Annotated in this window: 53 protein-coding genes, 1 tRNA gene and 1 pseudogene (2 of these 55 only partly in view); 21 read left to right on the top strand and 34 right to left on the bottom strand. The window is 71.6% G+C overall.

Going from position 1 to position 55923, the window contains the following annotated elements:
- Both BU204_RS15205 and BU204_RS15200 read left to right on the top strand, forming a co-directional pair.
- Positions 1–702, top strand: partial view of a LacI family DNA-binding transcriptional regulator gene (locus BU204_RS15205; RefSeq protein WP_075126316.1) — the 3' portion only. 381 nt of this gene lie to the left of the window's left edge; only the last 702 of its 1083 coding nucleotides appear in the window; its start codon lies off the left edge, out of view; it ends in the stop codon at positions 700–702.
- Between the two features lie 111 nt (positions 703–813).
- A tRNA-Arg gene (locus BU204_RS15200) sits at positions 814–889 on the top strand.
- A gap of 147 nt (positions 890–1036) precedes the next feature.
- Here BU204_RS15200 and BU204_RS15195 read toward each other — a convergent pair.
- Positions 1037–1690: a TetR/AcrR family transcriptional regulator gene (locus BU204_RS15195; RefSeq protein ID WP_075126315.1), complete on the bottom strand. Its 654-nt coding sequence runs from the start codon at positions 1688–1690 to the stop codon at positions 1037–1039.
- A gap of 125 nt (positions 1691–1815) precedes the next feature.
- On the bottom strand, positions 1816–2361 hold the full coding sequence (locus tag BU204_RS15190) for a TetR/AcrR family transcriptional regulator (protein ID WP_083661335.1): 546 nt from the start codon (positions 2359–2361) through the stop codon (positions 1816–1818).
- Between the two features lie 318 nt (positions 2362–2679).
- Here BU204_RS15190 and BU204_RS15185 point away from each other — a divergent pair, with 318 nt between their 5' ends.
- Positions 2680–4317: a PEP-utilizing enzyme gene (locus BU204_RS15185; protein ID WP_075126313.1), complete on the top strand. Its 1638-nt coding sequence runs from the start codon at positions 2680–2682 to the stop codon at positions 4315–4317.
- Between the two features lie 98 nt (positions 4318–4415).
- Here the strand turns inward: BU204_RS15185 and BU204_RS15180 are convergent, their stop codons facing one another.
- The 5 genes from BU204_RS15180 to BU204_RS15160 form a co-directional block, all read right to left on the bottom strand.
- A complete protein-coding gene (locus tag BU204_RS15180; protein WP_075126312.1) occupies positions 4416–5030 on the bottom strand; it encodes a GTP-binding protein in 615 nt (204 codons plus the stop codon).
- Entirely contained in the window at positions 5011–5325 is a 315-nt protein-coding gene (locus BU204_RS15175) for a DUF742 domain-containing protein (protein ID WP_332888579.1), read from the bottom strand. Before BU204_RS15175 ends, BU204_RS15180 begins: the two co-directional genes overlap by 20 nt.
- A 62-nt stretch (positions 5326–5387) precedes the next feature.
- Positions 5388–5825 carry a roadblock/LC7 domain-containing protein gene (locus tag BU204_RS15170; protein WP_075126310.1) on the bottom strand — a complete coding sequence of 146 codons (438 nt, stop codon included), beginning with the start codon at positions 5823–5825 and terminating at the stop codon, positions 5388–5390.
- 17 nt (positions 5826–5842) lie between these two features.
- Entirely contained in the window at positions 5843–8275 is a 2433-nt protein-coding gene (locus BU204_RS15165; RefSeq protein WP_158073467.1) for a sensor histidine kinase, read from the bottom strand.
- Between the two features lie 278 nt (positions 8276–8553).
- Complete coding sequence (locus tag BU204_RS15160; RefSeq protein ID WP_075126308.1) at positions 8554–10164, bottom strand: pyruvate, phosphate dikinase; 1611 nt, start codon at positions 10162–10164, stop codon at positions 8554–8556.
- A gap of 87 nt (positions 10165–10251) precedes the next feature.
- On the opposite strand from BU204_RS15160, the gene BU204_RS15155 reads away from it, so the two are divergent.
- Both BU204_RS15155 and BU204_RS15150 read left to right on the top strand, forming a co-directional pair.
- On the top strand, positions 10252–10845 hold the full coding sequence (locus tag BU204_RS15155; protein WP_075126307.1) for a hypothetical protein: 594 nt from the start codon (positions 10252–10254) through the stop codon (positions 10843–10845).
- A gap of 312 nt (positions 10846–11157) precedes the next feature.
- Positions 11158–12162, top strand: a complete 1005-nt coding sequence (locus tag BU204_RS15150) for a terpene synthase family protein (protein ID WP_075126306.1) — start codon at positions 11158–11160, stop codon at positions 12160–12162.
- 164 nt (positions 12163–12326) lie between these two features.
- Here BU204_RS15150 and BU204_RS15145 read toward each other — a convergent pair whose 3' ends face one another.
- Positions 12327–12902, bottom strand: a complete 576-nt coding sequence (locus tag BU204_RS15145) for a TetR family transcriptional regulator (protein WP_075126305.1) — start codon at positions 12900–12902, stop codon at positions 12327–12329.
- A gap of 88 nt (positions 12903–12990) precedes the next feature.
- Between BU204_RS15145 and BU204_RS15140 the strand changes: the two genes are divergently transcribed.
- Positions 12991–13377, top strand: a complete 387-nt coding sequence (locus BU204_RS15140; protein ID WP_075126304.1) for a cupin — start codon at positions 12991–12993, stop codon at positions 13375–13377.
- A 20-nt stretch (positions 13378–13397) separates the two neighbouring features.
- Here the strand turns inward: BU204_RS15140 and BU204_RS15135 are convergent, their stop codons facing one another.
- Together BU204_RS15135 and BU204_RS15130 are read right to left on the bottom strand one after the other, a co-directional pair.
- Positions 13398–13835, bottom strand: coding sequence for a VOC family protein (locus BU204_RS15135; protein ID WP_075126303.1), 438 nt, complete (start codon positions 13833–13835; stop codon positions 13398–13400).
- A gap of 149 nt (positions 13836–13984) precedes the next feature.
- Positions 13985–14431, bottom strand: a complete 447-nt coding sequence (locus tag BU204_RS15130; RefSeq protein ID WP_075126302.1) for a nitroreductase family deazaflavin-dependent oxidoreductase — start codon at positions 14429–14431, stop codon at positions 13985–13987.
- A 244-nt stretch (positions 14432–14675) separates the two neighbouring features.
- Here BU204_RS15130 and BU204_RS15125 point away from each other — a divergent pair, with 244 nt between their 5' ends.
- Entirely contained in the window at positions 14676–15125 is a 450-nt protein-coding gene (locus BU204_RS15125) for a TIGR03618 family F420-dependent PPOX class oxidoreductase (RefSeq protein WP_075126301.1), read from the top strand.
- Positions 15126–15179: 54 nt separating this feature from the next.
- On the opposite strand, the gene BU204_RS38310 is transcribed toward BU204_RS15125, so the two are convergent.
- From BU204_RS38310 to BU204_RS15100, 6 genes and pseudogenes are all read right to left on the bottom strand, one after another.
- Positions 15180–16598, bottom strand: a complete 1419-nt coding sequence (locus BU204_RS38310; RefSeq protein ID WP_083661332.1) for a hypothetical protein — start codon at positions 16596–16598, stop codon at positions 15180–15182.
- A pseudogene (locus BU204_RS41275) lies at positions 16505–18343 on the bottom strand (S8 family serine peptidase). The gene BU204_RS38310 and the pseudogene BU204_RS41275 overlap by 94 nt, the downstream one beginning before the upstream one ends.
- 148 nt (positions 18344–18491) lie before the next feature.
- A complete protein-coding gene (locus tag BU204_RS15115) occupies positions 18492–19505 on the bottom strand; it encodes a hypothetical protein (protein ID WP_075126300.1) in 1014 nt (337 codons plus the stop codon).
- On the bottom strand, positions 19505–20005 hold the full coding sequence (locus tag BU204_RS15110; protein ID WP_075126299.1) for a SigE family RNA polymerase sigma factor: 501 nt from the start codon (positions 20003–20005) through the stop codon (positions 19505–19507). The genes BU204_RS15115 and BU204_RS15110 overlap by 1 nt, the downstream gene beginning before the upstream one ends.
- 43 nt (positions 20006–20048) lie before the next feature.
- A complete protein-coding gene (locus BU204_RS15105) occupies positions 20049–20936 on the bottom strand; it encodes a class I SAM-dependent methyltransferase (protein ID WP_075126298.1) in 888 nt (295 codons plus the stop codon).
- Positions 20937–20967: 31 nt separating this feature from the next.
- Positions 20968–22266 carry an ArnT family glycosyltransferase gene (locus BU204_RS15100; RefSeq protein ID WP_075126297.1) on the bottom strand — a complete coding sequence of 433 codons (1299 nt, stop codon included), beginning with the start codon at positions 22264–22266 and terminating at the stop codon, positions 20968–20970.
- Between the two features lie 427 nt (positions 22267–22693).
- Between BU204_RS15100 and BU204_RS15095 the strand changes: the two genes are divergently transcribed.
- From BU204_RS15095 to BU204_RS15085, 3 genes are read left to right on the top strand one after another with little or no spacing between them, the layout of a single operon-like run.
- The gene (locus BU204_RS15095; RefSeq protein WP_083661338.1) at positions 22694–23653 is read left to right on the top strand and encodes a trypsin-like serine peptidase; all 960 of its coding nucleotides are present in this window, start codon (positions 22694–22696) and stop codon (positions 23651–23653) included.
- Between the two features lie 25 nt (positions 23654–23678).
- Positions 23679–24527: a PhzF family phenazine biosynthesis protein gene (locus BU204_RS15090; protein WP_075126295.1), complete on the top strand. Its 849-nt coding sequence runs from the start codon at positions 23679–23681 to the stop codon at positions 24525–24527.
- Between the two features lie 32 nt (positions 24528–24559).
- Positions 24560–25048, top strand: a complete 489-nt coding sequence (locus tag BU204_RS15085) for a hypothetical protein (RefSeq protein ID WP_075126294.1) — start codon at positions 24560–24562, stop codon at positions 25046–25048.
- A gap of 272 nt (positions 25049–25320) precedes the next feature.
- Here BU204_RS15085 and BU204_RS15080 read toward each other — a convergent pair whose 3' ends face one another.
- Entirely contained in the window at positions 25321–26268 is a 948-nt protein-coding gene (locus tag BU204_RS15080; protein ID WP_075126293.1) for a pentapeptide repeat-containing protein, read from the bottom strand.
- A 170-nt stretch (positions 26269–26438) separates the two neighbouring features.
- Between BU204_RS15080 and BU204_RS15075 the strand changes: the two genes are divergently transcribed.
- The 3 genes from BU204_RS15075 (at position 26439) to BU204_RS15065 (ending at position 30909) form a co-directional block, all read left to right on the top strand.
- A complete protein-coding gene (locus BU204_RS15075; RefSeq protein ID WP_075126292.1) occupies positions 26439–29546 on the top strand; it encodes a protein kinase in 3108 nt (1035 codons plus the stop codon).
- 128 nt (positions 29547–29674) lie between these two features.
- Complete coding sequence (locus BU204_RS15070) at positions 29675–30220, top strand: RNA polymerase sigma factor (RefSeq protein ID WP_075126291.1); 546 nt, start codon at positions 29675–29677, stop codon at positions 30218–30220.
- Positions 30217–30909 carry an RNA polymerase sigma factor gene (locus BU204_RS15065; protein ID WP_083661328.1) on the top strand — a complete coding sequence of 231 codons (693 nt, stop codon included), beginning with the start codon at positions 30217–30219 and terminating at the stop codon, positions 30907–30909. The genes BU204_RS15070 and BU204_RS15065 overlap by 4 nt, the downstream gene beginning before the upstream one ends.
- On the opposite strand, the gene trxA is transcribed toward BU204_RS15065, so the two are convergent.
- The 5 genes from trxA to BU204_RS15040 all read right to left on the bottom strand — a co-directional run bounded on the left by trxA (position 30885) and on the right by BU204_RS15040 (position 33782).
- Positions 30885–31226 carry a thioredoxin gene (gene trxA / locus BU204_RS15060; RefSeq protein ID WP_075126290.1) on the bottom strand — a complete coding sequence of 114 codons (342 nt, stop codon included), beginning with the start codon at positions 31224–31226 and terminating at the stop codon, positions 30885–30887. The two genes, BU204_RS15065 and trxA, sit on opposite strands and share 25 nt — an antisense overlap.
- Positions 31227–31237: 11 nt before the next feature.
- Complete coding sequence (locus tag BU204_RS15055; protein ID WP_075126289.1) at positions 31238–31630, bottom strand: MerR family transcriptional regulator; 393 nt, start codon at positions 31628–31630, stop codon at positions 31238–31240.
- Positions 31631–31681: 51 nt separating this feature from the next.
- Positions 31682–32203, bottom strand: coding sequence for a hypothetical protein (locus BU204_RS15050; RefSeq protein ID WP_075126288.1), 522 nt, complete (start codon positions 32201–32203; stop codon positions 31682–31684).
- 119 nt (positions 32204–32322) lie between these two features.
- Positions 32323–32958, bottom strand: coding sequence for a hypothetical protein (locus BU204_RS15045; RefSeq protein ID WP_075126287.1), 636 nt, complete (start codon positions 32956–32958; stop codon positions 32323–32325).
- Positions 32959–33245: 287 nt separating this feature from the next.
- A complete protein-coding gene (locus BU204_RS15040) occupies positions 33246–33782 on the bottom strand; it encodes a hypothetical protein (RefSeq protein WP_075126286.1) in 537 nt (178 codons plus the stop codon).
- 138 nt (positions 33783–33920) lie between these two features.
- Here BU204_RS15040 and BU204_RS15035 point away from each other — a divergent pair, with 138 nt between their 5' ends.
- The 5 genes from BU204_RS15035 to BU204_RS15015 all read left to right on the top strand — a co-directional run bounded on the left by BU204_RS15035 (position 33921) and on the right by BU204_RS15015 (position 41069).
- Positions 33921–34406 carry a 2Fe-2S iron-sulfur cluster-binding protein gene (locus BU204_RS15035; RefSeq protein ID WP_075126285.1) on the top strand — a complete coding sequence of 162 codons (486 nt, stop codon included), beginning with the start codon at positions 33921–33923 and terminating at the stop codon, positions 34404–34406.
- Positions 34403–35398, top strand: a complete 996-nt coding sequence (locus BU204_RS15030; protein ID WP_075126284.1) for an FAD binding domain-containing protein — start codon at positions 34403–34405, stop codon at positions 35396–35398. The genes BU204_RS15035 and BU204_RS15030 overlap by 4 nt, the downstream gene beginning before the upstream one ends.
- Positions 35395–37677 carry a xanthine dehydrogenase family protein molybdopterin-binding subunit gene (locus BU204_RS15025; RefSeq protein WP_075126283.1) on the top strand — a complete coding sequence of 761 codons (2283 nt, stop codon included), beginning with the start codon at positions 35395–35397 and terminating at the stop codon, positions 37675–37677. Before BU204_RS15030 ends, BU204_RS15025 begins: the two co-directional genes overlap by 4 nt.
- Positions 37678–37686: 9 nt before the next feature.
- Positions 37687–38334, top strand: coding sequence for a TetR/AcrR family transcriptional regulator (locus tag BU204_RS15020; protein WP_075126282.1), 648 nt, complete (start codon positions 37687–37689; stop codon positions 38332–38334).
- A 119-nt stretch (positions 38335–38453) separates the two neighbouring features.
- Entirely contained in the window at positions 38454–41069 is a 2616-nt protein-coding gene (locus BU204_RS15015; protein WP_075126281.1) for a glycoside hydrolase family 97 catalytic domain-containing protein, read from the top strand.
- A 103-nt stretch (positions 41070–41172) separates the two neighbouring features.
- Here BU204_RS15015 and BU204_RS15010 read toward each other — a convergent pair whose 3' ends face one another.
- The 3 genes from BU204_RS15010 to BU204_RS15000 form a co-directional block, all read right to left on the bottom strand.
- Entirely contained in the window at positions 41173–41463 is a 291-nt protein-coding gene (locus BU204_RS15010) for a hypothetical protein (protein WP_143229521.1), read from the bottom strand.
- Between the two features lie 751 nt (positions 41464–42214).
- Positions 42215–42913, bottom strand: a complete 699-nt coding sequence (locus tag BU204_RS15005) for an SRPBCC family protein (RefSeq protein ID WP_075126279.1) — start codon at positions 42911–42913, stop codon at positions 42215–42217.
- Complete coding sequence (locus BU204_RS15000) at positions 42910–43494, bottom strand: winged helix-turn-helix domain-containing protein (RefSeq protein WP_075126278.1); 585 nt, start codon at positions 43492–43494, stop codon at positions 42910–42912. Before BU204_RS15000 ends, BU204_RS15005 begins: the two co-directional genes overlap by 4 nt.
- Positions 43495–43552: 58 nt before the next feature.
- On the opposite strand from BU204_RS15000, the gene BU204_RS14995 reads away from it, so the two are divergent.
- Positions 43553–44554, top strand: coding sequence for a transcriptional regulator (locus BU204_RS14995; RefSeq protein ID WP_143229520.1), 1002 nt, complete (start codon positions 43553–43555; stop codon positions 44552–44554).
- A 33-nt stretch (positions 44555–44587) separates the two neighbouring features.
- On the opposite strand, the gene BU204_RS14990 is transcribed toward BU204_RS14995, so the two are convergent.
- A complete protein-coding gene (locus BU204_RS14990) occupies positions 44588–45760 on the bottom strand; it encodes an MFS transporter (RefSeq protein ID WP_075126277.1) in 1173 nt (390 codons plus the stop codon).
- Positions 45761–45854: 94 nt separating this feature from the next.
- Here BU204_RS14990 and BU204_RS14985 point away from each other — a divergent pair, with 94 nt between their 5' ends.
- Positions 45855–46385 (top strand): Lrp/AsnC family transcriptional regulator, encoded by a 531-nt coding sequence (locus BU204_RS14985; protein WP_075126276.1) that lies wholly within the window; start codon positions 45855–45857, stop codon positions 46383–46385.
- Here BU204_RS14985 and BU204_RS14980 read toward each other — a convergent pair.
- The 6 genes from BU204_RS14980 to BU204_RS14955 form a co-directional block, all read right to left on the bottom strand.
- Positions 46382–47812 carry a pyridoxal phosphate-dependent decarboxylase family protein gene (locus tag BU204_RS14980; protein ID WP_075126275.1) on the bottom strand — a complete coding sequence of 477 codons (1431 nt, stop codon included), beginning with the start codon at positions 47810–47812 and terminating at the stop codon, positions 46382–46384. The genes BU204_RS14985 and BU204_RS14980 overlap by 4 nt on opposite strands.
- A gap of 4 nt (positions 47813–47816) precedes the next feature.
- Complete coding sequence (locus BU204_RS14975) at positions 47817–49142, bottom strand: MFS transporter (RefSeq protein WP_233160335.1); 1326 nt, start codon at positions 49140–49142, stop codon at positions 47817–47819.
- Between the two features lie 61 nt (positions 49143–49203).
- Positions 49204–50391, bottom strand: coding sequence for a methyltransferase, FxLD system (gene fxlM, locus BU204_RS14970; RefSeq protein ID WP_083661327.1), 1188 nt, complete (start codon positions 50389–50391; stop codon positions 49204–49206).
- Between the two features lie 119 nt (positions 50392–50510).
- The gene (locus BU204_RS14965; protein ID WP_075126274.1) at positions 50511–51287 is read right to left on the bottom strand and encodes an ABC transporter permease; all 777 of its coding nucleotides are present in this window, start codon (positions 51285–51287) and stop codon (positions 50511–50513) included.
- Positions 51287–52264 (bottom strand): ATP-binding cassette domain-containing protein, encoded by a 978-nt coding sequence (locus BU204_RS14960; RefSeq protein ID WP_075126273.1) that lies wholly within the window; start codon positions 52262–52264, stop codon positions 51287–51289. Before BU204_RS14960 ends, BU204_RS14965 begins: the two co-directional genes overlap by 1 nt.
- Before the next feature lie 213 nt (positions 52265–52477).
- A complete protein-coding gene (locus BU204_RS14955; protein WP_075126272.1) occupies positions 52478–53131 on the bottom strand; it encodes a PadR family transcriptional regulator in 654 nt (217 codons plus the stop codon).
- Between the two features lie 76 nt (positions 53132–53207).
- On the opposite strand from BU204_RS14955, the gene BU204_RS14950 reads away from it, so the two are divergent.
- Positions 53208–53903, top strand: a complete 696-nt coding sequence (locus BU204_RS14950; protein WP_075126271.1) for a histidine phosphatase family protein — start codon at positions 53208–53210, stop codon at positions 53901–53903.
- 63 nt (positions 53904–53966) lie between these two features.
- On the opposite strand, the gene BU204_RS14945 is transcribed toward BU204_RS14950, so the two are convergent.
- The gene (locus BU204_RS14945) at positions 53967–54911 is read right to left on the bottom strand and encodes a LamG domain-containing protein (protein WP_143229519.1); all 945 of its coding nucleotides are present in this window, start codon (positions 54909–54911) and stop codon (positions 53967–53969) included.
- A protein-coding gene (locus BU204_RS14940) for a PQQ-dependent sugar dehydrogenase (RefSeq protein ID WP_233160334.1) crosses the window boundary here: on the bottom strand, positions 54908–55923 show its 3' end. Its footprint extends 1057 nt past the window's final position; the window shows 1016 of its 2073 coding nt (coding positions 1058–2073); its start codon lies off the right edge, out of view; its stop codon occupies positions 54908–54910. Before BU204_RS14940 ends, BU204_RS14945 begins: the two co-directional genes overlap by 4 nt.

Raw genomic sequence — 55923 nt, 5'->3', positions numbered from 1 at the left:
GTCGTCGTCGCGTACTCGCTACCGGACGACGCGCCGGCTCTGCGGGCCGCACAGGAGCGCAAGCTGCCCCTGGTGATCGTCGACCAGCCGGTGGTGCCGGGCTCGGCGCGGGTGCAGGTGGACGACTACGGGGGCGCGCTGCTCGCCGGCAGGCACCTGGTCGAGCTCGGTCACCAGCGGGTGGCCGTCCTCGGCCTGAGCCTCAGCGCGAACGGCCAGGGAGGGTTGGCGACGCCCGCCCGGCTTCGCGAGGCCCACTTCCGCGTCACGCTCGACCGGTACGCGGGATATCTCGAGGGGCTGGCCGAGGGCGGTATCGTCGCCGAGCAGGTGCCGCTCTGGGAGGCGCCGGGCAACACCCGGGAGTTCGGCAGGGAGGGCACCACGTGGCTGTTGACGCAGCACCCGAGACCGACGGCGGTGCTCTGCATGTCCGACGAGCTGGCCCTGGGAGCGCTGCGGGCGGCCGACGAGCTGGGGCTGGCGGTGCCCGGGGAGGTGTCGATCGTGGGTTTCGATGACACCCCCGCGGCGAGCTGGGGAACGCCGTCGCTGACCACCGTGCGCCAGGACCTGGTGGAGAAGGGCAGACAGGCCGGCACGCTGGCCCTGCGGATGCTCGACGGATCGAGACCGGGCAAACCGGTGACCGTGGGCGTGGAACTGCAGGTCCGAGCCTCGACAGGCCCGGCGCCGCGATAGCCCGACGCAAATCACATCAGCGATCTGAGCAGATTCGGAAACGGCGGAGCGCTCCCGAGCGATCAGATCCAGGGGCAGCAGTCTGCCGAACCGGCAGCGGCGGCCCTGCATGCCCTCGTAGCTCAGCGGAGAGAGCAGGAGCCTTCTAAGCTCTGGGTCGCAGGTTCGAGTCCTGCCGGGGGCGCCATCGTGGCCGGCCAGGAGGGTTGATCGAGTTCGCGTGCTTGATCAACACTACCGTTGGTCGACCTCTCGGTTCGACCACGGGCATCGTGTTCCGGGGCGTCGGGGGCTGGGGCGGCAATGAGACCGACCCACCCACCACGGGTCCGCGCTACAGCGCGCCCTCCACGGGTACCGGTGGCGAGGGCATCCACCGTGCGCGTTGTTGCTCGACCGCGGTGTCGATGGCCTGCAGGATGCTCGCGATGACGAGGTCGTAGATCTGGTCGGCGTCCAGCCCGCGCTCGGCCGCGGCCTTCGCCAGGGCCGGATACTCCTCGGCGGCACTCTCCTCCGGGCCGCCGCTCTGGGTCTCGTGCAGGGCGCTGCTGATGGCGAACGCCGCGAGCGCGTCGAGCAGGGGCATCACCACGGCACTCGGGACGCCGTCGCCCATGAGGCGGGCGGCGGAGGCGTCCAGCAGGCGCGCACCCAGGCCGTGTGACCGGGCCCTGACGACGACCGGCAGCAACGCGGGGTGGGCGAGCAGAGCGCGACGCAGGCTACGCGCGTTCTCCGGCAGCCACTGACGCCAGGACGCGCCGGGCTCGCCGACGCCGCGCACCTCCGCCAGCGCCAGCTCCACCGCGCCGAAAACGATGTCCTCCTTGCTGCTGAAGTGGTGGTAGAGCGAGGCGCCGTTGACACCCAGCGCGGTCGCGAGGCGCCGGATACTCAGCGCGTCGAGTCCGTCGCTGTCGATGATCTCGAGAGCGACCTCGAGCGCTGTGCGCCGCGAGATCAACGGGACCTTGGGCCTGACCACGTCGTCACTATAAACACTGCTGTTCAGTGCGGCGGCCGCTCGAAATTTACGCTGGCGTCAATTACGTGTCGTTCGCGCCGCCGCGAAGCGGCTGGTGAGAGGGTCCGGACGGCGACTGGGCCCCCTCACCAGAGAGTGCCGGAAATCAACCGGGAAAATTGGTCCACTACCTCTTCCAATTGTTCATGTGTGCCAACGAAGCCGGCATACAAAGTCATTCCCCACAACACCGCGACGATCATTTCCGTCACGGCCGGAATGTCGACCTCCGCGCGCACCTCGCCCGCCTCGACGGCGGACCGCAGCGCCAGGCGCACGAACTCGCGAACCTGCTCGATCTGCTCCAGGGTGCTGTCGCGGAGACCCTCGTGCCGGTACCCGTCGAGCACCGACGCGGCCATGAACCGCGCGAACGACCGGTCCCGCGAGTCGATCTGGACGGCGGCCTCGAGGAACGCCGACAGCCGTCCCGGAAGGGTCTGCTGCGCGACCGCCTGTTCCACGCTGGCGCCGACCACACCCTCCTGCACGGACTCGAACAGCGCCCGGTACAGCGCCGCCTTGTCCCGGAAGTAGTGGTTGACCGCGGGCCTCGTGAGGCCAGCCCTGGTCGCGATCTCCTGAAACGTGGTGCGCTCGTAGCCCAGCTCGCTGAACACCTGACGGGCCACCCGGAGAATTTCCTGGCGGGTGTCCGCGCCGGCGGACCTGGGCGGCCTGCCTCTTCGACGCTTGTCCGCCACGATCCCAGCCGCCTTCCCATGCCACCGGGCCTCAGCCTAACAAGATCGCCCCGCTGACCTGGATCGATGGCGCAGAGTTAGTCCCCTCGTAACCATGCGTTGCTGGATTTGTCGCTCGCGCCGACGCGCGGCGAGTGCGTCTCAGATTTTCGTCGCCCGCAAGCTCTTCTCGCCCCTTACGTGTCGATCACGCAGCGGACTACGATCCGTCAGTCCCCCGTAACCAAACGCTGATAGGTGTCGCACATGCTCTCTCCCACACCAGGATCCGACCCGCTCGACAACGCGGCGTGCGATCCCGGCGTGACCTGGACCACCGGCAACGTCGCCGAAGCGTTCCCCGGAGTCTCCACGGCGCTCGGCTTCACCTTCATCCACCGGCCGATGGAGCTGGCGTTCCGCAAGATGTTCCGGAGCATGGGGGTGTTCGGCAAGGCCGCGCTCGCGGTACCCGAGCGCATCGAGGACCAGTTCTGGACCGCCTTCGCCGGCCGCGCCGCGGCCAACATCAACCAGTTCCGCACGGTCGCCGGCTTCATCCCCGGCACCTCGGCGACCGCCATCGAGCAGCAGCTGTTCGGTTACGTGCGGGAAGGCACCGTCGACGAGAACTCGATGCGCCGGTACCCGATCATCGGGGTGAAGGCGCCGCGCGCCGTCATCACCCTGCCCAAGCGGCACGACCGCATGTTCGCCGAGCTCCGCGAGTGGCGCCTGCGAACCCTGCCCGAGATCGCCGGCCAGACCGCCGCCGACAACCTGGCTGTCCTGCGCGACGCCCGGGAGCGCTTCCAGCAGATCATGATCCTCCACCTGCTGACGACGTTCGTCAGCTCGGGAGTGGCCGACCGACTCACCGCCATGGTCACCGCCGCTAAGGTGCCCGGCCTGGAGTCCCGGCTGCTGTCGGGCGTGGGCTCGGACGAGAACGAGGTCGCCCACGACCTCTGGCTGCTCGCGCACGAGCGCCTCGACCTGGCGACCTTCCTGGACCGGCACGGCTACCACGGCCCGCACGAGGGCCAGCTGCACAGCACCTCGTGGCGGGAGGACCCGGCGCCGATCCTCGCCCGCCTCGAGGACTACCGCGCGGTGTCCGAGGACGACCCGAAGGCGCCCCGCAACCGCAGTGCCGAGCAGACCCGGGTCCGGCACGCGGCGGCCGAAGAGCTCAAGAAGGCCGTGTCCCCGCTCCAGCGCCGGTCGATCAAGCTGCTGACCAACCTCGCGGCCCGCTTTCTCGCGCTGCGCGAACAGGGCAAGGCCGGGTACCTCCTCACGTTCGACGTCGCCCGCGCCGCTGCCCGGCGGGTCGGGGCGGACCTGGCGCAGCGAGGGCTCCTGGACGACGCCGCGGACGTCTTCCACCTCACTTACGACGAGCTGATGTCCGGCGACGCGCCCGACCGCGAACTCGTCCGGCAGCGGCGCGCCCAGTACGAGGACCGGTTGCGCTACCGGCTCCCCCAGGCGTGGGCCGGGTTGCCCGAGCTGATCGAGATCGGCGGTGAGGCCGCGGCGGACGCCCCGGCGGGCACCACGATCACCGGTGTCGCGGCCAGCGGCGGCGTCGTCGAGGGACGCGCCCGGGTGGTCCGCGACCCGGCGGCCACCGAGCTGGACGACGGCGACATCCTCGTCTGCGAGACGACCGACCCCAGCTGGGTTTCGCTGTTCCTGGTCGCCGGGGCAGTGGTCACCGACTTCGGCGGTCTGCTCAGCCACGGTCCGATCGTCGCCAGGGAGCTTGGCCTGCCGTGTGTGTGCGGGACGGAGGATGGCAGCCGCCGCATCCGGGACGGCCAGCGGATCCGCGTCGACGGCGACCGCGGCGTGGTAGAGGTCCTCTCCCCCGTCCAGCCGACGGAGCCCGCCACCCGGTGATCACCCCCGCGCCCCCGCCGGTCGCCGGCGGGGGCGCGGGCTCGCCTACGCGACGCGGGCGCGCTGAACAGTCGGCCAGGCGCACCGCCCCGGCGGGGTCACCACCTCCCGGCGGCCGCTCCAGCCGTCGCGAGGGCCATGACGTGCTCCAACAGGCGCACGAGGACATGCTTGCTCGAGGTGCGGTCGCGCGCGTCGCACATCTGCACCGGCACGTTGTCGTCGAGGTCGAGCGCCTGGCGCACCTCTTCCTCGTCGTAGACCTCCGCTCCGTCGAAGCAGTTCACCGCGACGATGAACGGGATCTGCCGCGACTCGAAGAAGTCGATCGACCCGAAGGAGTCGCCGAGGCGCCGCGTGTCGACCAGTACGACCGCGCCGATGGCACCGACCGACAGCTCCTTCCACATGAACCAGAAGCGGTCCTGCCCCGGCGTACCGAACAGGTAGAGCACCACCTCGGAGTTGATCGTGATCCGGCCGAAGTCCAGCGCCACCGTCGTCGTGGTCTTGCGCTCGACGCCGGTCAGGTCGTCAACCCCGGCCCCGATCGCGGACAGCCGCTCCTCGGTGCGCAGGGGCTTGATCTCGCTCACCGCCGTGACCAGGGTCGTCTTGCCGACCCCGAACCCGCCCGCGATGAGCAGCTTGACCGCCCGCACCCCGGCCAGGCCAGGAGAGCCGGCGGATTGGTCAGAGTTTTCGAACACCATCGAGCACCGCCTGCAGCAGTTTGATGTCGGGCCTGCCCGAGGTGGGCGGAGGCGGCGACCGGTAAATGAGGTGGCCGGAACTGATGAGATCGCTGACGAGCACCTTCACCGCCGCAAGCAACAGGCCCATCTTGGCCGAGATCTCCGCGACGGAGAGTGGCTGGCGTGAACACATCCGCAGGATGTCGCCGTACTCCCGGTCCAGCCCGGCGACATCCGCCTCCGGACGCACGGCGACAACCAGCGTGATGATGTCGAGGTCGTGCAGGTCCCTTCCGGCCCGCCCGCGGGTCACCGCGAACGGGCGGATGAGGGGTCCTGGATCGAGCTCGAAGTACCCGTCGTCCCTGCCGTGTTTCATGGTGCGTGTGGAACGGGCATCTCCGTGAGCCTCCCCCGCGGGGTCGCCGCCATGTTGTCGCCGACCTTCTGGACGATCACGTTCATCTCGTAGGCGATCATGCCGAGGTCGGCGTTGGCCGACGCCAGCAGTGCGAGGCACGCGCCCTCGCCTGCCTCGGTCACCACGAGGTAGCCGTCCTCGAGCTCGACGACCGTCTGCTGGACAAGTCCCTTGTCGAACTGCGTGCCCACCCCGCGGGCCAGGCTCCGGAACGCCGACGCCATCGCCGCGAGGTGTTCGCCGTCTTCCCGGTCGAGGCTCGCGGACCGGCCCAGCAGCAGGCCGTCAGCGGACAACGCGGCCGCTCTCTCGGCCCCAGCCAGGCGCTTCACCATGTCGTCGAGCAACCAGTTCAGGCTGCTCGCGTTGCCCCTGACCACGTTTTCGTTCATTGCCTGACCATTCGTGTTCATCGGTTGTGCTCCGAGGGCTGACCACGCCCTTGACGTGTTCCCCGCTGGAAGGACGACATCGACTTGTGGGCTTCCTCGGGGGTGCGGACGCGCCTGGGCCGACTGGTCTTCGGGGGGGACTCGGTGTCCACCTGCAGTTGTGGCACGAGGTTCGCCTGACGCTGACGCCGCGGCAGCGGCGGCCGTTTGCGCGGCGCGGCACCCGCCGCACGCTCGCGTTGCGCCGGCTCCGCCGGCCGTTCGTTACCCGCCGCCGGAGGCCGACCGTTAGCCGGGGGACGTTCGTGAGCCGGGGGACGTTCGTTGCTCGTGGCCGCGGGTCGCGCGGTCGCCGGCGGCGGGGCCACCGGTTCGAACCGCTCGGTGGCCGCGACCGGTGTCACGGGTTCGAACGCCTCGAAGTCCGACCAGGCCGGCGGCAACGTGATCGGCTCCGGCTCCTCCTTGGGCCAGTGGCCGGAACTCTCGCCGGTCGCACGGGGCAGCCGCGGAACGGGGTCCTGCGTCGGCTGCGGCACGAAGCTCGGCTGGGGCGCCTGTTGCCTGCCCGGACGGGACACTCCCGCCGGCACCTGCTGCTGCGACTCCCGGTCCCCGGTCTCGGTGGCCGACGACGGGATGAGCACGATCGCCTTGATCCCACCGTAGGCGGACTCCTGCAGGCTGACCGAGATGTCGTGCCGTTTGGCCAGCTGACCGGTCACGAACAGACCGAGGTGCCGCTGCCCCGCCAGCGCCATCGCCTGGAAGTCCGGCGGGTTCCGCAACGTCTCGTTGAGACGTTCCCGTTCCTCGAAGGCGATACCGAGGCCCTGGTCCTCGACCTCGACCACGACGCCCTTGCCGACGAGGTTGCCGCGCACGGTCACCGGCGCGTCCGGCGGCGAGAACGACGTCGCGTTGTCGACGAGCTCGGCCAGGAGGTGAATGAGGTCGGCGACCACCGCCCCGAGGACCTTCACGTCGGGCAGCCGGACCGCGCTGACCCGGACGAAGTCCTCGGTCTCGGAGATCGCGCTCCGCACGATCTCCTCCAGCTTCACCGGGGTGCGCCACTTCCGGCCGGGCTGGCCACCGCCCAGGATCAGGAGGTTCTCGGCGTTGCGCCGTGCGTGGGTGGCGAGGTGGTCGAGCTGGAACAGCAGCTCGAGGTGTTCCGGATCGCCCTGCTTGGACTCCGCCACATCGAGGACCTCCAGCTGCCGGTGCACGACGAGCTGGCTGCGGTGGGCGATGTCCAGGAAGACCTTGTTGAAGCCGCCGCGGGTCTTCGCCTCGGCCGCGGCCGCGGCGACCGCCGTGCGCTGCGCGGTCTCGAAGGCCTCGGCGACCTGTCCGATCTCGTCGGTGCCGTGGTCGACCCGGACCAGTTCGGCGTCGACGTCCACGTCCTGGCCCTCGGCGATGCGCTGCACCATCGAGGGGAGCTTCTCGTCGGCCAGCTCGAGGGTGTTCGTGCGCAGTCTCCGCAGCCGGCGGACGAGCGCGTTGGCCATGCGGACGGCGATGAGGAACGCCGTGACGGACAACACGAGCACGAGCGAACCGGCGAGGACCGAGCCCAGCAGTGACTTGTTCGCCGCGTCCTCGGCCAGGGACTCGGCGTGGCGGAAGTGGTCGCCCCACAGACCGAGCAGTTCGGCGGAGACCTCGTCCTCGGCCTCGAGCCAGGTGGACAGCGAGATGTCGAGCTCGCCGCGCTGAGCGAGGGCGTCCTCGCCCGCGGTGGCGGTCTTCCACGCGTCGGAGGCGATCAGGCGACCGTAGCGGGCCTTTTCGGTGTCGGTCAGCCGGCTGGTCATCGCCATGAGCAGGTTGCGGTAGGAGCCGGCCAGCTGGGCGACGACGAGTCGCTCGGGAGTGGTCAGCCCTCCTCGGGCCACCCCGCCCGCGGCGAGGCCGACCGCCCGGGAATGCAGGTCGGTCACCCAGAACAGGTCGACCGCGGTCGTCTCCTCGGCCGCGGTCGCCGCGTCCGGCGTGGTGCGCGCCGACCCTTCGAGGCCGGTGATGACCACGCCGGCGAGCCCGGTGTAGAAGCCGTCGACGTCGGTGACGCTCGCCTGGCGGGCGTCGACGCCCTGGCGCACCAGCTGGAGCTGGGTGGACAGCTCGGCGAACTGGGCGTTGGACTGGGAAACCGCGTCCGGGTTCAGGTTCTGCACGACCTCGGCGAGATCGGCGATCTTGGCGAGCACCGCGTTCGTGGTGTCCCGCTGCGCCTGCAGCCCGGCCACCGCAGCCGAGTCCCCGCCCAGGGCACGCAGGGAGAGCGTGCGTTCCTGCTGGACGACGGACTCGAACTCGACCAGCGGGTCGATCGCCTGCCCGAGGTAGCCGGAGAAGTCCCTGGCTTCCAGGCCCTCCGAGATCAGGTAGCCGGCGACCGAGGCACCGGTGACCAGCAGGGCCGCACTGGGGATGAGCACGATCGCGAGAACGCGGTTACGGATGCTCGTCTTTGACTTCCGGCGCGAGAACAACCGTCGCCACCACGGGCCCGCCTGGGTTTTCTCTGCGGTTGGAACACGCAACTGTTTCGCCTTGTCCTCGCTGACGTCTAGGCAACGGTGTAGCCCGGTGCCGGTGACGGCAAATCAAACCACACAGCGATTGGTTAACGGAACTCGGTGGTGACTCAACGAAGTCGCGCGGACACGTTGTCACAGGTAGACCCCGGAACGGGGGTACGCGGGCGTCGCCGGGGTCACCGCCGCGCCCGGATCGCGGCCAGCAACACCGGCAGCGGGTGCTCTGTGACCACAGCCTGCACGTTGTCACGCAACGCGTTCTCGACAGCGGTGTCGGACGAATAGTCCACTTCGTGCACGACTCGCGCGCCCGTCGGGATCTCGTCCGATCGCCATGCCGGCAGCGGCGAGATCTCGCGCGCCCACTGGGTGAGAAGACGCAGGTCCTCGTCGTCGTGTTCGGACGGTGCGCGGAGCGTGATCTCCCCCTGCAGCACCTCGCCCGTGTCACCGCACACGGTGACCGTCCGATCGTCGAGTCCGGTCACGGTGTCCTCGCCGCAGCCGACCACGCAGGGCACCCCCAGCTCGCGGCTGACCACGGCCGCGTGCGAGGTCGCGCCGCCGATCTCGGTGACGATGGCGGCGGCGGCGAGCATTCCGTGCAGGTCGTGCGGGCTCGTCGTCCGGCGTGCGAGCACCACTTCCTCGCCCTCGGCCGCCCGGGCCTCGGCCTCGTCCGGGTCGGTCACGACGACACCGGCGCCGACGCCGGGGCACGCCGGGGTGCCCCGGGCGAGCAGTGGTGCGGCCGCGCGTTCGTCGGGATCGAGGCCCGGCACCAACACCGCGCGTACCTGGTCCGCGGTCACGCGGGAGACGGCCTCCGCGGGCGAGATGAGTCCTTCCCGGCCGAGCGCGGCGGCGATGGCGACCGCACCCCGCGGAGAGCGTTTGGCCGAGCGCGTCTGCAGCAGCCAGAGTCGGCCGCTCTCCACGGTGAACTCGATGTCCTGCACGTCGCGGTTCCGCTGTTCGAGACGGTGCGCGTGGCCGATGAGCTGGGCATGGACCTCGGGCAGGAGCGCGGCGAGGGCGTCGAGCGGCTGGGGTGCGCGGGTGCCGGAGACGATGTCCTCGCCCTGCGCACGCGCCAGCCACTCGCCGAGGGGTTCCGGGTCACCCGTGGACGGGTTCCGGGTGAACAGGACGCCGGTTCCGGAGCGGTCGTCCGCGTTGCCGAACACCATCGCCTGCACGGTCACGGCGGTTCCGGCCTCGTCGTCGAGCCCGTGTCGGCGGCGGTAGGCCACGGCGCGCGGGGAGCGCCAGGACCGGAAGACCGCCGCGATCGCGAGACGCAGCTGGGACCAGGGATCGGCCGGGATGTCCTCGATGCCGACGACCTCGGAGAAGAGCTGCTCGAAGCGCTGGTGGGTGTCGCGCGCGTACGCCGCCCCCCCGAGGCGGGCGAGGCCGTCCGCGATCTCCTGGTTCAGGCCCAGGTTGAGGACGGTGTCCATCATGCCGGGCATGCTCGTCGGCGCGCCGCTGCGCACGGAGACGAGCAGGGGCGCGTCAGCCGAACCGAAGGACCTGCCGGTGCGCCGTTCCAGGTAGCCCATTCCGGAGCGCACGTCGGTCCACAGCCCGTCCAGGACACGGTCGCCCTCGGCGAGGAACTCGCGGCACACCGAAGTGGACAGCGCGAACGCGGGCGGTACCGGGAAACCGGCCGAGACCATGCGCGCGATACCGGCCGCCTTGCCACCGACGACCACCGGGTCCGGTTCGACGGAGCCGTCGAGGATCAGTACCCTCGTCGCTCCCACCGCTGCCGCGCTCATGCCTGTCCTGCTCTCGGGATCGTCGGATGCCCTGCGGGGCAAGGAAGTCCGGCAGCGTACCCGCCCCCGGGACGAGGAGGAACCACCATGCCCGTCGACATCGCGGACCCGACGCTGCACATCCTCCGCATCAGAGGACGTGCCACCCCAGAGTCGCTCGGCGCGGCACTCGACTCCCCACTGGAGCAGGTCACGGCCGCTCTGCGCGACCTCGAGTCCCGGGGTCTGGCCGAGGACAGCGGGAAACCCCGGCTGGGTTGGAAGATCACCGCGAACGGTCGCCTGTACGCGGACAGGCGGATGACCGGAATCAGCCCGCAGGCGCTGACCCTGGTGGCCGACCGTTACGAGGTCTTCCGGAAGCTCAACGACGACCTCAAGCAGCTGTGCGCCGACTGGCAGGCTCGCGCTGAGGACCAGGGCCCTTCGGACTTCGTCGACCGCCTTTCGGCGACAGACCAGCAGGTGCAGCGGATCCTGGTCGAGATCACTCCGGTGGCACCGCACTTCGCCGAGTACAGCGCACGGTTCGCCCGGGCGCACAGCCAGTTCGCGTCCGGTTCGGACAGTTATCTGACCGGAGTTCTGGTCGACTCCTACCACAGCATCTGGTTCGAATGCCACGAGTGCTTCTTCATCACGCTGGGCCGGTCACGACAGGCAGAAGAGTCGGCGCCCTGACGCGGTGGTGGCGCCGCGGCACGGCGCGCGGCTCCCGGCGCCGATGAGAAATCGAACAAGACCACATTCTTGGATAGTGAGACACTGCCAACCGCACTCCCTTGAGTCCTAAGTAGACAGATTAACCGAAAGTTGACTGGCTCTAACGGAGAGCTGAACTGGAGGTTGATCCACTCTGCGGCTGCCGCTATGGTTCAAGTGATCGACTTCGCCGCCGACTGGAGGGGATGCGCTGCCCTGTAAGGCATTCGGCCGCTTCATTCGAACCTCGGGCATCGGGATGGATGCCCGGCGACGGACGAGGATCTCACTATGGTGGCAACCCGCTGGACCCCTGCGGTGCACTGGCCCGGCGAGCAGGCGCCGGACTCGAACCTCGTGATCAGCTGCCCTTTTCCCGCCCGCCTGAACCCGCACTTCGACCAGCTCGTCGTCGACACCGAGCGGTGGTTCGTCGAACAGGGTGTTTTTTCCGGTCACGAGGACGCCGACCGCCTTACCAGGCAGTTCCTCAACTTCCAGGGCGCCGAAGAGCACGCGCGGATGTGGCCCGACGCCGACTATCCCGGTCTCTGGCTGGCCGGCCGACTGCTGACGCACATGTCGTGCCTTGATGACTTCCTCGACGAGATCTGGGGCCCCGACCAGGACGAACACGCTGCCCATGTGGTCGGACTCCTCCGCGACATCCTCACCGGCAAGGCCACGGCGGCCGACGTGGCGGCCGAGCCGCTGGCGGTACTTCTGGACTCGCTGTGGACCGAAACCCGTTCGGTCGCACCGGAACACTGGCTGGACCGAGCCGCACGGATCCATTTGGCCTATCTGGAAACGAGCATGGAGGAGCGCATGCACCGGGCGGCGAGCTCGGTGCCCACGACGGCGCAGTACGTGACATCCCGCCACTACAACGGAGGAATGTTCTACGCCGCCGCGCTCATCGAGCTGGCGAACGAAGCCTGGCTGCCGGCCGAGGTGTCCAGCCGCCCGGAGATCACCGACCTGGCGCTGCGGCTCAGCAACGCGAGCGCGTGGGCCAACGACCTGTTCTCCTACCAGCGCGAAGCCGCCCACGGCACCGGCGCCAACCTGGCGGTGGTGCTGACCACGCACGAGGGCCTGACCGAGGACGAAGCGGTAACCAAGATCGTCGAGCTGGTCAACGCCGAACTGCTCACGCTGGACTTCCTGTGTGACGCGGCGGCCGCCCTGCCGGACCCGGCGGCCCGCTACGCCGAAGGCGTGCGGGCACTGGCTTCCGGACTGATGCACTGGATGGCCACGACCGCCCGCTACGAGTCGACGCCGAGCACCTGACCTGGTCCGCCTCGCACGCGATGAGCTCGGTCAGCGTGTAGCGGTCGGGCTTGGCGATGCCGTGATCGGCCGGCGCTGTCGCGGCCTCGGGAAACCCTGGTGGAGCACGGCGACGTCCAGATGGGTGAGCGCGGCACGCCGCGCCTCGGTCGGTAGTTCCGGCGTCAGCCGAGCAGCTGGTCCAGTCCGGCCTTGATCCGCTCGACGCTCAGGTCGTTCTCCCGCTGGTGGACGAACTGCGCCGCGGCCAGGGGGGCCAGCAGGGCGTCCGCCAGGAAGTGGGCGTCGGTGCCGGGCCGGGCCTCGGCGAGCAGGCCGGCCAGGTGGCTGTGGTGCAGGCGGTACGCGCCGGTCTCGAACCTGGCCTTCGGTGTCGCGGTTTCGGCGACCATGAGCAGCGTGCCCTGCTCCTCCAGGCGGTCGACGAACGCGTGGAGAAACGCCCGGATCCTTTCGAGGGCGGGGGCTCCCGGTCCGAGCGGCGGGGGCCCGCTGATGAACGCCTCCTGGAACCGGCGCTCCCGCTCGTCCAGCAGGGCCTGAGCCAGCACGCCGCGGTCGGCGAACCGCCGGTAGACGGTACCCACACCGACACCCGCAGCCGCCGCGACCTCGTCGAGCGCGAGGGCGTCCGCCCCCCGCGCGGCGACGAGGCGAGCCGCGGCTCGCAGGATCTTCTGCCTGTTGCGGGCCGCGTCGGCCCGTTCGGCCGGGCCACCACCGGCGATCGGTAGTCGCACGACCGGGAGCGTACCCCTTGACTAAGTGGAATCATTTCCGGTTTGATGAAGTGGAACTTCTTCCATTTACTGTCCGAGAGGGGCTCCCATGTCAGTCGAGCTGTTCACCAGCGATCAGGCGTCGAACTGGTTCCAGCGCGGGGACCAGCAACTGTTCCTCGCCGATGTGCTGGACGAGCAGAGCGGAGCGGCGATGAGCGTCGGCTTCGCCCGGTACGGGAAGGGCGAGACCAACCCGTGGACCATGGCCTACGACGAGGCTCTGATCATCACGAGGGGCGCGTTCACGGTGCGCACCGCCGAGGGCTCGGTGACGGCGCGCGCGGGCGAGGTCATCTACCTGCGCAGCGGTGTGGACGTCGTCTACGCGGCGGACGAGGAGACCGAGCTGGTCTACGTGACCCATCCGCACTGGCTGGCCGCGACCGGGAGGTCGCCCTACGCGGACCGCCTCGGCGAGTTCCAGCCGGTCTAGCGGAGGGCGGCGGTCGCTCCTCAGCCGAGCCTCTCGGCCAGCGCGACGATGATGCCCTCGGGCCCGCGGACGTAGCAGAGCCGATAGCTGTCCTCGTACTGCTCCAGCTCACCCATGGGCTCCGCCCCGTGGGCGCGCAGCCGGGCGAGGACGTCCTCGATGTCCTCGACGGCGAACATGATGCGACGAATGCCAAGGGTGTTGACCGGCGCGTTCGGCTCGGCGGGGACGGCCACCGGCGAGTGGAACCTCATCAGCTCCAGCCGCCCGTGGCCGTCCGGGGTCCGCACCACGGCCAGGTCGGCCCGGACGCCGTCGAGTCCGACGAGGCGGTCGACCGACGGGCCCCCGACCGCCGCCTGGCCCTCGAGCTCGAGGCCGAGCTCGAGGAAGAACGCGACGGCGGCCGCGAGGTCGTCGACGACGATGCCGATGTTGTCCATCCGCTGGACCGTCATGGTTCTCCTCCCGAGTCGCGGCCTTCGTGGCCGCTCACGTCACGGGGACGGAGCCGGCGCGCCGTTCCCGACATCCGTGCCGCGTCGAGTTCTGGTGGTGGGCGCGACGAGCGTGCCCACCACCAGAACGGTCAGCGGGTGGCTCGGGGTCAGTCCTCGGGGGTGAGCAGGACGATCGGGATCACCCGGTCAGTCTTCTGCGCGTACTCCTCGTAGAGCGGGAAGATGCGTGCCATCTGCGCCCACAGCGGCTCACGCTCGGCCGGAGACACGACGCGGGCGCGGGCGGTGAACCGACGAGTGCCGACCTGCACCCCGACGCTCGGCTCCGCCAGGAGGTTCTTGAACCACTCCGGATCCTCGTCCGACCCTCCCTTGGAGGCCACGACCACGAAGTCCTCACCGGAGGTGCCGTAGATCAGACAGGTTCGACGGGGCTCACCGGACCTGCGTCCGGTAGTCGCGAGCACGAGGGTGTACACCCCGTTCGACTCGTGCCCCTCCGTACCACCCGAGGCCAGGTAGGTACGAGTGTGCTCGGCGACCCAGTCCCACTTCGAGTCGCTGGCGCGGTCGAGATCATCGGCGACAGCCATGCAGCGGTCCCTCCTCGGTGAGCTTCGCGGCCGGCCCACTGACGAGGCCCCCCAGCTCCGCGAACGTAGCAGAGCCCTCAACCGGCCTGGTAGACCCGGACGACCGTCGCCCGCCATGTTGGCCGCCATGGCGGCGTGTTGTGCGTCGGGCTCGCCGGTGACGTTCTCCATCCGTAAGCGGTGATCCGGGTTCACGCATACGCCGATGCCGAGATTCACGCGAGAACAACGGTAGGTTGGGGCGGTGACCGATCTCGACGCGTTTGCCGAACTGGTGTCCCTCGACAACGGGTTGTGCGTGTTCAACACGCTCCGCTCGGCCGGCGGCATCCAGTCGTCCGTGGTCAATGCCGGGGTGTTGGCGCATCCGTTGCGGCAGAACCAGGTCGTGGGGCTCGTCGCCATCGGTGGGTCTCGCAAGCTGGCCCACCTGCGTGCCGACCCCCGGGCGACGATCGTCGTCCGGGCGGGTTGGCACTGGGTGGCCGTCGAGGGGAACGCCGAGGTCGTCGGTCCCGACGACCCTCATCCCGATGTCGACGGCGGCGCGCTGCGGCAGCTGCTGCGCGCCGTCTTCACCGCCGCCGGCGGGTCCCACGATGACTGGGACACCTACGACCGGGTCATGGCGCAGGAGCGGCGGGCCGCGGTGCTCATAACCCCCGCCCGCGTGTACGGCAACCCGCGGAGCTGACCCGGCGGGCCGGGGCCAGGAGAGGTTCCTGGCCCCGGCCCGCCGGGGCCCTGCTCAGCGCAGATGGTAGGCGCGGACGATGGTCTGCTTGACCGTGTTGCCCTCGGCGTCCGACGCGGACGCCCGGAACGACACCGTCTTCGCGTCGGCGGGATGGGTGAGCACGGCGGTCCGCTTGCCGAGAACCGGAACCGTGCGCCAGCTCTTGCCTTCGTCGTAGGACGCCTCGACCGTGAGCGTACGGGGGACCACGGTGCCGCCGGTGTGGCTCTGCATGAGGATCGGCACGTGGAACCTGGTACCGGCCGGAGCCGCGTTGTCCTGGTCGAGCTTCGGCTGGAAGCGGAGTACGTTGACCGGCAGGCTCTCGGGCTCCGGCCCTTCCACAAAGGACGAGCGGAACGTCCACTCGGCACTGACGGACGAGCTCAGCGTGAAGGCCGGCTTGCGAACCGACTCCGTGGTGATCCGGTAGTCCACCGGCTCGGCCGGGAGACCGGAGAACATCGCGATCCCACCGAACGGCGACTCGTCGATCAGCTGGTCCCCGGCGTACAGCCTCGTCCACTCGGACTGGGGCCGGTTGTCGCCGAGGTTCCCCGCGTGGTCGCTGTACAGGTGGACGTGCAGGGCCATCTGGTCCTGCAACCGGCCGAGCGAGTACGGGTTCGGCTCGGCCGGCAACGCGGGACCGAACACCGCGTGGTTGAACGGCTCTCGGTAGGTGCGCCCGGCTGTGTAGGACTTGTCGGCCGGCGAGCTGTACCTGCTGTTGTCCGAACCGTCCGGCTCGGACAGCCACATCCCGTAGCTCCACACCGTGTCCGCGGTGGTCAGGTACAGGGTCCGCACGGTCGGCGCGGTGATGTCGATTCCGTTCGCTCCCGCGCTGGGTGACGCGTTGGTCGTCGGAGCCGGGTAGGACGCGAACCTGATCGGGCCACCGGCATCCACCCGCTTGCCGACGTCCACGCGCACCGTCGCGAGCTCCGCCCGGGTGACGACCTTGGTGAAGCCGACCGGGAACTCGCGGGGATACCAGGCCAGGTGGTAGTACTCGCCGGCCGCGCCGAGCCACTCGGTGTCGACCGTGCCGTCGATCGTGTAACCCGCCGCGAGGGCACCGACCTGCGCCGTCCGCGCCCCGCTGATGGCCGGGAGGCCGACGCCGGCACCGAGCACGGGGCCGTCCGGCCCGCTCAGCGCGTACCCGAGACCGACGCCGAGGTTCTCGGCGGCCGCCGGAGGTGTCACCGACACCGGTTCGGCCGTCCGCGCGTCGATGGTGAGCGTCACGTCCTGGTCGACGACCAGCCCCGGTTGGACCAGCCAGTCGAACTGCGGGGACTCGCCGTCCTCGCCCACGATCGCGTGGTCCATCAGGTAGGTGCCCTTGGGCAGCCGGGAGGTGAACCTGCCCCCCTCGGCGAAGGCGATGCCGAGCACCGGGTTGTCCAGACCGAAGTAGAACACCTCGACGTCCGCGGCCGGCGCCCGGTCCGGTCCAGGTAGTCGAAGGTGACGGTGTAGCTCTCCACCTCGCGCTCGACCACGACCGGGGTGCGGACCGTCGACTCGCCGGCCCTGGCGACGACCACGCCGGCATGCACGCCGTCGACGCCACCACGGCGGGTGTCCGCGACCACCTCCACCGTCGCGGTCTCCCCGGCGGGGATCACCACCTCGGTGGCGGACAGGGAGAACAGGTCGCTCGGGCTGCCGTCCGGACCGTGCGCGTCGACCGCGAGCGCCACCGTGGACGCGGTGTCGCCGGTGTTGCGGTAGGTCAGCGTCCTGGTGATCGGCTCGTCGTCGCCGTGCGGCCACGAGGCGGTGCCGAAGGCCAGGTTCGCCGGTTCGGCGAGGACCCGGCTGCCCAACGCGGCGGGGACGTCGACCCGGCCGGTGCCCTGGTCGAACGCCGTCGCCCCCGCTGTCGGCGTCGCCGACCCGGTGAGCACGGCCTTCAGCTGCGCGCCGGTCCAGTCCGGATGAGCACTGGCCAGCAACGCGGCGGCACCGGCGACATGGGGCGTGGCCATCGAGGTCCCCGACAGCGCGACATAGCCGTCCTCCACCGGGCTGCCCGCGAACCCGTTGGCCGCCTTGGCCGCGGCGATGTCGACACCGGGTGCCGTCACGTCCGGCTTGATCCCGCCGTCGCCGGTACGCGGTCCGCGCGAGGAGAACTCGGCGATCCGGTTCCGGTCGTCGACCGCGCCGACGGTGAGCGCCGCGTCGGCGCTGCCAGGAGAGCCGACGCTGCCCGGGTAGGGCCCGTCGTTGCCGGCGGCGACCACGAACAGCGTGCCGTGCTAGGCGGAGAGCGTGTTCACCGCCTGCTCGAGGGGGTCGATCTCCGGCGTGTCGAAGCCACCGAGGCTCAGGTTGACGATGTCCGCGTCCTGCTCGACGGCCCACTGCATCCCGGCGATGATCCCCGAGTCGTAGCCGTAGCCGAAGTCGTCGAGCACCTTCCCGTCGACCAGCGACGCGTCGGAGGCGACGCCCCGGTACCGGCCACCCGAGCGCGTGCCGGTGTCCGCGATCGTCGACGCGACGTGCGTACCGTGGCCGGTGCGGTCCACGGTGTCCGGCGCGTCGGAGAAGTTGGCCTCGGCCACCTCCTGCCCGGTGAGGTCGGGATGGGTCTGGTCGACACCGGTGTCCAACACGGCGACGGTGACACCCGCACCGGTGTGGCCGGCGGCCCAGGCGCTCGGAGCACCGATCTGCGGAACGCTGACGTCCAGGGTGGACCGGCGCCTGCCGTCCAGCCAGATCTTGCTGACGCCCCGGGCGGGGGCGACCCGGTCGGCTCTGCCGTCGGTCAACGCGTCCCATGTCGCCGTCGACTTGTCAGCCGCGACGGCCTGCCCGTTCACGCTCGGCAGCTCACGAACCACGGGCCCGACCGCGACGAGGGGTGCGGCGGCTCCCTCCGGATGAGTGATGATCAGCGGGATCGTCGCGCGTCGGGAGTCGTCATAGCCGAGCTCGACGAGCGTGGTGATGTCGAACAGGCGGCGGTCCAGGGTGCCGTTCGCGACCAGACGACGTGCGTCGGTCGGGATGACGTAGTCGTGCCCCCGTGCGGTCACCGTCCGGTGCCCGACCTTCTCCCGACCCTTGGCCGGTTCGAAGGAGAGGTGGTCGCCGCGAACGACCACGCGGTCGCCGGTGAGCAACGTGACCGCGGTGCTCACCGCCTCTCCCATCGACCGAGGTCCTCCCTCCGCCGGGGCCGCGGCCGCGGACTGGGTCGGCCCGAAGGCCAACCCGGCCACCATCGCACCGGCGACCAGCTGTGCCAGACGGCGTGAACGTCTCCGCATACAAACCCTTCCGTAGGCGCCGGCCGTCCCGTCAGCTGGGCAGGACCAGGCGGTCGGCGATGTCGTACAGCTCGGTCATGGGGACGTGGCCGGCGATGGCGATCGAGGTGTCGTCGACCGCGTCGAGGACCCACAGCGTGTGGTAGCCGTCCACGCTGACCTCGCGCGTCGCGCGGCCGAGTACGAGCCGGCCCGCGGTGCCCAGCGGCTGTTCGAACCTGGTTTGGACGACGATGTCCCGCGCGTCGGTACAGGTGCCCAGGTTGTACTCCGTGATGGGCTTCGGCACGTGGTCCGAGGGGGGCTGGACGCCGAAGCCGCAGATCCGCCGGTCGGGGGGCAGGTCGTGGAGCCCGAACGTGGGGGTGACGGTCGCCGAGCCCGGGAAGCGGACGTTCTCGGCGATCCGGCGGCCGACCTCGACCAGCCGTGCGGGTGCGACATTGCCGGACACGTGCACGTACAGGGACCCACGGTCGGGGTGTGCCAGGTACAGCTCGTAGCCGTGTTCGCCGCCGGGGTTCGCGCTCTCGACACCGCGCCGCCCGGCGACGGTGACGGCGCGACCCGGGCCGGACTTGAACACCGCGCCCTCCGGTGGGCTCATCTTGAGCTCCTGGACGCCGACGTACAGCTTCTGCCCGCCGGTGGTGACGGTGAGCTGGTACTCACCACCGAACAGCGGAAGGCTCGGGTCCTCCGGCGCCGGCACGGCGGCCATCCGTTCCAGCGAGTAGGCGGCCGAACCCTGCGGCAACCACCCGAGGGAGAAGGGCATCTTCAGGTCCTGCACCACCTGCGGAGCCGCGGCCTCGCTCCCCCGAGCCGCGGTCTGGTCGGCTTGCCGGACCGACCGGTCCGCCCCGACGACGACGACCGCGACAACGGTCAGCACGGCCGCCGCGGCCGCCACCAGCAACGGGCGGCTCCGCACGAAGCGCCGGCGGTCGACCCGCTCCCGTGCGGCGGCGAGCACGGCGTCGCCGTCGGGTGCCTCGTGCTCGTGCGCCCGGAAGGTTTCCGCGATCAGCTTCTCGATGTCCATCAGCTCTCCCTGACCTCGGCCATCCGCTCGACGGCCAAGCCGTTCCGCAACGTCGTCAGCGCTCGGTGGGCGTGGGCGCGTACCGTCGCCCGGGCGCACCCGAGCAACTCGGCGATCTCGGCGTCGTCGAACTGCTCGTAGTACCGCAGGACCAGCACCGTCCGCTGACGACGAGGCAAGCCCGCCAGCCGCTGCCACATGTCCTCGCGTGCCGCGTGCTCGGAGGCGAAGTCGTCCCCTCGCACCTCGTCGGGAACCTCACCCACGGCCACCAACCGCGCCGCCGTGCTACGCCGCCAGGACAGGTACCCGTTGGTGACCATCCGCAGCACGTACCGCTCGCGATAGTCCAGGTCGCTGATCCGCCGCCAACGCCCGTAGAGCTTGACCAACACGTCCTGCACCAGGTCGGCGGCCTGCTCCCGCTCGCCGGTGAGCATCGTCGCGTAGCGCAACAACCGAGGAAGCTGTCCCCGGACGAAGTCCTCGTAGTCACCCATCACCACTAAGACTCCGCCCGGGGCGAAGCTGTTTACCTCGCGATCAGTCCTTTGTCGCCAGGACGAAGCGCTCGACCTCGGAGACCGGGAGGGTGCGTCCGGTGGGGGCCAGGTAGCGGGACCGGTACTCGGCCGCGCCCGCCTGTTCCCGCTCGGTCCAGGCGTGCTCGGCGAGCAGGGGTGCCACCTGCTCCGGCGTCAGGCCGAAGTGCCACATCCCCTTGCTGACGAAGGCCTTGCGCACCGTCGGCGCGTGGTAGTCGTTGCTGCCGTCGAGGTAGTCGGCCAGGACGTAGGAGAAGGCCAGCCGGCTGCCCGGGGCGGCGTGGGACAGGGCGGCCAGGGTCCGGCGCACGCCTCGTTCGGTGAGGTACGGGGTAACGGCCTCCCAGACGAACATCGCCGGCTGGTCCAGCCGGACGCCGGTGGCGGTCAGGATGGCGGTGATGTCGTCGTTCTCGAGGTCCAGTGCTCTTCGGGGGATGTCGCCGGGGACGGTGCCCAGGGCCGCGCCGAGCTTCTCCTCCTTGGTGGCGATGTTCTCGGGAAGGTCGAACTCGAACGCGCGGGAACAGTGCGAACGGTAGGCGAGCGTGTCCATTCCCGCGCCCAGCACCACCAGTTGGTCCACACCCGCCTGAGCCGCCGCCACCACCTGGTCGTGGGCGTACCGCTTGCGGCAGAGGACCAGGCCCCACATTCCGAGCGCCAGCCGGTCCATCGTGGCGACAAAACCGTTGCGCACGGGGCCCCAACGCAGGGCACGGATGGCCAGGGCCTGGGCCGGTGAGAGGAGCCGGACGGTCAGGGGGTCGCTCACGATTCTGCGGTGGGCGGGCTCAAACTGCTCGACCGCGGCGATCACCATGGGGCCGAACGCCGTTCTCGCGGCGGGTGGGCGGGTTGGGGCTGTTCTTCGCAGGGAGTTCATCGCGCCACACCGTAGCGTTCTCCCGACCTTGTTACGGCACCCGCAGGACGACGATCGTGGGGCCGTTGCCGGTGAAGCGGGCGACCTCGGGCCAGCGGGCGAACAAGGACCGGTACGCCCGCTCCTCCTCGGGATGGTCCCCGGTGAGGTAGCGGCCGTACATCCCTTCCGACGCGACCACGTAGTCGGTGCCGGGTGGGACCGGTCCGTCGATGAGGCGTACCCGGTCAAGCACCTCGTGGCGCTCCGGGTCGACATAAGGGCTGTAGGACTCGATCAGCACGGTCGAGGCGGGGCGCTGGTTCAGCCACTCGCGCGCACTGGTCCAGGTGGTGGGACCGCGCTGGGGTAGCGCGGCCGGCGCCGTCACGGCCAGGGCGACGGCCGCGGCGACCGCGGCGGGCCACCGCACCCGCTCGACCAGGAACGCGGCGAGTACGGCCAGGGGCGGAAGGATCAGCATGATCGTCCGGTCGTTGCGCACCACCTGCATGCTCACCGAGGCGCTGTAGACCACGGGAAACGCCAACAGGATCGCGGCGATGCGCCACTTCTCGCGCATCAGCAGGGCGACGGCGACCAGGCCGGCCACCGCGGCCAGGGCCACCACGCCCTCCCGGCCCACCAGCCAGTCCGCGTAGAACCCGAGTGTGTCGCCTTCCATGCCGTCGTGCCCGGTGGCGTAGTGCCGGCGCTCGAACTCGACGTCGGCGAGGAACTCCTCCCGGTCCAGGAGCGCGAACGGGGTGGTGGCCAGGAACGCCGCGAGGGCCACACCTCCGGCAGCCGGCAGCCGCAGCAGCGCGGCACGACGTCCGGCCAGGGCAGCGGCCACCACCAGCGGTACGGCCACCAACACGGCCGTGTACTTCGCGCTGGCCGCCAGACCCACCATGGCGCCCGCCACGAGGTAGGACCACCAGGAGCCGCTCTGGTGGACCCAGACCGCGCACAGCACACCGAGGCCGACGAACAGCACGGCCAGCATGTCCGGGGTGACCAGCGTCGAGTGCGCGACCAGGGTCGGCGACAGCGCCAGCAGGGCCGCGGTGACCACGGGCGGCAGGGCGGCGGTGGTGAGACGTCGTGCGGTCGCCCAGCCGACGACCACCACGGCCAGGCCGAACACGACGGTGAGCAGGCGGTGCACGGTGATCGCCGCCGGGGTCTGGGCGAAGGACACGCCGGTCGTCGCGGTCACCGGTGCGCTCTCGGCCAGTCCGGGTATCCAGCCGAGGAGCGGGCCGTCGAAGTGCACGAGGGCGTTGAGGTAGAGAAACAGGCTCGGATAGTTGAAGAAATGGGGGTTCGGATCACCGTTCGCCACCATCGCGTCAATGGTCCGCAGATTAGTCGGCTCGTCCGGATGGTGCATGAAGGGCAGGTCAGGGCTGAGGTTGAGAACCCGAAAAAGACATGCCAGAGCCACGACAGGAATGAGCACGAGCCAGTGCGGTAACGCGGTGCGCAATCGAGTTTCGCGGCTCTCCTCGGAGAGCAACATATTCAGTTAACGCAAGGCGCACGCACCCGCGTTGCCGCCGGCCGAGAAATATTTTAGGTTGCCCGGCGGACAGAGTTTGATCGAATCGTGACATACCAGCGGGCGCCATGAGCGGGAGACGCGACTCGCGAGTCCACATTAGACGGATGCGCGCCAGAGATGTCGGGCCATCTCCGGCCGAGGCCATAACGCGGTGAGGCCGCCGAACGACTAACCAATTGTCGGCCCAGTGACTGTGGGAGTGAGCGTGGCCATGCCAGTTGTTCCGTCCTCGGGTGTACAGGACTCCGTCGTGGCCCGGGTGTCCAGCCGGACCCACGACCGGCTCGCGAAGATCGGCATCCTCCGCGTACCGGGAGGCATCGCGGAGGCGGACGAGCCGCGCCGGGTGGCTGTGCGCATCGACCGCCTCGGGCGCCACTACCCGGACCTGCCGCCGGTCAGCACCGACGCCGTCGCGGCCAGCGAGCCGGGGGCGATGGCCACGGCCAAGGCCATCCTCGAGGCCATCGTGCTGGACAACGACCTGCTCGGGGTCGGCTACCTCGAGGGGGGCGTGGTCGCCGCACAGGCCGTCGCACGGATCAACGTGCGGGACGCGCGTGGGCGCCTGCAGGGCTACGGAACCGGGTCGCTGGTATCCCCCGAGCTGCTGCTCACCAACCACCACGTGCTGCCCGACGCCGCCGTCGCCGGGCACAGCCTCGTCGAGTTCAACTACCAGGACGGAACGGACGGGCGACCCAAGCCGTTGCAGGGCTTCGAGCTCGACCCGGACCGGTTCTTCGTCGCCGACGAGGCGCTGGACTTCGCCCTGGTCGCCGTGCGGGCACAACCGGGCGAGCTCGACCAGTTCGGGTACAACCGGCTCGTCCGCGAGGAGGGCAAGGCGATCGTCGGCGACTACGTGACGATCATCCAGCACCCGCGCGGCGAGAAGAAGATGGTGGCGCTGCGGGAGAACCGGGTCGTCGACGTGCTCGACAAGTTCCTGCACTACGAGACCGACACCGAACCCGGATCCTCCGGCTCCCCGGTGTTCAACGACCAGTGGGAGGTCGTCGCGCTGCACCACGCCAGCGTTCCCGCGCCCGGCCGGGGCGAGCTCGGCACGCGGCTCAACGAGGGGCTGCGGATCAGCGCGCTGATCGAGCACCTGCGCGGGCTCGACCTCACCCCCGAGTGCGCGGCGCTGGTCGACACGCTCGGCTGAGGCGACGCCCCGGTACGGTAGGGCCATGTCCCGGTACGTGATCGCTGACGTCTTCGCCGATGCCCCCTTGTCCGGGAACCCAGTGGCGGTGTTCCTGGACGCACAGGGCATCCCGGGTGAGTGGATGCAGCGGATCGCCCGCGAGATGAACCTCTCGGAGACCACGTTCGTGCTGCCGCCCGAGGCCGGCGGGGACGTCCGGGTGCGGATCTTCACCACGGTGAACGAGCTCCCGTTCGCCGGGCACCCGACGCTCGGCACCGCGATCGTGCTCGCCGCGGAGTCCGACGCCACCGAGCTGGTGCTGGAGACGGGGATGGGACCGGTACCGGTGCGCTTCGAGCGGACCGGTGGGCGGATCCACACGGCGACCATGCGCCAGCCGATCCCCACCTGGGAGCCCTACGCCGAGACCGACCGGCTGCTCGCAGCGCTCGGCCTGACCGACTCCACCGTGCCCGTCGACGCCTACCGGAACGGGCCGCGGCATGCCTACGTGGGACTGCCGGACATCGCGGCGCTCTCGGCGCTGCGCCCCGACCAGAACGCGCTGGCCGAGCTCGATGACGTGGGCGTCAACTGCTTCGCCGGCGCCGGCCACCGCTGGCGCAACCGCATGTTCGGCCCCGCCTACGGGGTACCGGAGGACCCGGCGACCGGCTCGGCCGCCGGCCCGCTCGCGCTGCACCTCGCGCGACACCGGCTGGCCGGCTACGGCGAGCGGATCGAGATTGCCCAAGGCGTGGAGATGGGCCGCCCGTCCACCATGTACGCGCAGGTCACCGGGTCGGACGAGGCCGTGGAGCTGATCGAGGTCGCGGGTTGCGCGGTCATCGTCGCCCGGGGAGAGTTCCTCGCCGACCAACCGGTTTGAACTCGTCCGGCCCTGGCTCCGTATCAGCTGGTGTGACCCGTCTACCCGCCCGCTCGCTGGTCGCGTGCCTGGCCGCGGCCTCGCTGCTGCTGGCCGGCTGCGCCGGGGAGCTCACCGAGGAGGACAAGCGCGCGGCGGCCGAGTACGACTCACACGAGCAGGACGACGGCGGCGGGCACCACGCCCGGTCCACGCCGTCGACCAGCGCGAGCGCCCTGCCCACGAAGTTCTACACCTGGCAGGAGCTGGCCGCGACGGTCGGCTGCACGGCACGGCTGCAGGGGCGGGCGGCCGACTTCCGGCAGGCATCCTGCGTGCACGAGGGCGAGACGTTCGTCTTCCTGGACTTCGACACCGAGCAGGGCCAGCAGAGCTGGCTCGAGTACGCGTTGCTGTACGGGGGTGTCTACCTCGTCGGCGACCGGTGGGTGCTGTCCGGGAAGTCGAGGGAGTACATGGAAAGTCTGCTGCCGAAGCTGGGCGGCACCATCGCCGAGGACTCCAGCCACGGTTCGTCCTGATCCCGGCACACCGCCGGTCGTCACCGGTTACCGGGACCGCGGGGGAGGGTCAGAGAGCCGTACTGCCACCAAGCCGTCCGCGTCACTCACCCAACCGACCGCGGTCCCGTACCCGGGACGAACCACGGGTTCGGACTGTCGGCCGGTTCGACGATGCCGCTGCGGCCCCCAAGCCGAGCGGCAACCGTCGATACCGGACCGGCAATCCGGCCCGGGGAGTAGCAGCCAGCCAATCGCATATCGAGGTCACCTCCCGAACTGGCCGCGGGGACTCAACCTTCGGTGAGAGCGTCGTGCACGCGCTTCGGTTCCAGCGTAGCCCAGGATCTCTGTTCTGGAATACACCTCTCGGTCCACGCGGACGGCCATTTCCGCCGGGGCTGGGGCCCGGTCCGGGTGCGGGCACCGGCAAGCGAGACCTCCGTCGTCGTGCCGAAGTCCACCTCCCCCTCGAAGGTGGTGCCGCGGAAGGGTTTCGGCTCCTCGCCGAAGCTGACCCGGCGGAAGTCGGCCAGACCGAGGAAGCGCGCCTCCCGGAAGTCCGCCCCTCGGACCACCCGGGTGCCGCGGAACGTCGCCGACCCCACGAACGTCGCTCCGGCGCACCGCAGCGAGCCGATCTCGCAGTGGGTGAGGACCAGGCCGTGCAGCGTCGCGCCGGCGAGGTTGATGTCGGTGTCCGGCCAGAACCGCTCCCCCGGGCGCAGGTGCCGCGCCAGGAGGTCCTGGGCCGCCTGGCGCACCTCGGCCTCCTCGCTGCCCCGGCGGGGCAGTGGCCGCGCCGGCATCCGCAGGTAGGCGCAGATGAGGTCGACGATCGTCTGGCGGTGGTCGGGGTACTGCTGGGCCAGCCGTTCCAGGGCGAACAGACCGGCCAGCCGCACCGGGGCCTGCTCGGCGCCCAGCTGGTCGGCGGCCTTCCCGTACAGCTCGGTCACCCGTCGCTCGGTCGCGTCGAAGTCGCGCTGCCGGACGTCGAGCTCGGTCACCCGCTGGCGGCGGGCGGCCAGCAGCAGCGCGGCGGCGCCGCCGGTGCCGACGACGATGCTCGCGCCGGTGCGGATGACGTCGAGCCGGACCGAGTCCTGCGAGTGGCCGGAGCCGAGCGTCGTCCACAGCAGCGTCACCACGACCGCGGCCAGAACCAGCAGTCCGGCCGCCCACAACGCGATGGTCGTGGTCGACAGGACTGGGTGGATGTCGGTGCGATCTCGCGGCATACCTCTGCTCTCCGTAGCCGAAGCGTAGCGGAAAGCAAGATTCTGGCGGCCGACAATCACACCGAAGCGGGTGACGGACCTACAGTTGGTGGTATGTCGGCAACGGTGCGCGGTCATGCCGGCCGGATCCGGGCCGTCGCCACCACACCGCCGGGTGTGCCGAGAAGCGCATGAGCACCACGGCGGGCGGGAGGTGGCGGCCGGGGACGACCGTGCTCGGCGAGTTCACCGTGGAACGCGAGCTCGCCGGGGGCGGGACCTGGCGGGTCGCCCTGGTGCGTGACCGCGACGGCGGGCGGCACACGGTCCGGCGGGTCGAGGTCGCCGACCTCGTCGCCCAGCACCGCGTGCTCACCGACGTCCGGCGCTGGATCGACCTCCCACCCCACCCGCACCTCGCCGCCTGCCGGTTCGTGCGGGTGGCGGGCGCCGAGCTGTTGGTGTTCGCGGAGTACGCCGCAGGCGGCTCGCTGGCCGACCACATCGCCGACGGCCGTCTCTACGCCGGCGCCGACCCGGTGCGCACGGTGCTGCGGCTCGCCGCCGAGGTCGCCTGGGGCCTGGACGCGGCGCATGCCATGGGTCTGCCGCACCTCGACGTTGCGCCGGCCAACGTGGTGCTGACCGAGGACGGCACGGCCAAGTTGACCGACTTCGCCACCCCGCGGCCGCCCGAACACCTGCGCCACCTGGACGCCGACGGCACGATCCGCGAGGCGCCCGAGGGCGCCTACGCGGCGCCGGAGCAGGTCGAGGACCAGCCGGTCGGGCCGGCCGCCGACCTCTGGAGCTGGGCGGTCGTCGTGCTGGAGATGTTCGCCGGCGAGCGGACCTGGCCGTCGGGGGTGCTCGCCGACGCGGTGCTCGAGCAACTCGCCGCCCGGGAGCGCTGGCGGGTTCCCGTACCGCCGGGGGTGGTCGACCTGCTCCGGAGGTGTCTGCGGTTCGACCCGGCACAGCGGCCGAGGTCGATGGGCGAGGTCGCCGCCACGCTCGCCACGGCCCTGCCCGGACATCCCCGGCCGACCCGGCCCTCGGTGCTGGACGGCCCACCGTCCGGTCCCTGGCGCGACCCGAGGGCGTGGCTGGCCTTCGCCTACGCGACAGCGGGGCTCGACCCGCGCACGGCGACGGTATTCTGGCCGTCCTGGCGCAGCACCCGCCGGGCCAAGGCCGGCGAGGACCTGCGGGCGTTCACCGAGGCGCAGCGGGTGCTCGACGAGACGGGTGGTCCGGTCCTGGCGCGGGCGCGGCTGCGGGCCGACACCGGCCGTGCGGCGCTGCGGGCCGGGGAGGTGATGGCGGGGGCGGCGAACCTGCGCGCCTGCGTCGACCTGCTCGACGGGCGCACCGACGAGGACTCCCGGGTCCTGCTGGCGACCGTGCTCACCGAGCTGGCGGTCGCCGCACCCGACCAGGCGGGACCGGCGACCGGTGCCGACCGGGCGATCGCCGTCGCCGAGCAGCTCGAGGACCATCCGGAGGTGCTCGCCGGCGCCCTGCTGGCGCGCGCCGGCACGCTGGCCGACCTCGACCTCTACGACCGGGCCCGGTCGGCCTACGAGCGGGCCGGCGACCGGGCCGGCGCGCTCGCGGCGGGAACGGCGAAGGCCCGCGCGCTGCACGCCGCGGGTGCCCGGGAGCAGGCGGAGCGGGTGCTGGACGGCCTCACCCCGGCCGACGACGCGCTCGCCGGGCAGGTCGCGCTGGAGCGGGCGACGCTCGCCGCGGCTCCGGCCGACCAGCTCCACCACGCGCGGCGGGTGGTCGACCTGCTCACCCCGCTGGTGAACGACGCCGGCCGGCACGAGCTGGCCGCCGACCTCGGTCGCGGCTGGTTCCTGCTCGCCAGGGCGCTGGAGAGCCTCGGTCGGCGAGAGCCGGCGATGGACGCCTACCGCATGACGCGCTACCTGCTCACCGAGGCCGTCGTCCGGGACGGCCGCGACGAGCTGACCGACAAGCTGGCCACCGCCTACGACCGCGAGGTGGCCCTGGCCGACCCGCGGGCGGGTGCCGAGATCGCCACCCGGGCCGTCGAGCTGTGGCAGCGCCTCGCCGACCTCGACGGCCCGGGCGGCTGGACGGTGGAGCTGGCGGCGGCGCGGGAGAAGCTGGGGACCGCGCTGATGGAGGCGGGCGACGAGGACGGAGCGCGCGAGCAGTTCGACGAGGTGCTGCGGCTGGTCCCGGAGCAGGAGATCGGCACCTCGGCCCGGCGGCGGACGCTTGCCGCGATGGCGCACCGCCAGCACGGGGTGCTGCTGCGCCGGGCCGGCGACCCCATGGGGGCGTGCGGGCGGTACCGGCACGCGCTGTACCTGCTCGCCGACGACGAGGAGCCGGGTTTCACCCGGGTCCTGGTGCTGGAGAGCCTGAGCGCCGCGCTCGGCGACGCCGGGCACCTCGACGAGTCGGCGCAGGTGCTCGCCCAGTCGACCGAGGAGCTGGCACCCCTGGTCGACCGCGGCCTGCGCGGCGAGGCCGACCTGGCCGACTCCTACCGCCGGCTCACCAACGCCCGCTACGAGCTGGGTGACTTCCACGGCGCGCAGGACGCCGCGCAAGCCGGGCTCGAGGTCTACACCCGGCTGGTCGGGCAGGGCCGGGACGACCTGGTGGAGGCGGCCGCTCGGCTGCGCGCGTCCTACGGCTACCTGCGTCACCGTTTGTCCGATGTAGACGGTGCGGTCGTCGCGATCACCGCGGCCAGGGCGAGGCTGGGCTCGGACCCGGTGGTGGCACGCGGGCTCGACTCGCAGCTGGAGCTGCTCCGCTCGCTCACCGCGATGGAGCCGGACGAGCTCGACGGGTGGTTCGACGCCCAGCGCGAGGTGCTGGCCGAGGCGACCACCCTGTCCGGGTCGGGACTTGCCCTGGCGGCGTCGCGGCTGGTGGAGGAGGTGCTGGGCAGTGCGGGATGGGTGGCCAGGACCCATCCCGGGGAACGGGCGTTCGCGCTGTGCGGACTGGCCGGCGTCCAGCTGGGCATGTCGGCGATGCCGGTGCGGCGCAACGGGGCCGCCCGGCACGGGTTCCTCGCCGCGGTCGAGGCCTACGGCCGGCTGGTGGCCGACGGGCGGCGGCAGTACGTCGACGACTGGGCACGAGCCCACGTCGGCCTCGCCTCGCTGCTGACGGTGGTCGAGGACGACGCGGGCGCCGACGAGGTGGTGACCGACCTGCTCGCGAAGCTGGCCGACGCCGCGCCGGCAGCGCTGCCCACCTGGCGCGAGCGCGTGGTCCGGGCGGTGGCTGACATGCGAGCAACCCGCTGATTCTTCTCCCGGTCACCCATCGGTGTCACCTGCGCGGGGCATTAGTGGGAATTTGGTCACGGAAATAGCATCAAGCCCGAGACACCAGCAGAGTATTGACGGCGACATCCCCGACCGAGCGACGAGGTATGACGACCGTGACGCCGCAGAGCGACGACATCGACCGGAGTCAGGCCGATTTCGAGAACTTCTACCGAGCCACCGTGGAGCGTACGTACCAGGCCGCGTTGCGGATGGCCCGCGGTGACCCCGACCTCGCCAGGGACGCCACCCAGGACGCCTACGCGCGCCTGCTCCGGCAGTGGCGCGGGAGCGGGTCCCGTTCCAGGCAGGCAATGGCGGCGCGCGGTGGGGACGAGGGCAGGCACGTCGCCGCGGTGGCGGTCCGCCGCGTGGCCGACGCCGAGCGGCGCGGGGGCCGCGCCGCGACCGGCCGATCGGAGGAGGGTGGCGAACACGAGGACGTCCCCGGCAGGAAGCTGCCGGACTCGGTTCGCGAGCTGATCGACCGCCAGCCGGTCGAGCGCCGCGCGGTCGCCGTCCTGTTCTTTCTGCTCGAATGCGGCGACGGGGAGATCGCCGACATTCTCGCAATCCCGCGGACGGTGATTCGAGCCCACGTCGAGCGAATGCGGGTGCTGATGAAACCCCTGGTGGACGGAGCCCGGGAATGATCGACGAGGACATCCGCCACCTGGTCCACCTCGCCGTCGCCGAGGACAGCGTGCCCGAGTTCGACGTCGAGTCGGGACTGCGCGAGGTGGTCCTGCGGGTGCGCGTGGGCACCCGCTGGGCAAACCTGGAAGGCCGGGAACGGCACGCCGCGTGCCTGCTGGCCGCCCGCGACGGGGACCGCGGGGCGTTCGCCGCACTGATCGGCGATCTGAGCCCGCTGGTCTGGCACGTCGCGCGGAGCAACGGGCTGGGCCGGGTCGAGGCCGAGGACGTGGCGCAGACGGTCTGGCTCGCGTTCGTCCGCCACATCCACCGGCTCAGCGACCCGAGCGCGCTCGCCGCGTGGTTGATCACCACGACGCGCCGGGAGGCCAACCACCTCGCCCGCCAGTCCCAGCGCACGAGGACCGTCGAGCTCGGCGGCCCGGCGACCGGGGAGCTGGCCGCACCCGACCCCTCGCCCGAGGACCAGGTGCTGCGCGGCGACCGTGACCGGGCGCTGTGGCTCGCGTTCAACCGGTTGACCCCGCGCTGCCAGGAGCTGCTGCGGTTGACCGTCCTCGCCGGACGCGCCGAGTACCGGGCGGTGGCCGAGGAGCTCGGCATCCCGGTCGGCAGCATCGGGCCGACCCGGCGCCGCTGTCTGAGCCTGCTGCAGCGGTACTACGAACAGGAGAACGGGCGCTGAGCGAGTGCCTCGTCGAGGTCGGCGAGCAGCCGCGCCTTGGGCTTGGCGCCGACGAACGTGCGGACCGGTCGGCCGTCGCGGAACAGGATCATGGTCGGCAGCGACAGCACGGTGTGGTCCCGCGCGGTCGCCGGGTTCTCGTCGGCGTTGATCGAGCGGATCGTCAGCTCGCCCGCGCGTTCGGCGGCGATCTGCTCGAGTACGGGGGTGACCATCCGGCACGGCCCGCACCAGTCGGCCCAGAACTCGACCAGCACCGGCCGGTCGTGGGTGAGCACGTCGCGGGCGAAGGTCTCGTCGGTGACGGCGTCGAGCATGGCGGTCTCCTTCAGGTGGTGGGGACGACGCAGGGATCGAGGAAGCCGTCCCGGCGGGTCAGCGCCTCGGTGAGCTTCTCGGCGAGCTCGGCCCGGACCGTGCCGAGCCGGGCCAGACAGGCGTCGACCTCGGCCAGCTTGCGCCGGTAGACCTCGATCGAGTCACCGCAGGAGTCGCCGCTGTCGTGCCCCGCCCGCAGGCACGCCACGAACGGCCGGGTGTCCTCGAGGGTCATCCCGACGGCCTGCAGTGCCTGGATCTCGACCACGAGCCGCACGTCGTCCTCGCCGTACTCGCGGTACCCGTTGGCCGAGCGCCGCGCGCTCAGCAGCCCCTGTGCCTCGTAGAACCGCAGCGCCCGCGTGGTGGTGCCGGTGCGCCTGGCCAGCTCGCCGATTCGCATGCGGCCGAGCGTAGACATTGACGCGCACGTCAGGGCAAGCGTGGACGCCGCTCAGCCGCCCCAGGTCCGCTGCCGGTCGGTCATGCGGTTCCAGACGTCCGCGGGGACGACCTCCTCAGCGGCGGCCTGGACCTGGTCCAGGGCCCGCTGGCTGTTCTCGCTCAGGCCGAGCTCGCCGGAGCGGGTGGTCCGCCCGCCGACCGTCGCCTCCACCGACCCCGTCGGCCCACCGCTCAGGCCCTCGTCCACCGAGCGCGCCCCACCGAGCACGGCCGCCGTGCGCAGCCGCTCGTAGAGGTCGGCCCGCTGCTCCTCGGTCACCGCCACGCTCTCCACCCACGGCGGCTCGGCCTCGTCGTACCCGGGCCGCCAGGACAGCTCCGCCTGGGTCCGGTCGACCCGCAACCGCCACTCGAAGTGGTGGGGCGGGGCCACCGAACCGTTGCGGTAGACGATCGTGGTGGTGAAGTCGTCCGGCATCCCGCCTTCGTGCGTGGCGGTCATCGTGCCACCGCCGGCCTGCGCGCAGCCCGCGAGCAGGAACGCGACGACGAGCGGAAGAAGTCGACTCATGCGGGGTTCGAGGCTGACGCGAGCCGTCCGGTTCCCACCCGGCTCGGTCACGGTCCGGACACGACTGAGGGCGGGCCCGTTCGGGCCCGCCCTCAGTCGTTGCTACGTCGTGTCGTTACTCAGGCGCGGCCGCGGCGACGGACCACGATCATCAGCACGACACCGCCGGCCAGCAGGACGGCGCCGATCCCCAGCGGGATCGCGATGCTCGCACCGGTCTCGGCCAGCGCGGCCTCCTCCACCTCGACCGAGGTCGTGGGCGGAGCGGGGGTGTCGGAGACCGAGGGGGTCGGAGCCGGCTGCGCGGACGGGGACTCGCTCGGCTGGGTCGGCTCCGAGGACGGCGGGAGGGTCGGCTCCGGCTCCGGCTCCACGCACGCCTCGATCGTCAGGGTGTCCTCGAAGGAGAAGCCCTTCGAGGCGTCCGGGTCGTCCCAGGCCTGGACGACGACCGCGACCTCGTGCTCGACGGTCGGGTCGAGCTCGTCCCAGGTCTGGGAGAAGTCCTTGCCGAACTCCTCCTCGAGAACGACCTCGCCGTCGACGGCCACGGCGATCCCGTTGGCCTGCTTGTCGTTGTACTGCGTCAGCTCAACCTTCAGCCACGAACCGTCCTCGGCGCAGCCAGCGTCGATCTTCGGCGTGTGTGCGCTGGCCGTACCGGCCATGCCGACGAGGGCGGCCGCAGCCATCCCGCTCACGGCGAACGCCCCCAAGGCGCCGAACCGGCGGCGCGAGGTCGAGTTGTGTGCCATTAATGCCTCCGGCTGGAAGATGGTGTGAACCCCGGGCTGCGGACCGCTGGCGACGATCAACAACCACAATGGGGTGACAGAGTATCCACCGTCCGGAGGGCGCTTTCAGGGGGTCACCACTTTTCGGTGACACCCCAACGGATTGATCAACCCGATCGGGGAGAAGTGTCCGGGGCGTCCGTTTCGCTGCGTGTCGGCCACCGCCCGTTCACCTGACAAAAACGGCCGGTCACGACCTGTGCACCGGGGGTTAGTGCGGTCGTGACCGGCCGTGGAAGGCCAGATCGCTACCTGGAAGGCGACTGGCCGGGTCGGATGTTGGTGATCACCGGCTGCTGCTCGTGGCCCCGGCGACCGGTGTCACCGGAGGTGTTGGGCGCCGCGGCGGGGGCACCACTGGGGGTACCGCCCTGGGTCGAGACCGGCTGAGTGGGCTGGTTGTGGGCGGCCGGCTGGCTGGCGGGCGGAGTGGTGACGACGGTCTGCTGACCGCTGTCGTGCTTGGCGCGGTTCTCCTCGTCCCGGCGAAGCTTCTCGGCCAGCTCGTCCCGCTCGGCCGCGGCGGCCTTCGCCTCGCGGCGCGCCTCCCGGTAGCGCGCCCGGTTCTCCCGTCCACGGCGGCCCGCCATCATCACCATGGCCAGACCGAGCAGGAACACCAGCGCGACCACCACGCCGGCGATGAACGCCTGCGCCAGGGTGAAGTCGCCCAGTTCCCGCCCGAACGCGTCCACGGTCTGCGCCGTGCCACCGCTGTTGTACGCGATCAGCACTGCCGCCGCCGCGCCGCTGGCCACCACCAGCAGCAAGCCGAGGATCAGCATTGCTCCTGCACCTCCAAGTTCGGCACTCCTGTCACCGCGTGTACCCAACCGGTGGCGTGACCAACCGTCCCCGATGCGGACAAATTAACAGAACATCGGTCTCTTGTTAGCTCAACGCCGTTCTGTTAACTTCGGCTCATGGTCGAAATACGCATGAGGGTCAACGGCGCCGAGGTGTCGGCCGAGCTGGAAGCCCGGGTCAGCCTGCTCGACGCGTTGCGCGTACGCCTGGGGGTGACCGGCCCCAAGAAGGGCTGCGACCAGGGGGCGTGCGGAGCCTGCACGGTCCTGGTCGACGGCCGGCGGATCCTGTCCTGCCTCGCCCTGGCGGTGCAGTACGACGGCAGCGAGGTCACGACCATCGAGGGGGTCGACCATCCGCTGCAGGCCGCATTCGTCCGACACGACGGCTTCCAGTGTGGGTACTGCACTCCCGGCCAGATCTGTTCGGCGATCGGCATGCTCGCCGAACACGCGGCCGGCGCTCCGAGCGCGGCCACCGAGCACGTGGCCGGCGCACCGGCACTGACCCGGACCGAGATCCGCGAGCGGATGAGCGGCAACCTCTGCCGCTGCGGTGCCTACAACGGCATCGTCGCGGCGATCGAGGAGGTGGCGCCGTGAAGGACTTCGGCTACCGAGTCGCGGTCGACGTGGCCGGCGCGGTGGCGGCCGTCGCGGCGGAGCCCGGCGCCCGCTTCCTCGGCGGCGGCACGAACCTCGTCGACCTGATGCGGTCGGGCGTCGAGCACCCGGACACTCTGGTCGACATCACCCGCCTCCCGCTCGACGCCGTGGACGAGCTGCCCGACGGAGGCCTGCGGATCGGCGCGCTCGTGCGCAACAGCGACCTCGCCGCCCACCCCGCGGTGCGCCGGCGGTACCCGGTGCTCGCTCAGGCCGTCCTCTCCGGCGCCTCCGGCCAGCTGCGCAACATGGCAACCGTGGGCGGGAACCTGTTGCAGCGCACCAGGTGTGCCTATTTCTACGACCAAGCCACCGCCTGCAACCGGCGCGAGCCCGGCTCGGGGTGCGGCGCCATCGGCGGTTTCACCCGGACACACGCGATCCTCGGGACCTCGCCGAGCTGTCTGGCCACCCACCCCTCGGACATGTGCGTCGCGCTCGCCGCGCTGGACGCCGTGGTCGAGGTGGAGAGCGTGCGCGGCACCCGCCGCGTGCCGCTGCTCGACCTGCACCGGCTGCCCGGCGACACTCCGCACCAGGAGACCGTGCTGGAGCCGGACGAGCTTGTCACGGCGGTCGAGCTGCCGGCGGCCGAGGTCGCGGCGGTCTCCCGCTACCGCAAGGTGCGCGACCGGGCGTCCTACGCGTTCGCGCTCGTCTCGGTGGCCGCCGGGCTCGTGGTCCGGGACGGTGCGGTGGTCGCCGTCCGGCTCGCGCTGGGCGGTGTGGCGACCAAGCCCTGGCGGGCAGTGGAGGCCGAGCGGGTGCTCACCGGCGCACCGGCCACCGAGGACTCCTTCCGGGCCGCCGCCGACGCCGAGCTCGCGACGGCGGTCGTCCAGGAGGACAACGGGTTCAAGGTCGAGCTGGCCAGGCGGACGATCGTGGCGACGCTGCACCGCCTCGCCACCGAGGGGAGCGCGGCATGACCCAGGCACCACCGGCCGCGGTGGACACCGCGGGCGTGCTCGGCCGGCCGGTCGACCGGGTGGACGGCACGGCCAAGACCTCCGGCGCGGTCCGCTTCTCCACCGACTACCCCTACCCCGACCTCGCCCACGCGGCACTGGTCTGCGCGACCGTCGCCCGGGGACGGATCATCTCGATCGACACCGCCGCGGCGACGGCGCTGCCCGGGGTGCTCGCTGTGCTCACCCACGAGAACGCGCCGACGATGAACCCGCCGCGGGCGGTCACCCTGCTCGACCTGAGCACGATGGCCGCATCCAGCACGGTCAACGTGCTCAACACCGACGAGGTCCACTGGGACGGACAGCCGGTCGCGGTCGCCGTCGCGACGTCGCCGGAGGCGGCCGCGGAAGCGGCGGCGCTGGTTCGTGTGGACTACCAGGCGTCGCCGTCGGCCGTGGACTTCGACGCGGCGCTGCCGGACGCCGTGGAGCAGAAGAACTCCATGCTCGCTCCGGCCGGCGGCAGCAAGGGCGACGCCGAACGGGCACTGGCCGAGGCGGCGGTGTCGGTGGACCTGCGCTTCACCACGCCCGGGCACAACCACAACGCGCTCGAGCCGCATGGGACCACGGCGGCGTGGGTCGGCGACGAGCTGACCGTCCACGACGGAACCCAGAGCATCGAGTGGACCAGGCGGCACCTCGCGCACCGGTTCGGCGTTCCGGTCTCGAACGTCCGGGTGATCGCCCCGTTCGTCGGCGGCGGGTTCGGCGGCAAGGCCAGGGTCTGGCCGGGCACGGTCCTCGCCGTGCTGGCCGCCAGAGCCACTGGCCGGCCGGTGCGCCTGCTGCTCACCCGGGAGGCGGTCTACCGCACGGTCGGCGGCCGCACGCCCTCGGTTCAGCGCGTCGCCCTCGGTGCCACGGCGAGCGGCCGGCTGACCGCACTGGTGCACACGTCCACCACCCTCACGGGCCGGGCCGGCGGGAGTCCGGAACAGGTGGTCTCCCAGTCCCGCCACCTGTACGCGGCGAAGCACATGCTGCTGCGCCAGAGTCAGGTCACGCTCGACCTGCTGCCGAACACCTCGATGCGCGCGCCGGGCGAGGCGATCGGCACCTACGCCCTGGAGGCCGCGATCGACGAGCTGGCCCACCGGCTCGACCTGGACCCGGTCGAGCTGCGGCTGCGCAACGAGCCGGAGCGCGATCCCCTGGACGGCAAGCGGTTCTCCCACCGCCGGCTGCGGGCCGCGCTGGAGGTCGGCGCGGCCAGGTTCGGCTGGGCGGGCCGCTCGCCGGACCCGCGCTCGATGCGGGACGGCCGGTGGCTGGTCGGCTGGGGGGTCGCGGCGGCGTACCACCCGTCCTGGCAGCTGCCGGCGGCGCTGACGTTGCGGCTCTCGGCGGACGGCTCGGTCGTGCTGCGCTCGGCCCTCCACGAGATGGGCATGGGCACGGCGACGGCACAGGCCCAGATCGTCGCGCACGAGCTGGGCGTGCCGTTCGAGTCGGTCCGGGTGGAGCACGGCGACAGCGCGCTGCCCTCCGGCCCGCCCGCCGGCGGGTCCGCCCAGACCGCGAGCCTGGCGGCCGCCGTCCTGTCGGTGTGCGCGGAGCTCCGGGGCGCGGTGCACGCGCTCGCCCGGCGGTCGGGTTCGCCGCTCGGCCGTCGGCCGCTCGCCGGCCTGGCCGCCCGCGACGGCGGTCTGTTCGGACCCGACGGTGGGGAGACCTATGTCGAGGTCCTCACCCGAGCGGGGCGCGCACACCTCGACGCCTCGGTCGGCGGCGGCTCGAGGCTCCGCCGGTTCGCCGACCAGGCGCGGTTCATGACCAGGCTGGCACTCGACGGCCGCCGGTGGGTCAGGGCGGCCTCGGGCGCCCACTTCTGCGAGGTGCGGGTCGACCCGGACACCGGCGAGGTCCGCGTCTCGCGGTGGGTGGGCGTGTTCGACATCGGCACGGTGGTCAACGCGAAGACCGCCGCGAGCCAGCTGCGCGGCGGGATCGTCATGGGGCTCGGGCTGGCCCTGGGCGAGCACACGCTGGTCGACCCCAGGACGGGCCGGATCATGAACGCGAACCTGTCCGAGTACCACGTTCCGGTGCACGCGGACGTGCCGGAGCTGGACGTGTCGTTCCTGGACGATCCCGACCCGACGATGCCGCTCGGCGTGCTCGGCGCGGGCGAGGTCGGGATCACCGGCGTCGGCGGGGCGGTGGCCAACGCGGTGTTCCACGCCACCGGGCGGCGGGTCTACGACCTGCCGATCACGCTGGACAAGCTGCTCTAACGTGAACATGTGACGTTCCAGCGGGCGCGGCGGCCCGAACACAAGCGGCAGCGGTACGAGGCCATCCTGGCCGCCGCCCGCGCGCTGGGGACGCGGCAGGGGGTGCGGGCGGTGAGCCTGGCCGACATCGCGGGCGCGGTCGGCGTGCACAAGTCCGCGCTGCTGCGGTACTTCGAGACCCGCGAGGAGATCTACCTGCGGATCGCCACGGAGGACTGGCCCGACTGGGTCCAGGGCATGCGCGCCAGGCTGGCGGGCGTCGCGGTGGGCTCGGTGAGCGAGGTCGCCGCCGCCCTCGCCGCCACCCTCGCTGAGCGGCCGCTGCTCTGCGACCTGCTCACGCACGCCTCGCTGAACCTGGAACGCAACGTGTCCCTGGACGCGGCCCGTGCCTACAAGCGGGCGACGGTGGACGCGCTCGCGGCGGTGGCCGCAGAGATACGCACCGTCCTGCCCGAGCTGTCCGAGGACGACGCGATCGAGCTGGTGGGCGCGGTGAACGCGGTCGCGGCCAGCCTCTGGCAGGCGGCCCACCCGCCACCGCTGATGCAGGCCCTCTACGAGGAGGAACCCGACCTGCGGGTCGCCAACTTCCCCTTCGAGCCGACGATCGCCCGTCTCGCCGAGACGCTGATCCTCGGGATCCGGGCCCGTTAGAGCGCCCTGGTCTTGCCTTTGTCGGACAGGTCCAGTACCTGTTGAACAGGAAGCACACAGAAACTTCCAGATTTCGACAGCCGTAGTGCCCGCCCGATGTCGTGCGCGGAGGTAGCCGAATGCTGTCCTCGTTGTCCCGCCTCGCCGCCGGTACCGTCGCCGTGCTCGCCCTGAGCGCCGGCGCGGTGACCGCCGTCCCGGCAGCCGCCCAGCCGAGCCCGTCCCGGTGGACCGCCGCGCAGGGGCAGGTGTCGGCACGGGTGGAGCTGACCGGCGGCTCGCTCACGCTGGCGGTCGTGCGTGGCGGCCGCACAGTGCTCGCCCCGGCGGCGGTCGGCCTGCACACCGCGGAGGTGGATCTGAGCACGGGCCTGCGGGTGGTCGACGTGGACCGCCGGACGGTCGTCGAGCGCTACCGGATGACTACCGGCAAGCGGCTCGAGCGCTCGGCGAGGATGTCCGAGCTCCGCCTCGCGCTGCGGGGCGCCGGGGACGCGGCGATGGACCTCGTCGTCCGCGTGGCGCGCGACGGCGTTGCCTACCGCTACGAGCTCCCGGCTCCGCTGACCGTGACCGGCGAGGCGTCGGCGTTCACGCTGCCGGCGGACGCGCCGGCCTGGCTGCTGCCCTACAACTCCTACTACGAGCAGAACAGGGTGGCCACCACGGCCGCCGGGGCCGCGGCAGGGGACTTCGGCAACCCGTCGCTGTTCCAGGTCGGCGAGGACTTCGCCCTGCTCACCGAGTCCGATGTGGATGGCCGGTACTCGGGCAGCCGCCTGCGCCACGCCGCCGGGTCGCCGACCTACCAGGTCGTGCTGGCCGACGCCGAGGTCACCGCGCGGCGGACCCCTTGGCGCACGGCCATCGTGGGCGACCTGGCCACGGTCACCGAGTCCACTCTGGTCGACGACCTGGCCAGCCCGTCGCGGGTCAGGGACACCTCCTGGGTCCGGCCGGGCAAGGTCGCGTGGTCGTGGCTGTCCGACCACCCCAGCCCCAGCGACTTCGCACGGCAGAAGGACTTCGTGGACTTCGCCGCCCGCAACAACTGGTACGCGGTGCTGGTGGACGAGGGCTGGAGCGCGGAGTGGGTGCCCGAGCTGGTGCGGTACGCCAGGGCTCGGGGCGTGGAGATCCTGTTGTGGTTCCACTGGAACCGCCTGGACACCGCCGAGGAACGGGACACGACGCTGCCGCTGGTGAAGAGCTGGGGTGTGCGCGGGGTCAAGCTGGACTTCATGGAGTCCGACAGCCAGGCTCGCTACCAGTGGTACGACGCGGTCTTGGCGAAGACGGCCGAGCTCGAGCTCATGGTCAACTTCCACGGTTCGACGATCCCGCACGGCCTCGCCAGGACCTGGCCGCACATCATGACGATGGAGGCCGTCCGGGGTGCGGAGAACTACCCGCTGCCGGCGAACAACCCGGTGCAGGCGTTCACCCGCAACGTCGTGGGCTCGATGGACTACACCCCCGTCTCGCTGGACACCGGGATCCATCGGGCCTCGATCGCCCACGAGGTGGCCCTGGCGGTGGTCTACGAGTCGGGCTGGCAGCACTTCGCGGACATGCCGGAGGCCTACGAGCGCCGGCCGGAGGCGTTGCGGTACCTCAACCAGCTGCCGACGGCGTGGGACGAGACCCAGCTGGTCGCCGGTCACCCGGGAAGCGGCGCGGTGTTCGCCCGCCGCGGCGGTGACCGCTGGTTCCTCGGGGCGATCGCCTCGGGCGAGGCGCGCACGGTCACCGCGCCGCTGCGGTTCCTCGGCCCCGGCCGGTGGCTGGTCGAGGTCGTCCGGGACGGCGAGGAGCCGCGGGGGGACCTGGTGCGCTCGGCTCGGGTGTTGACCAACCGGGACACGCTGGCGATCGACGTCCCGAGCGACGGCGGGTTCGCCGCTGTCGCCTGCCGCGCCCGGCCCGGCCGGTCGACCTGCTACCTGCCGCCGCGTCACGTGCCGGCCTCCGCGCTGAGCGTCACGCCGGCCGGCGAGGTGGACGTGGCGAAGGGCGAGGCGGTCGAGGTGACCGCGGTGTTCTCGGCGGACCGGGAGGTGCGCGACGTCCGACTCGCCCCGGTGGTGCCGGAGGGCTGGAGCGTGCACGGGCGGGAGGTCACCAGGCACCGCCTGCCCGCCGGCGAGGAGCTGCGCGGTCGCTGGACCGTGCGGGTGGGACAGGGCAGTGCCGAGGGCTATGTGGACCTTCCGGTGGTCGCGACGTTCGACGCGGCCGGGTGGCCGGACCGGGTCCACGTCGAGGAGGCGGTCCGCCTGTTCGTCCCGCCGCCACCGCTGAACGGCACGCCGTTCGTGAGCGAGGTGCCGTTCGTGACCGAGACCAACGGCTGGGGGCCGGTCGAGCGGGACCGCTCGGTCGGCGAGTCCGACGCCGGCGACGGCAACCCGCTGACCATCGACGGCGTGGTGTACGACAGGGGCCTCGGCACCCACGCGCCGGCCAACGTCACGGTCTACTTGGGACAACGCTGCTCGCGGTTTACCGCACTGCTCGGCCTGGACGACGAGACGTCGGAACCGGGCTCGGTCGCCTTCCAGGTCGTCGGGGACGGCGAGCCCCTGTTCGACTCGGGCGTCCTGCGCCCGGGCCCGGCGCTGCCGGTGGACCTGGACGTCACGGGGGTGCGGATGCTCTCGTTGCGCGTCACCGACGGCGGGGACAACAAGAACTTCGACCACGCCGACTGGGCCGAGGCCCGACTGACCTGCTGAGCGGTTGCGTCGCCGGCACGGGTAGCTCCGGGAGCGACCCGATGTGGATGTAGTTCGGACACCCCTGGGAGCGGCTGAGCCCCCAGGGGTGTCCGGGTTCTGGTCAGGTGAGCGTCGGGCCGCCGCGTCTGCGGCCGGCCAGGAACACCACTGTGCCGACGGCGAGCGTCGCCAGCGCGATGCCGAGCCCGAAGGCCACGCCGATCACCAGCACCACCGCGAGGAACAGCAGCGCCATCCAGAGTGCCTGCCGCAGCGTCGCCGCCCAGTCGCCGACCAGCCACTCGGCGAGGCGCAGCCAGTCGTCTCGGGCGGTCGGGCTGAAGCGACGACGACGGGGTTCGGGTAGGGCCGTCCGCCGAGGGGGCGGCAGCTCCGGCGCTTCCCGTGTCACGGCCAGCACCGCGAGTTGGACACGACGTCTACGGGGTGCTCGCTGGATGGGTTTCGTGGTGTTCGTGCTGTTCTCTTCTGGTGCCGGGACGGTGTCTGGTCTTAAAATAGTCACCGTTCTATCCCTTTCGATCTTGTTCGCCCATGAACTTGTCGCCTGAGGGCTGGACGCGAAGTGGCTCCCTGTGCCAGCAGGGAGCCACTTGTCATTGAAGGCGGCTCGGTCGGCGCGCCGGCCCCGGGGCGTGCCGCTGTCCATCATCCCGGATCGATCTTGTGCCGCGTCGGTGATCATTCGCGTGAAGCGATGAACGGTGCGTATTCATCGACGAGTGGCCGCTGTTGTTCATGAAAGCAGAATGGCAGACCGTGCACCTGCACATGCAGTCGCAAGGATCGCTTTCACCTGCGATTACGCTCAAGATAACTCGATCGGATGACGGTCGGCGGCGTTCGGGACGCAACCTGCGCGCTAGCTCCTTCGCACCGTTCTTGGTTACTCTCCGAAGTGGAAACCGGCGCACGTTCCCCCGAGTAGACGCATGATCGGCGCCACCCGAATGGCTTGCGTTTCGCACAACCACGGGGAGTGTCGCTAGTGATGCGGTGATCGCGCGGCCGGGTCTCCGGGGACGAAGTGGGGCGTCCGGGAGAGGCGATGCTCGAGGACGATCGTGGCAGCGGGCACGCTGGCCCGAAGCGGCTCGGGAGTGCGGAACGACCGAGGCGAAGGCCCGCCCGCTCCGCGGAGGTCACGACGCCGGCGGGAAGCGCTCGTTCCACCAGGGGGTCCACCGACCGGTCAGCTCGGCGAGCTCGGTGTCGTCGAGGCCGTAGGTCGACAGCAGCGCCATCGCGACCCCGTCGGGCCGGCCGTCGAACGGACCCGTGCTGGAGACCACCAGCAGGCCTCCGCCCCAGGTGTCGACGGCCACCCCGAACTGGTGCTCGGAGCGGTACCAGGTCTCGCCCTTCACCGGCTCGCCGAGCAGGGTCGCCTCGAACGGGCCGTCCCCCGTCGGCAGGCCGAGCTCGGCCGCGAGCGAGCGGCCGGCCCTGTTGGTGCCGGTGAGAAACACCGTCCGCCGGACCGCGCCGGGCTTGCGTTCGACGGCGAAGCGGAGCTGCTGGAGGAACGTGACCCAGCCCTCGGTGATCTCGCCGTAGAAGGCGTCCCAGTCCGGGTTCGCCCCGAGCGGTGCCCGGGTGAGCGTGACCCTGGTGCCCTCCCCGGCCGGCTCGAGGCGGATCAGGTCCCCGCCCTGCACGCCGAGCGTGCGCGCCTGCTCGTCCTCCTCGGCGTCGGTGAAGTAGATGAGGTCGATCTCGCCGTCGAGCCCCTCGTACTCCCAGCCGTGCCAGTGCCGGATGGACTCCTTGTCGCGCAGCGCGTGCCACACGGCCTCGACCGGCGCCGCGATCGTGACCTCGATCCGCGGGGTGTCGTTCATGAGTTGTCTCCCTGGGGGGCTGCGGGTTTCGGGTGGCCGCCGACGACCAGCCGGTAGGGCCGTCCCTCGGCGCGGTCGTACCGGTCGACGACCTCCTGGAGCGCCTGAGCGAGCTCGTCGGTGAACGCGTGGACGTCGGCGGGGCGCTCGAAGCGGACCTCCGCCTCGACGGTGAACGTGAGCAGCCGCTTGTCCTCCTCGGCCGCCCGGGCCTGCATCCGTGCGACGTCCCGGACGGTGGCCGCGGCGACGCCGACCAGGTGCTCGGCCGCGTACTGGTCGTGGATCTGGGTGAGCTCGGCGCCCATGAGCGCCGGGTCGACGACGAACGCGCCCGGCCGGGTGCGCATGATCCGCTCGACGCAGCCCCGCCGCGGTCGCTCCTCGACGAGCTCGACGAGCCCCGCGTTCTCGAGGGCCCGCAGGTGGTAGTTGACCCGCTGCCGCGGCAGGTCGAGCGCGGCGGCGAGCTGCGTCGCCGACGCGGGCTCGCGCAGCCGGGCCAGCAGCCGACGACGCAGCGGCGAGAGCGCGAGCCGGACCTGGTCCGGCTCGTCGACGTAGGTGATCCCGGCGGCCACGGCACCATCATGTCTATTGACAGTTTTTCTTGTCAATATAGTCCGGCAGAATCGCCGTGTGGGCAGCACCGCGGCAGGGGCCGGGCAGGACGCGGCGGAGTGGCTGGCGATGCGCGCGCGCCTGCGGGAGCACCGCCACCGGTTGGGCGTCGAGGCCGCCTCGCGCTACCCCGACCTGCCCAGGCTCGCCGGCACCCCCCTGCTCACCCGACCGGAGTGGACACCCACGCGGCCGGTTCCGCTCGACGAGCTGCGGCTCACCCTCGGCGACTCACCGCCGCTGCCCCAACTGCCCGGCGCCGGCTACTCAGGACTCATGGCCGAGCTCGACGCACCCACGGTGTTCGAGAACCGGCCGACCTACCGCCTGCTGAACGCCACGCTCACCGGCGAGCCGCGGCTGGATTTCGGTCCGGGCACCTACTTCGACCACATCGAGACCGGGGAGGCCGCGGCGCATGAGTACGCCGCCGGGGGCCCCACCCCGCTGCGCGACGCGATCGGCGACCCGTGCGACCTGTCCCGTCGTCCGGCCAACCTCGGGGTCAGCGTGCTCACCGTCCGGTCGGGACCCGACCCCACGTTCTTCCTCCACTGGCGGGATCCCGCGCGGGTGGGTCATGCGGGCGGGCTCTACCAGGTCGTCCCGGTCGGCGTGTTCCAGGCCACCGCCCCGGGCCGCGACCATCTGGACTTCTCGCTGTGGCACGGGATCCTTCGCGAGTACGCGGAGGAGCTGCTCGGCGAGCCGGAGCGGTCCGATGTGGACTACGGGGCCTGGCCGTTCGCCGCCGCGATGACGGCTGCCTGGCGAGCCGGCCGTCTGCGCGCACACTGCCTCGGCCTCGGGGTCGACCCGCTCACGTTCGCGACCGACCTGTTGGTCTCGGTCGTGTTCGACGGCGACGTCTTCGACGAGTTGCTCGGCGACTGGGTGGGCCACAACGAGGAGGGCTCGGTGACCGAGCGGCCGTTCACCGCGGCCTCGGTGGCCGGCCTGCCGATGCAGGCCGCGGGGGCCGCCGTGGTCCGGCTCGGGCTCGACGCCGACCTGCGCTGACCGACCCGCGCTGACCGGCTACCCGCGCTGGCCTCAGCCGTTCCGCCTGGCCAGCAGCACCACCGGTGCCACCGCGACCAGGCCCCCGACCACGGCGACGAGGGCGTACCCGCCCGCGTGGAACAGGGTGCCGGCGGCGAGGCTGGCCAGCGCCGAGGAGCCCCACACCACCGCGTCCACCACGCCCTGCAGCTGGATCCGCTCCTCGGCCGGCAGGTCCCTGCTCAGCAGGCTGCTCCCGCCGACGAACACCAGGTTCCAGCCGTAGCCGAGCAGGAACAGGCCGAACGACAGCTCGACTCCCCCGGCCGGAGCCGACGCGGCGGCGGCGAGCACGAGCGCGCCGATTCCGAGACCGATCGTCACGCGGCCCCCGAGGCGGTCGGCGATCCGCCCGGACAGCGGCGCCAGCGCGAACATGCCGATCATGTGCGCGGCCAGGGTCCAGCCCACCACGTCCAGGCCGTGGCCGTGGTGTTCGAGCTGCAGCGGCGTCATCGTCATCACCGCGACCATCGCCAGCTGGGCAGCCACCATCGCGACGAGCGGGGTGAGCACCACCGGCCGGCGCAGCGCGGCGAACGCCGTCACCGCGGACAGCCGAGGACGTGCCGGCGGCGGGGGCACCCTCGGCAGCGTCGCCGTCGCCAGGAGCGCGAGCCCGGACGCGACGGCCGCGACCAGGACCGGTCCCGCGAGCGCCGGCAGCCCGAGCCATTCGCCGACCCGTGCCCCCGGGGCGAGGAGCGCGGGCCCGGCCACGGCGCCGACGGTGCCGGCCCACACGATCACCGACAGCCCGAAGCCCCTGCGCCGCACCGGGTACAGCTCCGCCGCCACGTACCGGGAGAGCTGTGCGGCACCATTGCCGATCCCCACCAGCACCATGCCCACCAGCAGGACGGCGAACACTGTCCCGGCCGCGGCGGCGAAGGCGACCAGCGCCCCGGCCACCGCGAGGCCGTACATCGCGAGCAGCACCGGGCGGCTGCCGCGCCTGGCCATCACCGTGCCCGCGCCGAGGGTGCCGAGCGCGCTGCCGAGCACCCCGCACGCCGAGGGCAGCCCGCTCCAGCCCGAGCCCGCCGCCGCGGCGGCCAGCAGCGTGCCGGCGGTGCTCGCCCCGACCATCGCGGTGTTCATCGAGGCCACGCCGGCGAACAGGGGCAGCATCGACCGGCGTGTGGTCGTCGTCGTCACGGTCATACGCACGACGCTATGCGTGCTCGGCACGGTTTCGAAGGGCCGACACACGGCGTATGGTCGCCCGCACCCCTCGACTGGAAGGAGTTCGGCTCCGATGACCTTCCGATCGGAAAGGCCCCTGGACCGCGTCGACTGGCAGATCGTGGCCGAGCTGCAGGCCGACGGCCGGCTGTCGTTCAAGGAGCTGGGCCGCCGGATCAACCTCTCCCCGCCGGCGGTCGCCGAACGCGTCCGCCGCCTGGAGGAGTCCGGGGTGATCACCGGCTACCGCGCGGAGGTCGACGCCCGGCGTGCCGGCTACCCGTTCCTCGCGTTCGTCCAGATGCGTTGCTCGCTCGGCAAGTGCCTGCTCAAGACCAGCACCGCCAACGACTACCCGGAGATCGTCGAGATCCACAAGCTCTCCGGCGACCACTGCGCGATGGTCAAGGTCCGCGCGGCAACCCTCGAGCACCTCGAGGGCCTGTTCGAGCGGGTCGGCCAGCACGGCGAGCTGCGCTCCTCGGTCGTGCTGTCCACCCAGTTCGATGGTCGGCCGGTGGCGCCGCCGGTCGAGGACTACCTGACCGCGACCCGAGCCGAGGGGTGGTCGTCCCGGTCGGCGGGCGCTGCGGACGTGCCCTAGACCTGGTCCGGGGTGTACATCGCGCCGAGGAACTCGACCAGCAGGCGTTCCCGCAGGCGCGGCGAGGCCGCGGCGAGCATCGCGTTCACCTCGGCCATCCGCTTGGGCGCGGTCACGCCGTCGAGTCCGGCCGCGGAGAGCAGGGCGGCGAACTGGGCGGGGGTCAACGCGTCCGGGTCGAGTGCGGCGATCGCGTCGAGCAGCTCCGGGGCGAGGCGGACCGGTCCGGCCGCGCGCGCCGCGGCCACCGCGGCCGCGAGGTCGGCCAGCAGCTCCGGCTCGGTGCCGTGGTTGGCCGCGGTGACGGTCAGGTGCAGGTTCGCCGGGGAGGCGCCGAAGCCGAACTGGGGCTGGAGGTACCAGCGGCGCGCCGTCATCTCGTCCGCGACCGTGAACACGTCCAGCTCGTCGGTTCCGGCGACCGCCAGCAGCGAGGCGACCGGCTCACCGAGTACCCGTACCCCGTCGAGGGCCTCGATGCCCGAGCGCAGCGCGGCGACCGCGGCCAGCGTCCGCTCGGCCAGCCGCGCGTAGCCGGCATCGCCGATGTGGCGCAGCACCGCCCACGCCGCGGCGAGCGGTCCGCCGGACCGGGTGGACTGCAACGTCGAGTTCAGCATCGTGTAGCCCGGCCACTGCGCGCTGGCGAACAGCTGGGGACGGCGCAGCTCGGCCGAGGCGTGCAGCAGAACCGAGGTCCCCTTGGGACAGTAGGCGTACTTGTGCAGGTCGACCGAGAGGCTGGTCACCCCCGGCACGGACAGGTCGAACTCGGGCACAGCCACGCCGAGGCGGCGGAAGTACGGCAGCAGCCAGCCGCCGATGCACGCGTCCACATGGCAGCGCACCCCGCGTTCGGCCGCCGCCGCGGCGACCGCGGCGACCGGGTCGACCACGCCGTGGGCGTAGGACGGCGCACTCACCACCACGAGCACCGTCGAGTCGTCGATCGCCGCCGCCATCGCGTCCGGGTCGGCGCGGAACGTCGCCGGGTCCACCGGCACCGTCACCGCCTCGACCCCGAAGTAGTGGGCTGCCTTGCGGAAGGCGGCGTGCGCGGTCTCGGCCAGCACCATGCGCGGACGACTCAGGTCCGGCCGGGCGTCCCGGGCGGTCTGGACCGCCAGCAGGCAGCTCTCGGTGCCACCGGAGGTCACGGTGCCCACTGTGGACGGCCCACCGCCGAGCAGCCGGACGGCCGCCCCCACCACCTCGTTCTCCATCCGCAGCAGGCTGGGGAACGCGGTCGGGTCGAGGCCGTTGGTGGCGGTGGCCATCGCGTGTGCCGTCGCAGCCAGGTCATCCACGCCGGACAGGCCGCTGTCGTACACGTAGGCGAGCGTCCGCCCGCCGTGCGTCGGCAGATCGCCGGCGCGCAGCGTGCGCAGCTCGTCCAGTACCTGGTCGGCGGGGACACCCGGGGTCATCTACTCAAACCTCCACGATGCGCCGGCGCAGCAGGGGCAGCCCGGCGAGTACGAACACGGCCGGCACGAGCCCGATGCCCAGGACGACGGCGGTGACCGCGCCCGCCGGCTGGGCCACGTCCTCCCCGGCCGAGGACACGTAGCCGCCGATTGCCAGGACCAGCCCGTAGAGCGCGGGCCCGAGCGCGAGCCCGAGGGTCTCCCCCGCGGTCCACACCCCGGCGAACAGGCCGGCCCGGATCTGCCCGGTCCGCCGCTCCTCGGCGCTGATCACGTCCGGCAGCATCGCCAGCGGGAACACCTGCACCCCCGCGTAGCCGACGCCGACCACGGCCGCGCAGGCGATCACCACTCCGACCGGCAGGACCCGGGTGCCGAGCAGGCCGAGCGCGCCGACCGCGAACACGAGCGTGGCGAGGACGTACCCGGTCCGCTTGCCGTACCGGGCCGAGACCCGCTGCCAGACCGGCATCACCAGCAGCGCCGGCGCTACGAACGCGACGAACAGCAGGGGCTGCACGCCCTTGTCCCCGATCGCGACCCTGGCCAGGTAGTCGACGCCGGCGAGCATGGTCCCGATCCCGACGGCCTGGACGACGAACGCCCCGAGCAGCCAGCGGAACGGTCGGCACTCCCGGATCGCCTGAACCACCTCGCCCCACGACGAGACCGACGGCAGCACCCGCGTGTGCGGTGCGCGTGCGGTGCCCAGGAACACGCCGACGGCCCCGACGACGATCAGGACGCCGACGGCGACACCCATGACGCGGTACCCGTCGGTGCCGCCGACCGCGTCGCGTACCGCGGGCGCCCCCGCCCCGCTGACCAGGATCGCGATCGCGAGCACGGCGATGCGCCATGCGGTGAGCCGCGTCCGCTCGGTCGGGTCCTCGGTCAGCTCGGCCGGCAGCGCGTTGTAGGGCACCTGGAAGAACGCGAAGGCCGTCGCGCACAGCAGGAACATGCCCGCCACGTAGAGCGCGGCCCCGGTCGAGGAGGTGGTCGGTCCGGCGAAGAGTCCCGCGAAGCAGATCGCGAGCGCGACTCCCCCACCTATCAGATAGGGCCGCCGAGGCCCGATCCTCGTCCGCGTGCGGTCGCTGATCCGCCCCGCCACCGGGTTGAACAGCACGTCCCAGGCCTTGGGCAGCAGCACCAGCAGACCGGCCGCCGAGGCCGACACGGCGAGCGTGTCGGTCAGGTAGGGCAGCAGCAGCAGCCCGGGCACGGTGCCGAACGCCCCCGTGGACAGCGACCCCAGGGCATAGCCCAGCCGGGTGCGGACCGGAAGCCGGTGACCGACAGCAGGAACGTGAGCCGAATTCATCATTTAGCCGTGACCCTACGGTTGGACGGCGCGCGCGTCCAGTCCGATGTGCACATCAGGGCCGTCAGGCCCAGGAGAGCACCAGTCGCACGCACCGCTTGTCGATGACGTACTCGCCGTCCACCGGCGTACCCGGCGGGTAGGCGTCGATGTGGAGGCCTTCCGAGCCGGGCCGGCCGGCCTCGTTCCACGCGGTGATCTGCCCCGCCAGCTCGCGTGCCGGCTGTTCGGCACCGGCGACGGCGAGCTCACCACCCTCGTCCAGGCGCATTGTGGCGAGGCCGAAGTCGTCGAGCATCCCCACCGTCGCCCTGCCGTCGGGCGCCTGCAGCGGCGCGTGCCGCAGCCGGGTCCCGGAACCGGCCTCGGCGAGCGCGAACCAGCGCGGCTCGCGGATCGCGAGCCACAGCCCGAACCCGTCGAGCAGCTCGATCCTCTCGGGCGAGACGCCGGTCCGGATCTCGGTCTCCGGGTCGTCGAGGGCCTCGACGACCGCCTCGGCGTCGAGGTCGCCGGCCAGCGCCTCGACGTCGGGGAGGCTGAGCGTGAGTTGGGTGTCCGCGTCGAGCACGTAGACGCCCTCTGGGCCCTTGAGCGCACCCCGCATCCGCATGAACCCGCATGGCTGGGCCGACCTGCTGGCCCAGTGGTCGCCCTCGCGTTCGAAGGCCACCGAGCGCTGCACGCCCCGCAGGTCGAGCGGCACGACGATGCGCCCGTCCGGGGCGAGCTGGTCCAGCCAGGCGGGCGCCAGGTCCCAGACGCCGACGGTGGCGATGATGCGGTCGTAGGGGGCGCGGTCGGGGTGGCCGAGGGCGCCGTCGGCGGTGAGCACGGTGACGCGTTCGACGCCGGCCGCCGAGAGGTTCTCCTCGGCCCGGTCCACGACGTCCTGGTCGAGGTCGATGCTCACCACGCGCCCCTTGGGGCCGACGATGTGCGCGAGCAGCGCGGCGTTGAACCCGGTGCCGGTACCCACCTCGAGCACCTTGTGCCCGCGCACCGCACCGAGCTGGTCCAGCATGATCGCCATGATCGTGGGCTGGGACGACGAGCTGGTCGGGATGCCGAGCTGGTCCCGCTTGGTGACGATGGCCTCGTCGCGGTAGGCGGCGTCCGGCGGGAGGTCGGGCAGGAAGATGTGCCGCGGCACGGTGCGCAGGGCGTCGGCGACGAGGGCGTTGGTCGCCGCGCCGCGCTCGCGGACGTGCGCCAGCAGCTGCTCGCGCAACCCGTTCAGCTCCGCGCCCACGCTGCCTCCAGATCTTCGTGTCCGGCGGCATCATGCTCCCACCGCACCCGGCCGGTGCGGTGCGGGACCCCTTGCTTCGAGTCGGTTTCGACCGGGCCCGCACCGCACCGCCGGGGCGTCTACAGCGAACGCTGGTAGGAGCGGAACGCCCGGGTGGCCAACCAGACGGCCACCACCGCGACCGCGAGCAACCCGCCCAGCCGGGCGAACACCGCCGACCAGTCAGGATCGGCCGACAGCGCCTCCCGGCTCGCGACGACCGACCAGTCCACGGGGTTGAAGCGGGAGACCGTCTGGATCCACCCGGGTGCCGCCTCACGCGCCATCATCGCCGAGGACATGAACGACAGCGGCAGCGTGAGCATCGTCGAGAAGCCGATCAGCGACTCCTGGGTCCGCACGACCAGCGCCATGCCGTTGGACAGTGAGGCGAACGCCGCGGCGAGCAGGACCGCGGCGACCAGCATCACCAGCACGCCCACCACGCCTCCGGCGAACTCCGCGCCGAGCAGCAGCGCGACCACCACCACGATCAGGCTCTGCACGACGATGGCCACCGCCTGGTTGACCACCGACGAGACCATCATCGCCATCCGGCTGATCGGCGAGGCGAGCATGCGGTCCATCACGCCCCGGTCCATGTCCTCGATGAAGCCCATCCCGGCCCAGCCGCTGGAGAACAGCACGGTCATCACAACGACGCCGGGGGTGAGGAAGTCGATGTAGGACCCGGCCGCGAAGCCGGGGATCTCCACCACCCGCTCGAACAGCTGACCGAACAGCAGCAGCCACATCATCGGCTGCACCAGGCTGATCGCCACGAACGCCGGCTGGCGCAGGGTGGCGCGGAGAAGACGGGCGGTCAGGTAACCGGAGTGGGACACCAGTGGCGCCATCAGACCCGCACCTCCCCGGCGATCGCGAATGAACGGCCGGTGTGACGCAGGTAGACGTCGTCGAGCGCGGGGCGCGCGACGGTCACCGCGGCCACCGGCACCGCCTCCCGCTCCAGCACGGCGAGCACCGCCGGCACCGCGCTGGCGCCGTTGTCGACGCGGCTGCGGATCGTCCGCCCCTCCACGGTGACCTCGTGGGTGCCGGACATCGCCTCGACGGCGCGCTCCGCCAGCCCGAGGTCGGCCTCCGGAGCGAGGTCGATCACCACGGCGTCGCCGCGCAGCTCGCTCTTGAGCTGGTCGGGCGTGCCGCTCGCGACAGCCGTACCCCGGTCCACGATCAGCAGCCGCTCGGCGAGGTGATCGGCCTCCTCCAGGTAGTGGGTGGTGAGCAGAACGGTCAACCGCTCCTGGGCGGACAGCCGGGCGATCTCCGCCCACATGTCCGCACGGGCCTGCGGGTCCAACCCGGTCGTCGGCTCGTCCAGGAACAGCACCACCGGACCGTGCACCAGTCCCATCGCGACATCCAGCTTCCGCTGCATGCCACCGGAGTACGTACGCACCACCCGATCGGCGGCCGAGGTGAGGTCGAACCGCTCGAGCAGCTCGTCCACCCTGGACCGCGCGGCCGTACCGCGCATGCCGTGGATGCGCCCGGCCAGCAGCAGGTTCTCCCGGCCGGTGGCCTGCGGGTCGGTGCCCGAGCGCTGGGTCACCACGCCGATGGCGCGGCGCACCTCGTTCGGCTCGCGCAGCACGTCGTGGCCGGCCACGGTGGCCGTTCCGCTGTCCGGGCGGGACAGGGTGGTGAGGATCTTCATCGTGGTGGACTTGCCGGCGCCGTTCGGGCCGAGCAGCCCGAACACGCTGCCGGCGGGCACGGTGAAGCTGAGCCCGGCGAGGGCGGTGACCTCGCCGTAGGTCTTGACCAGGGTGTCGGCCTTGATGGCCGACTCCCCGAATGGTCCGGGCATGACGGTGAACCTCCTGGTAGGCCAGGTCGGTCCGCGTGCACGGCCGCTAAGGTGGAGAGTGCAGCCTGGGTGTCGAGCCGTCACGGGAACGAGCCTGGGTTTCTGGTCGCTGGCCGGGTGTTGCCGCACCCGGCCAGCGTTTCTGTATCGGATATCCGGGTCAGAGTATGTCGCTGACGTCAGCGTGACGTCAAGCTGACGTCGCAATGGCGCCTACTTGACGTTGCGCAGATGTCGAACGGCCTCCTCCCAGTCGCTCTCGGCCGGGAGCCCGCCGGACTCGTGCGCGTGCCGCCAGACCTCGACGCCCTCCAGCGAGCCGTCCTTGATCCTGGCGATGAGGTCGTCGACGAACGCCAACTCGGCCCGGCGCAGGGCCTGGACGTAGTCCGCCTCGACCACCCAGAGGTAGGGCATCCCCCGCTTGGACATCTCCTCCATCACCGCGGTCATGCCTGCCACCTCGGCGGCGACGCGCATCCGTCGCGTCTCGAGCAGCCGGACCACGATGTCGGGGGGTAGCGCGGGCATCAGCGAGAGCGCCGCCTCGAACTGGGTGAACTCCTTGGCCGGTATCGAGAGCAGCTCGCTCTCCCAGTCCACGAACTCGTCGCGGCCGGGGTCGGTGATCGCGTAGACGGTGCGCTCGGGCCGCCGCCCCTCCCGCACCGTCTCGTGCACCTCGATCAGCCCGTGCCTCCGCAGCGACTCGACCACCGAGTAGAGCGACCCGTAGTTGAGCTTGATGCTCTCCTCCTTGGCCCGCTCGCGCAGCGTGCTGGACATTTCGTAGGGGTGCATCGGCCGCTCCAGGAGCAGGCCCAGCACCGCGAGAGCCAGCGGGTTGGTGAGCTTGCGCTTGCCCATGGCGTCAGGATAGTCCAAATATCCGACTTCGAATATCAGGGGTAGCACCGTCGGTGTTCCGGTGTTGAATGGGCCCATGACCGAGCCTGCCGAGTACCGCCAGTTCCGCTTCGCGCTCCCACCCGGGGCCACCGAGATCCTGCTGGTCCGCCACGGTGAGTCCGCTCCGGCGCGCGAGGACGAGCGGTTCCCGCTGGTCGACGGGCACGGCGATCCGCCGTTGGCGCCGGAGGGCGAGCGCGAGGCCGAGCTGGTCGGCGACCGGCTCGCGGTGGAGCCGGTCGACGCGCTCTACGTCACCAGCCTGCGGCGGACCCAGCAGACAGCCGCCCCGCTCGCCAAGCGCCTCGGTCTGACCCCGCGGGTGGAGCCGGACCTGCGTGAGGTGCTGCTCGGCGAGTGGGAGGGCGGGCTGTTCCGGATCCGGGTGGCGCAGCGGCACGAGTACGCGGTGCGGATGTGGGAGACCCAGCGCTGGGACGCCATCCCGGGCGCGGAGTCCACCGAGGACCTCGCCGCGCGGGTCCGCGCCGCGGTCGGCCGCATCGCCTCGGCGCACCCCGACGGCCGGGTGGTGGCCTTCACCCACGGCGGCGTCATCGGCCAGATCGTCGCGATGGCCACCGGCTCCGAGCCGTTCGCCTTCGTCGACGCCGACAACGCCTCGATCACCCAGCTCGTGGTCACCGACGACCGCTGGATCATCCGCCGCTTCAACGACACCGCCCACCTGCACCCGGCGTTCACCATCCGCCCGGAGCCGCTGACCTGACGCACGAGTGCCGCCGGGTTCTGGTCGAGGTCCACACCCGGCGGCCTGGTCGGCCCTCTGAGATCAGGAGCGGGACCAGTGGTACTGGGCCCACACCTCCACCGGCGACACGGCACGGTCCAGGAACATCAACCCGTCCATCCGGCAGTCGCACGGGTTGCGTTCGAGGGTGTCCTGCGGGAAGCTGCCGCCGATCTTGATGCCGGCCGGGTCGGTCGGGCTCGCCCGGTCGGGCTCTGGCGGCCCGGTCACGGCCCACGGGTCGCCCGCCACCGTGTAGGTACCGGGCAGCGGTCGGCCGTTGCGGTAGAGCGCCATCTCGCCGGTGTCGAAGTCGAACGTCGCGGCCAGGTGGACCCACCGGCCGCGCGGCAGCACCTCGCGCCAGTCGGCCGAGGCGGCGAAGGTCTGCGAGCTCGCGCCGTCCACCCGCCGGCCCAGCGCGACCACACGCAGCTCGCCGGCCACGTCGATCACCTCGAGCAGTGCGCGGACCGCGTGCCCGTCGGAGTCGCCGCTCAGCACCCCCGCCAGGCCGACCGCGTTGTACCGATCGTCGGGTGCCGGCGTCGTCGAGTTCAACGCCGGCAGCTCACCGGTCACCTTGAACCACCCGAGCACGCTGATCTGCCGGGCTCCGTTGAACGCACGCAGCGTCGGCACCCCGTCGGCCGCGTACACCCCGGCCTTCCAGTCGTCGTTGCCGGCGGTGGCGGGGTCGACCTGCCTGGTCACCAGCGCGTGCCCGCCGCGGTCGCGTATGCGCATCTCCGCGCCCCCGTTGACCAGCCACAGGTCGGTCCCCGAGCGGCCCTGGTCCCGTTCCAGCTCCGGGCGGCCCCGTACCGGGTGCTCGAAGTCGTAGTACGCGACGAGGTTGCGGGCCAGGGTGGGAAACACGGCGCCGACCGAGGGAGTCGCCGCGGCCGGCACCGGTGCGGGCAGCAGAGCGAGCGAGGCACACAGCGACGCCGCGACCACCCGAGCGACGCGGGACACCGGCCTCACCGGCGCACCGCCGTTCCCGTCGTGGCGAAGTGGCTGGTGCGACCGATGTTGTCGAACGAGCCGAACCCGGTCCGGCCCTCGGCGAACGTCCGGTCCACCGCGGTCATCACGAGCGTCCCGTCGACGTGCACCGCGATCTCGCCCGACGACGCGCAGTGCGTCACGCGCACGTCGTGCCAGCGCGTGTCGGTGATGGACGGTGGTGCGCCGCGCGAGAGCGCCTCGTCCCACTGGTCGTCGATCCGCACCCGGTCCGCGTCGTTCACCACGAAGATCCCGTTGTGCGGGTAGATCGTGTTGTCCGTGGACAGGTGCGCGTAGTAGAAGCGGGTGTCGGACTGGTACCCGAACAGGATCACCACGTCCCGGTTCGTGACCTCGACCGGGGTGTCCAGGCGAACCCGCGCGGAGGTCCGGCTGTTCGCGAACGCCGGGCCGTCGGAGAGCACCGCGTACTCGAACGGGCGGCGCGGGCCGGGAGGGGCTTCACCGGGACTGGTGAGAATGGCCTGCCCATGGCGGAAGTCCCACTTCTCCGGGGTGAGCGGGGTCCAGTCCCGCGCGTCGTTCGCCCGGACCGTCGTGTGCCCAGTGGCGCAGGCGGCGAAGCGCTTGGCCCCGACCACCTTCCAGACCTTGCCGTTGGCCTTGGCCAGCAGGTACAGCTCGCCCTCCGCGTCGCGGCCGAAGCGCAGGTCGACCCGGGTGTCACCGGCCAGCTCCCGCATCGTCGTCCGCACGCCGTCGGGGGTGTAGACCATCAGCTGGTGGATCTGGGCCATCGGCCGGCCGCGTCGCATCTCGCTGGCCTCGGTGTAGAAGATCCGGCCGTCGACCAGGTCGGTGAACACGTACTTCCCGCGCAGCTGCGGCACGTCGTGGCCGCGGTAGACGAAGCCGCCGCTGATCGCGTGCCCGGAGTCGGAGCAGAGCGGGTGGCCGGGCGGCGGGTTGTGGTCGAAGGCGGCGACCGGGTAGGTGTAGCCGTACTGCTCGTCGTCCTCGGGCAGCG

The sequence above is a fragment of the Actinophytocola xanthii genome (assembly GCF_001921205.1).
GTDB lineage: Bacteria > Actinomycetota > Actinomycetes > Mycobacteriales > Pseudonocardiaceae > Actinophytocola > Actinophytocola xanthii.
This window is presented reverse-complemented; position numbering and strand designations above follow the sequence as displayed.

Bases quoted from the DNA above. Each gene is read 5' to 3' on its own strand.
- BU204_RS15185 (WP_075126313.1), top strand. From the start codon at position 2,680: ATGCTCTCTCCCACACCAGGATCCGACCCGCTCGACAACGCGGCGTGC.
- BU204_RS15180 (WP_075126312.1), bottom strand. From the start codon at position 5,030: ATGGTGTTCGAAAACTCTGACCAATCCGCCGGCTCTCCTGGCCTGGCC.
- BU204_RS15170 (WP_075126310.1), bottom strand. From the start codon at position 5,825: ATGAACGAAAACGTGGTCAGGGGCAACGCGAGCAGCCTGAACTGGTTG.
- BU204_RS15160 (WP_075126308.1), bottom strand. From the start codon at position 10,164: ATGAGCGCGGCAGCGGTGGGAGCGACGAGGGTACTGATCCTCGACGGC.
- BU204_RS15155 (WP_075126307.1), top strand. From the start codon at position 10,252: ATGCCCGTCGACATCGCGGACCCGACGCTGCACATCCTCCGCATCAGA.
- BU204_RS15150 (WP_075126306.1), top strand. From the start codon at position 11,158: ATGGTGGCAACCCGCTGGACCCCTGCGGTGCACTGGCCCGGCGAGCAG.
- BU204_RS15140 (WP_075126304.1), top strand. From the start codon at position 12,991: ATGTCAGTCGAGCTGTTCACCAGCGATCAGGCGTCGAACTGGTTCCAG.
- BU204_RS15135 (WP_075126303.1), bottom strand. From the start codon at position 13,835: ATGACGGTCCAGCGGATGGACAACATCGGCATCGTCGTCGACGACCTC.
- BU204_RS15130 (WP_075126302.1), bottom strand. From the start codon at position 14,431: ATGGCTGTCGCCGATGATCTCGACCGCGCCAGCGACTCGAAGTGGGAC.
- BU204_RS15115 (WP_075126300.1), bottom strand. From the start codon at position 19,505: ATGGACATCGAGAAGCTGATCGCGGAAACCTTCCGGGCGCACGAGCAC.
- BU204_RS15110 (WP_075126299.1), bottom strand. From the start codon at position 20,005: ATGGGTGACTACGAGGACTTCGTCCGGGGACAGCTTCCTCGGTTGTTG.
- BU204_RS15105 (WP_075126298.1), bottom strand. From the start codon at position 20,936: ATGAACTCCCTGCGAAGAACAGCCCCAACCCGCCCACCCGCCGCGAGA.
- BU204_RS15100 (WP_075126297.1), bottom strand. From the start codon at position 22,266: ATGGTGGCGAACGGTGATCCGAACCCCCATTTCTTCAACTATCCGAGC.
- BU204_RS15095 (WP_083661338.1), top strand. From the start codon at position 22,694: ATGCCAGTTGTTCCGTCCTCGGGTGTACAGGACTCCGTCGTGGCCCGG.
- BU204_RS15090 (WP_075126295.1), top strand. From the start codon at position 23,679: ATGTCCCGGTACGTGATCGCTGACGTCTTCGCCGATGCCCCCTTGTCC.
- BU204_RS15080 (WP_075126293.1), bottom strand. From the start codon at position 26,268: ATGCCGCGAGATCGCACCGACATCCACCCAGTCCTGTCGACCACGACC.
- BU204_RS15075 (WP_075126292.1), top strand. From the start codon at position 26,439: ATGAGCACCACGGCGGGCGGGAGGTGGCGGCCGGGGACGACCGTGCTC.
- BU204_RS15070 (WP_075126291.1), top strand. From the start codon at position 29,675: ATGACGACCGTGACGCCGCAGAGCGACGACATCGACCGGAGTCAGGCC.
- BU204_RS15065 (WP_083661328.1), top strand. From the start codon at position 30,217: ATGATCGACGAGGACATCCGCCACCTGGTCCACCTCGCCGTCGCCGAG.
- trxA (WP_075126290.1), bottom strand. From the start codon at position 31,226: ATGCTCGACGCCGTCACCGACGAGACCTTCGCCCGCGACGTGCTCACC.
- BU204_RS15055 (WP_075126289.1), bottom strand. From the start codon at position 31,630: ATGCGAATCGGCGAGCTGGCCAGGCGCACCGGCACCACCACGCGGGCG.
- BU204_RS15050 (WP_075126288.1), bottom strand. From the start codon at position 32,203: ATGAGTCGACTTCTTCCGCTCGTCGTCGCGTTCCTGCTCGCGGGCTGC.
- BU204_RS15045 (WP_075126287.1), bottom strand. From the start codon at position 32,958: ATGGCACACAACTCGACCTCGCGCCGCCGGTTCGGCGCCTTGGGGGCG.
- BU204_RS15040 (WP_075126286.1), bottom strand. From the start codon at position 33,782: ATGCTGATCCTCGGCTTGCTGCTGGTGGTGGCCAGCGGCGCGGCGGCG.
- BU204_RS15035 (WP_075126285.1), top strand. From the start codon at position 33,921: ATGGTCGAAATACGCATGAGGGTCAACGGCGCCGAGGTGTCGGCCGAG.
- BU204_RS15025 (WP_075126283.1), top strand. From the start codon at position 35,395: ATGACCCAGGCACCACCGGCCGCGGTGGACACCGCGGGCGTGCTCGGC.
- BU204_RS15015 (WP_075126281.1), top strand. From the start codon at position 38,454: ATGCTGTCCTCGTTGTCCCGCCTCGCCGCCGGTACCGTCGCCGTGCTC.
- BU204_RS15005 (WP_075126279.1), bottom strand. From the start codon at position 42,913: ATGAACGACACCCCGCGGATCGAGGTCACGATCGCGGCGCCGGTCGAG.
- BU204_RS14990 (WP_075126277.1), bottom strand. From the start codon at position 45,760: ATGACCGTGACGACGACGACCACACGCCGGTCGATGCTGCCCCTGTTC.
- BU204_RS14985 (WP_075126276.1), top strand. From the start codon at position 45,855: ATGACCTTCCGATCGGAAAGGCCCCTGGACCGCGTCGACTGGCAGATC.
- BU204_RS14980 (WP_075126275.1), bottom strand. From the start codon at position 47,812: ATGACCCCGGGTGTCCCCGCCGACCAGGTACTGGACGAGCTGCGCACG.
- BU204_RS14975 (WP_233160335.1), bottom strand. From the start codon at position 49,142: ATGATGAATTCGGCTCACGTTCCTGCTGTCGGTCACCGGCTTCCGGTC.
- BU204_RS14965 (WP_075126274.1), bottom strand. From the start codon at position 51,287: ATGGCGCCACTGGTGTCCCACTCCGGTTACCTGACCGCCCGTCTTCTC.
- BU204_RS14960 (WP_075126273.1), bottom strand. From the start codon at position 52,264: ATGCCCGGACCATTCGGGGAGTCGGCCATCAAGGCCGACACCCTGGTC.
- BU204_RS14955 (WP_075126272.1), bottom strand. From the start codon at position 53,131: ATGGGCAAGCGCAAGCTCACCAACCCGCTGGCTCTCGCGGTGCTGGGC.
- BU204_RS14950 (WP_075126271.1), top strand. From the start codon at position 53,208: ATGACCGAGCCTGCCGAGTACCGCCAGTTCCGCTTCGCGCTCCCACCC.